Annotated in this window: 52 protein-coding genes (1 of these 52 cut by a window edge); 43 read left to right on the top strand and 9 right to left on the bottom strand. The window is 41.4% G+C overall.

Annotation, left to right across the window (positions count from 1 at the left end):
- Nucleotides 1-127 precede the first annotated feature (127 nt).
- From UQ64_RS08425 to UQ64_RS08480, 12 genes are all read left to right on the top strand, one after another.
- Entirely contained in the window at nt 128-3,577 is a 3,450-nt protein-coding gene (locus UQ64_RS08425; protein ID WP_060622988.1) for an AAA domain-containing protein, read from the top strand.
- 360 nt (nt 3,578-3,937) lie between these two features.
- The gene (locus UQ64_RS08430; RefSeq protein WP_060622989.1) at nt 3,938-5,437 is read left to right on the top strand and encodes a sensor histidine kinase; all 1,500 of its coding nucleotides are present in this window, start codon (nt 3,938-3,940) and stop codon (nt 5,435-5,437) included.
- Nucleotides 5,415-6,107, top strand: coding sequence for a response regulator transcription factor (locus tag UQ64_RS08435; RefSeq protein WP_060622990.1), 693 nt, complete (start codon nt 5,415-5,417; stop codon nt 6,105-6,107). Before UQ64_RS08430 ends, UQ64_RS08435 begins: the two co-directional genes overlap by 23 nt.
- Before the next feature lie 147 nt (nt 6,108-6,254).
- Nucleotides 6,255-7,766 carry an S-layer homology domain-containing protein gene (locus UQ64_RS08440; protein ID WP_060622991.1) on the top strand — a complete coding sequence of 504 codons (1,512 nt, stop codon included), beginning with the start codon at nt 6,255-6,257 and terminating at the stop codon, nt 7,764-7,766.
- Nucleotides 7,767-7,868: 102 nt separating this feature from the next.
- A complete protein-coding gene (locus UQ64_RS08445) occupies nt 7,869-8,417 on the top strand; it encodes an ankyrin repeat domain-containing protein (RefSeq protein WP_082651027.1) in 549 nt (182 codons plus the stop codon).
- Nucleotides 8,418-8,645: 228 nt separating this feature from the next.
- Complete coding sequence (locus UQ64_RS08450) at nt 8,646-11,768, top strand: ATP-binding protein (protein ID WP_060622993.1); 3,123 nt, start codon at nt 8,646-8,648, stop codon at nt 11,766-11,768.
- A 244-nt stretch (nt 11,769-12,012) separates the two neighbouring features.
- A complete protein-coding gene (locus UQ64_RS08455; RefSeq protein ID WP_060622994.1) occupies nt 12,013-13,167 on the top strand; it encodes a glycosyltransferase family 2 protein in 1,155 nt (384 codons plus the stop codon).
- A 15-nt stretch (nt 13,168-13,182) separates the two neighbouring features.
- Complete coding sequence (locus UQ64_RS08460) at nt 13,183-14,439, top strand: aminotransferase class III-fold pyridoxal phosphate-dependent enzyme (RefSeq protein ID WP_082651050.1); 1,257 nt, start codon at nt 13,183-13,185, stop codon at nt 14,437-14,439.
- Between the two features lie 20 nt (nt 14,440-14,459).
- Nucleotides 14,460-15,491: a zinc-dependent alcohol dehydrogenase gene (locus UQ64_RS08465; RefSeq protein ID WP_060622996.1), complete on the top strand. Its 1,032-nt coding sequence runs from the start codon at nt 14,460-14,462 to the stop codon at nt 15,489-15,491.
- Nucleotides 15,492-15,501: 10 nt separating this feature from the next.
- Complete coding sequence (locus tag UQ64_RS08470; protein ID WP_060622997.1) at nt 15,502-16,758, top strand: MFS transporter; 1,257 nt, start codon at nt 15,502-15,504, stop codon at nt 16,756-16,758.
- Nucleotides 16,755-17,351 (top strand): DUF1349 domain-containing protein, encoded by a 597-nt coding sequence (locus UQ64_RS08475; RefSeq protein ID WP_060622998.1) that lies wholly within the window; start codon nt 16,755-16,757, stop codon nt 17,349-17,351. The genes UQ64_RS08470 and UQ64_RS08475 overlap by 4 nt, the downstream gene beginning before the upstream one ends.
- Before the next feature lie 26 nt (nt 17,352-17,377).
- Entirely contained in the window at nt 17,378-18,031 is a 654-nt protein-coding gene (locus UQ64_RS08480) for an HAD family hydrolase (protein ID WP_060622999.1), read from the top strand.
- Nucleotides 18,032-18,236: 205 nt separating this feature from the next.
- On the opposite strand, the gene UQ64_RS08485 is transcribed toward UQ64_RS08480, so the two are convergent.
- The 3 genes from UQ64_RS08485 to UQ64_RS08495 form a co-directional block, all read right to left on the bottom strand.
- Nucleotides 18,237-19,919 (bottom strand): type 2 periplasmic-binding domain-containing protein, encoded by a 1,683-nt coding sequence (locus UQ64_RS08485; RefSeq protein WP_060623000.1) that lies wholly within the window; start codon nt 19,917-19,919, stop codon nt 18,237-18,239.
- A 105-nt stretch (nt 19,920-20,024) separates the two neighbouring features.
- Nucleotides 20,025-21,635 (bottom strand): response regulator transcription factor, encoded by a 1,611-nt coding sequence (locus UQ64_RS08490; protein ID WP_060623001.1) that lies wholly within the window; start codon nt 21,633-21,635, stop codon nt 20,025-20,027.
- A 4-nt stretch (nt 21,636-21,639) separates the two neighbouring features.
- Nucleotides 21,640-23,451 carry a sensor histidine kinase gene (locus tag UQ64_RS08495; RefSeq protein WP_060623002.1) on the bottom strand — a complete coding sequence of 604 codons (1,812 nt, stop codon included), beginning with the start codon at nt 23,449-23,451 and terminating at the stop codon, nt 21,640-21,642.
- 156 nt (nt 23,452-23,607) lie between these two features.
- Here UQ64_RS08495 and UQ64_RS08500 point away from each other — a divergent pair, with 156 nt between their 5' ends.
- From UQ64_RS08500 to UQ64_RS08575, 17 genes are all read left to right on the top strand, one after another.
- Nucleotides 23,608-24,558 carry an ABC transporter permease gene (locus UQ64_RS08500; RefSeq protein WP_060623274.1) on the top strand — a complete coding sequence of 317 codons (951 nt, stop codon included), beginning with the start codon at nt 23,608-23,610 and terminating at the stop codon, nt 24,556-24,558.
- Between the two features lie 15 nt (nt 24,559-24,573).
- Complete coding sequence (locus tag UQ64_RS08505) at nt 24,574-25,446, top strand: carbohydrate ABC transporter permease (RefSeq protein WP_060623003.1); 873 nt, start codon at nt 24,574-24,576, stop codon at nt 25,444-25,446.
- Between the two features lie 210 nt (nt 25,447-25,656).
- Nucleotides 25,657-27,009 (top strand): sodium-dependent transporter, encoded by a 1,353-nt coding sequence (locus UQ64_RS08510; protein ID WP_060623004.1) that lies wholly within the window; start codon nt 25,657-25,659, stop codon nt 27,007-27,009.
- Between the two features lie 244 nt (nt 27,010-27,253).
- On the top strand, nt 27,254-27,925 hold the full coding sequence (locus tag UQ64_RS08515) for a GntR family transcriptional regulator (RefSeq protein WP_060623005.1): 672 nt from the start codon (nt 27,254-27,256) through the stop codon (nt 27,923-27,925).
- A 29-nt stretch (nt 27,926-27,954) separates the two neighbouring features.
- Nucleotides 27,955-29,106 carry an amidohydrolase gene (locus UQ64_RS08520; RefSeq protein WP_425339578.1) on the top strand — a complete coding sequence of 384 codons (1,152 nt, stop codon included), beginning with the start codon at nt 27,955-27,957 and terminating at the stop codon, nt 29,104-29,106.
- 46 nt (nt 29,107-29,152) lie between these two features.
- Nucleotides 29,153-30,196, top strand: a complete 1,044-nt coding sequence (locus UQ64_RS08525) for a methionine ABC transporter ATP-binding protein (RefSeq protein WP_060623007.1) — start codon at nt 29,153-29,155, stop codon at nt 30,194-30,196.
- Complete coding sequence (locus UQ64_RS08530) at nt 30,171-30,830, top strand: methionine ABC transporter permease (protein ID WP_060623008.1); 660 nt, start codon at nt 30,171-30,173, stop codon at nt 30,828-30,830. Before UQ64_RS08525 ends, UQ64_RS08530 begins: the two co-directional genes overlap by 26 nt.
- 30 nt (nt 30,831-30,860) lie before the next feature.
- Nucleotides 30,861-31,895, top strand: a complete 1,035-nt coding sequence (locus UQ64_RS08535; RefSeq protein WP_060623009.1) for a uroporphyrinogen decarboxylase family protein — start codon at nt 30,861-30,863, stop codon at nt 31,893-31,895.
- Nucleotides 31,892-32,719 carry a MetQ/NlpA family ABC transporter substrate-binding protein gene (locus UQ64_RS08540; protein ID WP_060623010.1) on the top strand — a complete coding sequence of 276 codons (828 nt, stop codon included), beginning with the start codon at nt 31,892-31,894 and terminating at the stop codon, nt 32,717-32,719. Before UQ64_RS08535 ends, UQ64_RS08540 begins: the two co-directional genes overlap by 4 nt.
- 18 nt (nt 32,720-32,737) lie before the next feature.
- Entirely contained in the window at nt 32,738-33,544 is an 807-nt protein-coding gene (locus UQ64_RS08545; RefSeq protein WP_082651029.1) for a pyrroline-5-carboxylate reductase family protein, read from the top strand.
- 2 nt (nt 33,545-33,546) lie between these two features.
- Complete coding sequence (locus UQ64_RS08550) at nt 33,547-34,311, top strand: VOC family protein (RefSeq protein ID WP_060623011.1); 765 nt, start codon at nt 33,547-33,549, stop codon at nt 34,309-34,311.
- Between the two features lie 328 nt (nt 34,312-34,639).
- Nucleotides 34,640-35,632, top strand: coding sequence for a serine hydrolase domain-containing protein (locus UQ64_RS08555; RefSeq protein ID WP_082651030.1), 993 nt, complete (start codon nt 34,640-34,642; stop codon nt 35,630-35,632).
- 99 nt (nt 35,633-35,731) lie between these two features.
- Nucleotides 35,732-36,916, top strand: coding sequence for an NAD(P)/FAD-dependent oxidoreductase (locus UQ64_RS08560; RefSeq protein ID WP_060623012.1), 1,185 nt, complete (start codon nt 35,732-35,734; stop codon nt 36,914-36,916).
- 39 nt (nt 36,917-36,955) lie between these two features.
- Nucleotides 36,956-37,474: a sigma-70 family RNA polymerase sigma factor gene (locus UQ64_RS32815; RefSeq protein ID WP_425339572.1), complete on the top strand. Its 519-nt coding sequence runs from the start codon at nt 36,956-36,958 to the stop codon at nt 37,472-37,474.
- 20 nt (nt 37,475-37,494) lie between these two features.
- Complete coding sequence (locus tag UQ64_RS32820; RefSeq protein ID WP_425339573.1) at nt 37,495-37,809, top strand: sigma-70 family RNA polymerase sigma factor family protein; 315 nt, start codon at nt 37,495-37,497, stop codon at nt 37,807-37,809.
- Nucleotides 37,810-38,067: 258 nt separating this feature from the next.
- Nucleotides 38,068-39,030: a helix-turn-helix transcriptional regulator gene (locus UQ64_RS08570; RefSeq protein ID WP_060623276.1), complete on the top strand. Its 963-nt coding sequence runs from the start codon at nt 38,068-38,070 to the stop codon at nt 39,028-39,030.
- Nucleotides 39,031-39,140: 110 nt separating this feature from the next.
- Complete coding sequence (locus UQ64_RS08575; protein WP_060623013.1) at nt 39,141-39,767, top strand: type 1 glutamine amidotransferase family protein; 627 nt, start codon at nt 39,141-39,143, stop codon at nt 39,765-39,767.
- A 169-nt stretch (nt 39,768-39,936) separates the two neighbouring features.
- Here the strand turns inward: UQ64_RS08575 and UQ64_RS08580 are convergent, their stop codons facing one another.
- Both UQ64_RS08580 and UQ64_RS08585 read right to left on the bottom strand, forming a co-directional pair.
- A complete protein-coding gene (locus tag UQ64_RS08580) occupies nt 39,937-40,812 on the bottom strand; it encodes an AraC family transcriptional regulator (protein ID WP_060623014.1) in 876 nt (291 codons plus the stop codon).
- 18 nt (nt 40,813-40,830) lie between these two features.
- Nucleotides 40,831-41,952 (bottom strand): C45 family autoproteolytic acyltransferase/hydrolase, encoded by a 1,122-nt coding sequence (locus tag UQ64_RS08585; RefSeq protein WP_060623015.1) that lies wholly within the window; start codon nt 41,950-41,952, stop codon nt 40,831-40,833.
- Between the two features lie 530 nt (nt 41,953-42,482).
- Here UQ64_RS08585 and UQ64_RS32035 point away from each other — a divergent pair.
- Nucleotides 42,483-42,581 (top strand): sporulation protein YjcZ, encoded by a 99-nt coding sequence (locus UQ64_RS32035; protein WP_082651031.1) that lies wholly within the window; start codon nt 42,483-42,485, stop codon nt 42,579-42,581.
- Nucleotides 42,582-42,664: 83 nt separating this feature from the next.
- Here the strand turns inward: UQ64_RS32035 and UQ64_RS08590 are convergent, their stop codons facing one another.
- On the bottom strand, nt 42,665-43,384 hold the full coding sequence (locus UQ64_RS08590) for a class I SAM-dependent methyltransferase (RefSeq protein WP_060623016.1): 720 nt from the start codon (nt 43,382-43,384) through the stop codon (nt 42,665-42,667).
- 385 nt (nt 43,385-43,769) lie between these two features.
- On the opposite strand from UQ64_RS08590, the gene UQ64_RS08595 reads away from it, so the two are divergent.
- Nucleotides 43,770-44,762, top strand: coding sequence for a hypothetical protein (locus UQ64_RS08595; RefSeq protein WP_156417493.1), 993 nt, complete (start codon nt 43,770-43,772; stop codon nt 44,760-44,762).
- A gap of 15 nt (nt 44,763-44,777) precedes the next feature.
- Nucleotides 44,778-45,038: a helix-turn-helix domain-containing protein gene (locus tag UQ64_RS08600; protein ID WP_060623018.1), complete on the top strand. Its 261-nt coding sequence runs from the start codon at nt 44,778-44,780 to the stop codon at nt 45,036-45,038.
- Nucleotides 45,039-45,081: 43 nt separating this feature from the next.
- On the opposite strand, the gene UQ64_RS08605 is transcribed toward UQ64_RS08600, so the two are convergent.
- A complete protein-coding gene (locus UQ64_RS08605) occupies nt 45,082-45,978 on the bottom strand; it encodes a LysR family transcriptional regulator (protein WP_060623019.1) in 897 nt (298 codons plus the stop codon).
- Between the two features lie 105 nt (nt 45,979-46,083).
- Between UQ64_RS08605 and aroA the strand changes: the two genes are divergently transcribed.
- The 3 genes from aroA to UQ64_RS08620 all read left to right on the top strand — a co-directional run bounded on the left by aroA (nt 46,084) and on the right by UQ64_RS08620 (nt 49,131).
- Complete coding sequence (gene aroA, locus UQ64_RS08610; RefSeq protein ID WP_060623020.1) at nt 46,084-47,430, top strand: 3-phosphoshikimate 1-carboxyvinyltransferase; 1,347 nt, start codon at nt 46,084-46,086, stop codon at nt 47,428-47,430.
- 18 nt (nt 47,431-47,448) lie between these two features.
- Complete coding sequence (gene aroC / locus UQ64_RS08615; protein ID WP_060623021.1) at nt 47,449-48,504, top strand: chorismate synthase; 1,056 nt, start codon at nt 47,449-47,451, stop codon at nt 48,502-48,504.
- Between the two features lie 417 nt (nt 48,505-48,921).
- Complete coding sequence (locus UQ64_RS08620) at nt 48,922-49,131, top strand: hypothetical protein (protein WP_060623022.1); 210 nt, start codon at nt 48,922-48,924, stop codon at nt 49,129-49,131.
- A gap of 129 nt (nt 49,132-49,260) precedes the next feature.
- Here UQ64_RS08620 and UQ64_RS08625 read toward each other — a convergent pair whose 3' ends face one another.
- On the bottom strand, nt 49,261-49,935 hold the full coding sequence (locus UQ64_RS08625; RefSeq protein WP_060623023.1) for an SOS response-associated peptidase: 675 nt from the start codon (nt 49,933-49,935) through the stop codon (nt 49,261-49,263).
- Nucleotides 49,936-50,362: 427 nt separating this feature from the next.
- Here UQ64_RS08625 and UQ64_RS08630 point away from each other — a divergent pair, with 427 nt between their 5' ends.
- Complete coding sequence (locus UQ64_RS08630; protein WP_060623024.1) at nt 50,363-51,010, top strand: FusB/FusC family EF-G-binding protein; 648 nt, start codon at nt 50,363-50,365, stop codon at nt 51,008-51,010.
- A gap of 270 nt (nt 51,011-51,280) precedes the next feature.
- Here UQ64_RS08630 and UQ64_RS08635 read toward each other — a convergent pair whose 3' ends face one another.
- Complete coding sequence (locus UQ64_RS08635; RefSeq protein WP_060623025.1) at nt 51,281-51,505, bottom strand: hypothetical protein; 225 nt, start codon at nt 51,503-51,505, stop codon at nt 51,281-51,283.
- A gap of 171 nt (nt 51,506-51,676) precedes the next feature.
- Here UQ64_RS08635 and UQ64_RS08640 point away from each other — a divergent pair, with 171 nt between their 5' ends.
- The 7 genes from UQ64_RS08640 to UQ64_RS08670 form a co-directional block, all read left to right on the top strand.
- Nucleotides 51,677-52,516, top strand: a complete 840-nt coding sequence (locus tag UQ64_RS08640) for a DegV family protein (RefSeq protein ID WP_060623026.1) — start codon at nt 51,677-51,679, stop codon at nt 52,514-52,516.
- 196 nt (nt 52,517-52,712) lie between these two features.
- Entirely contained in the window at nt 52,713-53,417 is a 705-nt protein-coding gene (locus tag UQ64_RS08645) for a response regulator transcription factor (RefSeq protein WP_060623027.1), read from the top strand.
- A 58-nt stretch (nt 53,418-53,475) separates the two neighbouring features.
- The gene (locus UQ64_RS08650; protein ID WP_245237896.1) at nt 53,476-54,813 is read left to right on the top strand and encodes a sensor histidine kinase; all 1,338 of its coding nucleotides are present in this window, start codon (nt 53,476-53,478) and stop codon (nt 54,811-54,813) included.
- Nucleotides 54,814-54,854: 41 nt separating this feature from the next.
- Nucleotides 54,855-55,952, top strand: coding sequence for an AI-2E family transporter (locus tag UQ64_RS08655; protein ID WP_060623029.1), 1,098 nt, complete (start codon nt 54,855-54,857; stop codon nt 55,950-55,952).
- Between the two features lie 38 nt (nt 55,953-55,990).
- Nucleotides 55,991-56,341, top strand: a complete 351-nt coding sequence (locus UQ64_RS08660) for an Asp23/Gls24 family envelope stress response protein (RefSeq protein ID WP_042129003.1) — start codon at nt 55,991-55,993, stop codon at nt 56,339-56,341.
- A 79-nt stretch (nt 56,342-56,420) separates the two neighbouring features.
- A complete protein-coding gene (locus UQ64_RS08665; RefSeq protein ID WP_060623030.1) occupies nt 56,421-56,801 on the top strand; it encodes a hypothetical protein in 381 nt (126 codons plus the stop codon).
- A 144-nt stretch (nt 56,802-56,945) separates the two neighbouring features.
- A protein-coding gene (locus tag UQ64_RS08670; RefSeq protein WP_060623031.1) for a S66 family peptidase crosses the window boundary here: on the top strand, nt 56,946-57,671 show its 5' portion. The gene runs 291 nt beyond the window's last position; 726 of the gene's 1,017 nt are visible here — the first part of the coding sequence; it begins with the start codon at nt 56,946-56,948; its stop codon lies beyond the right edge, outside the window.

Genomic DNA, 57,671 nt, shown 5'->3' on the forward strand with positions numbered 1-57,671 from the left:
ATTTAAACAGCAAGCTTGAATCGCAATTATTCCAATTTTGTCAGTAGTTGCAGGATTGTGTTGAATGGTGGAGAATTTATCTTTAGAAGGTTTATTTTACCTGAAAAAGGGATGGATTAAATAAGCGATGAATACTTTAGATTACTGGCGAAATAGTTTGGCCGATGCTGATCGAATGAATCCGAATTTTGATAAGATGAAGAAAAAAGCGATAATAATAGATTTGGATAATATTATGACCGGAGTTGTTCCCAATAAAACCACAGAAAAACTATTTGGAGATAAATATAAAAATAATCAAATATCTTTAATAGAAGTGCTTTTATGTCCCATAATTTCTTACATTAAAAAAGAACACAGCAGAAATAAAGGCAATCACCCAGAAACACTGACTCCTCTATGGATTCCGGCCTTACTTAATAAGAACGGACAATTACTAGTAGCGACTAAAAAAGTTCCGTGGATTCCTAGGGATTACTTAGACCCTTGTTTAAGTGGTGTTTATCCTATAAGTACACTTAGCGCAGTAGATCAATTTCTTACAGAAAAACCGTTTAAATTCGAGATGTGGAAGGACTACTGGTCCCATACTGTTCAGATGTTCACAGATCTAACGGATAGTGATTTAGATGGGTTTGAACATGAGCAATACTCTCGGACTACAGAATCCTATATTATGCTTAATGAACAGATATCTGGGGCAACTACGGCCGTACAGATGCTATACGACCATATTCGTGAGAACAAGCCAACGACTGCATTACTGAAACATTTTGCTTCAATAGATGCCCCACCTCAACAAATAGCAAAGACACTAGAAGAATCCTATAAATCATCATCCCGACACTTTGGTCAGATGGGTCAGCAATTCCCGTTGTCCTTATCTCAAAGGGAGTCGATTCATAATTGGTTTAACATTGAAAATGGTGAGTTGTTAGCCCTTAATGGTCCGCCTGGAACAGGAAAAACGACTTTCTTGCAAAGTGTAATATCGACCTCGTGGATTGAAGCTGCCTTAAATCAGAGCGAGCCTCCAATCATGGTCGTTTCATCTTCTAATAATCAACCTGTAACCAATGTCATTGAGAGTTTCGCAAAAATACAAGAGGTTCCGCATCCTTTAGCAGGGCGATGGGTTCCTCAAATAGAAGGGTATGGGTCATATTTAGCTGCCAGCAGTAAAAAAGACAAGGAATTAAAAACGCATTGGCAAACTATAAAGATGGATTCGTCGGGGAAAAAGAACGGGCTACTCGCAAGTATAGAAAATCTAGACGAAGTGTCCAAAGCTGCTTACGAGTATTTAGAGCAAGCTACCCGGTTTAGTGGTATACAATTCGTTAAGGTGGAAGATGTAGTAGCATTCCTTCACCAGAGTTTGGTTAACTGTGTGAGCCGTTTGGAACAGATTATGGATTCTTATAGCCAGTTACTCCAAATCGAGGGAGAGTTTAATAACAAGTATCCCGAAGGCGTAGCTGTCTTCAAAAAACAAGCTGAAGAACAAATTCACAGTTATAGATTGGAGCTTAAATCGACGGAGGATCTAGAAGCGGAATGTAATGACTATTTGAATAAATGGCCGTTTAAGTGGTTCTTGTTTATTCCAATCGTTAGAAAGATCAAAGACGAAAGAGTTCGGAAGTTTCTTGAATCTAAAGAAATCCCCGATATTGCAAGTGAGGATGAATTAAGAACTTACTTTCATAATACACAAGCAAATCAGCGGCAGGCTATTTCGAATATTGAAGGTAACTGCAGAGTGGCTGTAGAAGATGAGCAACAGCTCTCTCTTTGTAGACAAAGTCTGGACCAGTATAGAAATCAGATGGTTGAAGACATCTTAATGTATTTTCCCGATGATGAGGCGCAAGACAAACTGACTGGTGATACTTTAGCATTATTGGATCGAACTTTACGATATGAAGCATTCAAGCTTGCCGTTCACTACTGGGAAGGACGTTGGATATTAGAGACAAGAGATATGTTAGGTGATCCTAACTTCAAGCAAACGAAAGGGATCAACAGTCAGCAAAAGCTATGGAGACGCTATGCAAAACTTACTCCTTGCTTTGTAACGACTTTATTTATGTTGCCTTCTTTTTTTAAAGCTTGGCAGGGAAGTGATCAATATTTATACGAGTTCATCGATACATTGATTATCGACGAAGCTGGACAAGTAACGCCTGAATTGGCAGGTGCATCATTTGCACTGGCAAAAAAAGCGTTAATAGTGGGCGACATTTTACAGATTGAACCGATTTGGAATATACCATTTGCCATAGATGGAGGCAATTTATTGACATATGGGATAATCAATAACGAACAAGATGCATTTGAATTTAGAGAAAAAGGTATTATGGCATCGAGCGGTTCAGTTATGTTGGGAGCGCGAAGAAAGTCAAAGTTTTCATTATCCAATACTGAAGGTGGAATGTGGCTAGTGGAGCATCGTCGCTGTGTTCCAGATATTATAAACTATTGCAATGAATTGGCTTATTACGGAAGACTGCAGCCCAAAAGGGCTGCATTGTCTACCTATCACTTGCCTCATATGGGTTATGCTCATATTCCAGGTGAAGCGAATAGGAAAAGTGGCAGTCTTTATAATGAAATAGAGGCTGATGCTATTGTGAGTTGGATTCATCGTAATCAGGATCTCTTGATTAAACCATATGCTAAGGACGAATCAAATTCGAAATGTATTGATGAGGTTGTAGCTATTATCACGCCATTTTACCAACAAAAGAAATTATTATTGGATAAGTTGGCTAGAACAGGGTTAAAAGCAATGAAAAATATTACTGTGGGGACCGTACACGCATTGCAAGGAGCAGAACGGCCTGTAGTTATATTTTCACCTGTCTATAATGCGCAGTTCACATCTGCTCTCTTTTTTGACGCAGGTGTTAATATGCTGAATGTAGCCGTATCGCGTGCTCAAGATAGCTTTTTAGTGTTTGGGGATATGCCCATTTTTGATTCGGCAGCTAATACACCATCCGGTCTACTAGCTCGTTATCTGTTTGCTTCCGAAGAACAGGAAATTCGAAATGTGGAGATGCCGCTGTACTTTAAAACGCGCCTTGCATTGCCAGTGGATCATATTCAGGATCTAGAGGGGCATCGAACAATACTTACTAATAGTATTCGTACTGCCAATAGGGAGGTTCATATTGTTTCTCCCTTTTTGTCTTCAAATGCTTTGGATGCAGACGAATTGAAAGTCGTATGCTTAGAAGCTATTGAAAGAGGTGTGAAAATTGTGGTGTACACCGATGAGGCTCTGAATAAGCGACATGGTTTTTTATTGCCGCACTTCATAAAAGCAAAAGAAATGTTATCCGCATGGGGCGTACAAGTAGTGATTACAAAACGAGTTCATAGTAAAGCGCTTTGGATCGACAAGGATATGCTTATAGAAGGTTCATTTAATTGGCTCTCAGCTGTAAGAAAGCCTAACAGCCAATGGTGTCGCTATGAGACCTCTTTAATTTTTCGTGGGGATAAAGTAAACGAAATGATTGAAAAGATTAAAGAAGATCTAGAAAAACGGATGCTTGTAGCGCAAAAATAATGATTATAGAAGGATCGTCGCTTAAATTGTCATGATATACGCAAATCTAATCGCAATTTCTAATCGTTCTGCGTTTGAAGATACGCAAAAATAAATGATTTTATCCATAGTGAAACGCCATTAGCATTTGAAATCGCAAAGCGCGATAATGAGCCCTTCTTTCTTTCTACGGATTATATCTATTTATTGCCACGTATCTGTCATTAATGAGATCGCGTAAATTAAGTTCTATAAAAACTTCTGCCGAGTGTTGGTAGAAGTTTTTTTCTGTTAGCAAACGCTCTCCCCATGTGATAGTATTTCACTAAAATACGGAGATGACTATTTAGCGGATTCAATGCTAGTGAGAGGGGAACAGTCGTGTCGATTCGGATAAAATTACTGTTATCTTATACAGGAATGCTAGTCGTTAGTTTACTTATCATCGTAATGACGGCAGCTTTATTTACAGTTGCTTCTACAGGAGATGTTCACAGTCTTCGGGATTTTTATAAAGTGCACTATCAATTAAATCCGTTGTCAGAGCAAGAGGAATCTATTTTTTTAGAATTAAAGTATTTAGCCAAGCATGACCCGGATGAATTGCAGAACAAGGATTTGTTACTGGAATATGATTTTAAGCTTAAGACAGAGAAGGCGGGACTATTTGTAAGGCGAGTGAATGACCCTGTTTTTGAATCACGCACCTTCAATCAGCCTGAATTAAAGGATGCTTTACCTCCTTACGATCTCAATAACTATCAGATTCGTAACACGTTTAATATTAAAGAAAGATTTTATGGTTATGCCAAATTTGACTTTAAATATTCGGATGGGGCGAAAGGCAGTGTTTTCGTCATCAAAGAGCATAGTCCTTTTGCGGAACTCACACGCAGGCTGTTACCGATCTTTTCACTGATATTGATTGGCGTTCTTGTGGTTGCGAATGTGCTATTATATCGCTGGATTACGCGAAGTGTTATTAAGCCACTGAACAAGTTAAGGGATTCCGCAGTACGAATTCAAGAGGGTGACCTTCAGTTTGAGCTTAACCTGCAATCCAAAGACGAAATCGGGCAATTAAATAAAGCGTTCGAGACGATGAGGCAGAGGTTGCAAGAGTCAGTGAACCTTCGTCTGCAATATGAGGAGAATCGGAAAGAATTAATCTCAAATATTTCACATGATTTACGTACTCCGATTACGAATATTAAAGGGTTTATTGAAGGCATACGAGATGGTGTCGCCAATACACCTGAGAAGATGGACATGTACGTCGACATTATTTATAACAAAACCATTGGAATGGATAAATTGGTTGATGAATTGTTCCTATATTCCAAGCTGGATTTGAATCAGGTCCCGTTTTCGTTCGAAGCTGTTGATATTATCGCATTCCTTGACGATTGTATTGAAGAGATGCGCTACAATAACGAAAATAAAGGGGTCTCATTTCAGCTGGACGAGCACAACTCAGAGCGTATTGAGGTTCTTGCAGATTTGGATAAATTAAAACGCGTATTACTGAACGTAATTGGAAATGCGCTAAAGTATATGGACAAGCCGAATCCATTAATCTGTTTTTCTCTGCAAGTGGATAGTGAATGGGTGACTGTTGAAGTGAAGGATAATGGAATGGGTATTGAGGCTGAAGCTCTTCCGCATATCTTTGAACGGTTTTATCGTGCGGAACCTTCTCGGAACTTATCGACAGGCGGAAGTGGGCTCGGACTTGCGATCGCTCGACAGATTATTGAAGGACATGGCGGGTCGATATGGATGGAAAGCGAACAAGGTGTAGGTTCAAGCCTGTTCTTTACTTTAAAGCGAACGACCGACGAAGGAGGATTTCATTCGCATGACACGGATTCTGATTATTGAAGATGAGGTTACGATAGCACAATTAGAAAAAGATTACTTTGAGCTGAATGGTTTTGCTGTTGATATATGTTATACGGGTTCTGAGGGGCTTGGGCATGCTCTTGAAGGGGATTACAATCTTATTATCGTAGATTTACAGCTACCTGGCATCGATGGTTTTGAATTATGCCGCCGTATTAGGGAAGCGAAGGAAGTACCGATTTTTATCGTATCTGCGAAGAAAGAGGAGATCGATAAGCTTCGGGCGTTTAATCTCGGAGCTGATGATTATATTACGAAGCCTTTTAGTCCAAGTGAATTAGTAGCAAGAGCGAAAGCGCATCTAACTAGATATGAACGCATGCTCAGTAAGCTAGAACCTATGGAGAAGCATGAGATCCAAATCCGTGGAGTTCATATCGATAAAAATTCCCGCAGGGTGTTCGTGCGGAATCATGAGGTTTTGTTTACAGCGCGGGAGTTCGATGTTCTGGTCTTTTTAGTAAGTCATCCGAATCGGGTGTTTAGCAAAGATGATCTATTCGAACGGATCTGGGGGATGGATTCCAGCGGGGATATCGCAACGGTTACGGTTCATATTCGCAAAATACGGGAGAAGCTGGAAGTGGACCCCTCGAATCCACAATATATAGAAACGGTGTGGGGTGCTGGATACCGATTTACGGTATAATGGCGTTTTTCTTGACGATTTTCGATAATTTTAAGCTCTGGTTAATACTTTATTAATAAATCGTTTCTGGAGAGTTTATTTCTTTCCGTTATCATTCAGTTATAGACATGAACAACAAATAACTTAATGATCTTAGGGGGAAATATAGTGAAATTCGTATCTAAAAAAGTAGCAGCATTAATGGTCGCAGCAACACTAGGCGCAACCTCTTTACCCTTTGCGGTGTTAAATGTACAAGCAGCACCTGCATCAAGCAATATCGGGATATCCGCAGCTGCATCTAAGTTATCAGATAAAGAAATGCAAGAAGCCGTTGAGGTACTTGCAGGTCTAGGTGTGTTACAGGGTTATGTAGATCATTCGATGGGTGTACACCATCCAATCAATCGTGCAGAATTAGCGAAAATGGTAGTATTAACCTTTAACTTACAAGGTGCTGCTGAGAACGCTGCTCCCATCACCGATGTGAATTCAAACGTATGGTATTACAAATATGCGTCAGTACTTGTTGGTTTAGGGATAATGGAAACGGAAGAAGGCAAATTCAACCCTAACGAAACGGTAACGGATGCAGAACTTGTGCAAGTAGTATCGAAGGCGTTGAAGCGTGATGTCTTATCGGTAAACTACTGGGCTAATAAATTCTATTCCGCTACTGAACCCGCAACACGAGGGGAAGTTGCAGCCTTACTGAATACAGCACGTAAAGCAATACCTTCCGATAAAGCCCAAATTACAAGTGTAAAATCGATCAATGAAATTACATTAATCGTGACCTTGGATGCCCCTTTGACAGCTGAGAATGAAGTGTTTGCTAAGGCGAAAGAAGATTTTGTATTCAATGATGGTCTAACCTTGACGAACATGCCACGTCTGAAAACGGGTTCCCTTGCAACGTATATCGTTCCCACATCGGTGCAAAAAGCTGGAACAACCTATAACTTAACGTACAAGGGTAAGAAAGCAGGATCATTTGTAGGAAACGCAGCCAAGGTGGATATGACGACAACCGCTCAGGTAAGCAACGATACCTTTGAGATTGAAGCATTGAAAACAAATGGCGTCATTGACTATGGATATGTCATCTCTGCATACAGTGGTGGTCGTGGTGCGAACGCATTTGTTCTGGATGAGGACAACAGAGCGAATGGCATCACATATCAAATCATTCCTTCCATGCAAGGTAGACAAGTAACGATTACACCAGAAGGTGGGGCATCCATCGTTGCCAAGTATGTTCCTTTTACACAATCAACAGATGGTAAGATTGAGCCGAAATTCCGGCTTCCTGAAGGACAAGTCTTGAAACCGGGCGTGAAATATACTATAACGTCCGACTGGGCTAATATTGCAAATCCATCATTCGAGGCAAAAGAAATTACGTCATTGCAAATCTCTAGTGCGGAAGCTGTCAGCGAAACCTCCATTAATGTAACCTTGACTCAAGACCCTGGGGATGAATTGTTTTCGGGTCGTAGTGTACAACTAACTGCTACCAACGGAGACAAATTGGTTGCAACGTATAAATTCTCCAGTCGTAAAGGTGCCGTAGGTATATTTGATATTACAAATGACGGTAAATTGGCTGAATGGACAGCGTATACTGTAACACCAGTGGGCACATGGGCAACTTCCCAAGCAACATTAACAACGAAATAAGGCGAGTCTACATGAAAGGTGTTGGTTGCCATGCGCTTTCTCGTGTTAACACTCTTCCTCTTTATTACAGGATGTCATTCAACTCAGGAGGTGCACAATGAAATGGATAAGTTGGATCAAGAACTGTTAGCAGCTACTCTTCAAGGAGATAAGGATCTTATAACAAAACTATTAGCAGATGGTGCAGATATTGATGCTACAGACAATGATGGTAGGACGTCCGCTGTGATCGCTGTACACACGAATCAACTGGATATATTCAAATTTTTGCTTGAAAAAGGTGCCAACATCAATATTCGCGACAACCGCTCGGATAATCCTCTTCTCTATGCAGGAGCTGAAGGTATGCTTGATTTTGTAAAGGTATCTGTTGCTGCAGGCGCCGATACATCCATTCTGAATAGGTTTGGGGGAACCGCGCTCATCCCTGCTGCTGACCGTGGTCATGTGGACATTGTGGAAGAGCTACTTACAACTTCTGACGTTAATATTGATCATGTCAATAATCTGGGTTGGACTGCATTGCTTGAAGCGATCATACTGGGCGATGGTGGAGAGGAACATCAGGCTATTGTTCAACTACTAATTCATCATGGTGCAGACATAAATATTGCAGATTCTAATGGAATTAGTCCCTTACAACATGCATAAAATAGGGGTTATCAAGAAATGGTAGAATTGCTAATGAATAAACGTAGTGAGTCGTTATAATTTTTTAAAAAAGGAAACTCTGATCCATTTGGAGTTTCCTTTTTTTGTTCTTAGAACTAGGATTACTTAAGTTCATAGACCTCGCAATATAGTATAATCAGACTATAATGTTCAATAGTGGAAGATGGGAATATAGCACTATTAAATTTATCGAAGAATGAGGCGTACATGAGAACTTCGGAGAATAAGATTAAGTTAAGTCATATGTTATACATAATAGTATTTATCGGTCTGTTGATTGTTGTCCGATGGGGCTGGCATAATCATTTTTCGTTCTCCAATCCTCCTACTGTGAAACAAGGCGTGTTGGATTTACGTGGGTTGGACATTGAATCACTAAGCTCCTTTCCACTGGATGGTGAATGGGAATTCTATCCTGAACAATGGGTGAATGCCACCAATATTAATCACGCTACGAAGGGGCAGAGGCTTCAGGTGCCGGGTAACTGGACTGCTAAATTCAATCCAACAGATCAAGAGAAGGCATATGGATATGGAACTTATCATTTGCGTATTCTGCTGGATCAACCCTTGTCTGAGCCGCTTAGTTTTTGGTTTCAATCGGTCTATACTGCTTCTGAAGTGGAGATTAATGGAACAGTTCTCTCACGATTCGGTAAGTTATCTGAAGAGAAAGAAGGCCATGTTTCTGTCGCGAAGTCATTCCTGATCAGTTATGTACCGACAGATCAGAACCAAATGGATCTGTTTGTTCGAGCGTCAAATTATGGCTCTCCATTAAAAGGAGGTATTGTTAGGTCTGTAGAGTTTGGCATTCAACATGAGATAGATACAGTCTACTGGAATTCCATAGGCTTACAGCTAATTGTAGCGGTATTACTTTTGATTCACGGGCTCTATTTACTGATTATTTATTTGATGGATGTGCGAAAAACAGAGTTGATTATTTTCTTTTCGATGATGGTCGCAGCAGCTGTATCTATTGGGGTTGAACATAATGGACTATTGTTCCGGTTTCTTCAAGTTGATTTTGCCTGGACATTGAAGCTAAAGGTTCTTTCATACATAGGTTTTTGCTTGTTCCTGTTTCTGATGGGAAGAGAGCTCTTTGGGAACCTACGGAAAGGTAAGGCTTTTTATAGTTATATCCTCTCACTCCTCGGGTTTACCTTATTTATAATCTTTGGTCCAGAAGAGACCGTGCTATATTCGATCGAAAAAGGGGTCTATATGATCCTGTATTACATTCCAGTATTTTGGACGGCTTATTATTTTATGAAAATGGTATATATTCAAGCTGAGGGAGCTCTATTTTTATTATGTTCAGTGCTAGCTGTGATTAATAATATATTGTGGGCGTCTGTCTATTACGCAGGAACCTCACAATTTATGTTTTATCCAGTAGATTTAATTGCTGCACTTGCCGCTTTTTCTACCTATTGGTTTAGGAGATATTTTCATCAATCTCATCAAAATGTGTTACTGAATGCTCAATTGGCTGAAGCCAACAAATTAAAGGATCGTTTTCTAGCTAATACATCACATGAGCTACGCACCCCACTGCATGGAATTATGAATATTGCCCAGAGCGTGTTAACGAGGAAAAAAAATGTGCTGGATGAAGAGAGTCAACGTGATATGGAACTGCTAATTATGGTCAGTCGGCGGATGTCGCTCATGTTGAATGACTTGCTTGATGTGGTGAGATTGCAGGATAAACGGATTGTGATGAATATAAAAGCCGTACAAGTAAGGTCCTTAGTTGAAGGTGTGCTGGATATGTTACGCTTCCTTACCGGTGGAACGAAGGTGGAGCTTAGCATGCATATAGATGAGAACTTGCCGTGTGTTTATGCTGATGAGGAGCGATTGGTACAGATTCTTATAAATCTAGTTCATAATGCGCTTAAGTATACCGAACAGGGTAAGGTTGAACTGGTCGCTGAACAAGTGGGTAGAGATGTATGGATACATGTCACGGATACAGGTATAGGTATGGACGAGGCACTGAAAAAGCGTGTATTTATGCGCTATGAACAAGGGGCTTATGGCGAGGGCGGTATCGGTCTTGGACTTAGTATCTGTAAGGAGCTGGTCGAACTACACGGTAGTGAATTATTGTTGCAATCCCAGCCGGGTCAGGGTAGTAAGTTCAGCTTCAAATTACCTGTAGCAGATGAGCGTGTTCAATCATCCATTTCGGATGCTCAACTAGAAAAGGATACGGAAACATTGTTACCATTCAGCGCATGGATAACAGCTGAGACATCTACTATGGTAGCTGCCACATATTCCACGAAGGAAGTAGCGCATCTCACAAAAATGGAAACAGGTTCTGACCTAATCCGTGTTCTGGCGGTTGATGATGATTCGGTCAATTTAAAAGTTTTGCAAAATATTTTGTCAGATGGAACCTATCAGATAGTTACTACGACTTCTGCACGTGAAGCGCTGGATAAGTTAAACCATGATCGATTTGATCTGATCATCGCTGATGTGATGATGCCGGGAATGTCTGGTTATGAATTGACAAGATTGATTCGCGAGCGGTTTACGATGTATGAACTGCCTATTATTCTACTGACTGCTCGCAGTGAGCCGGAAGATGTCTATGCAGGCTTCTTAGCTGGAGCAAATGATTATGTGACCAAACCAGTAGATGCAATGGAATTGAAGTATCGTGCCTTATCCCTTTCATCTATGAAGCGAGCGGTCAATGACCGGTTGAGGATGGAAGGTGCTTATTTACAAGCGCAGATCCATCCACACTTTCTCTTCAATACACTGAATTCGATCATGTCCTTAAGTGACTTTGATACTGCCAAAATGAGAGAGCTATCAGATGCGTTCACAACTTATCTGCGCATTAGTTTTGACTTCTTAAATGCAGGCAAGCTCGTTACGCTGTCACAGGAGCTTGAACTGGTGGAGAATTATATATATATCCAGCAGCAGCGTTTTGAGGAGAGACTCCATGTGGAATGGGAAGTAGATGCGAATCTTGATATGTTGATGCCTCCGCTTACGATTCAACCACTAGTTGAGAATGCTGTTCGCCATGGCGTTTTAGGTCGGGCTAAAGGTGGAACACTGCGTATTCACATTGAGACACTTGCGGATGCTGTCCATTTTAAAATTGAAGACACAGGGATGGGAATGGACGAAGCACAAGTCAACAAGCTGTTAAATCCAAAAGAGTTTAAGAATCAAGGAATTGGGCTGCTTAATACGGATAGAAGACTGACACAATTATATGGACAGGGCTTGAACATTCAAAGTATTCCTGGCTTGGGAACTACGGTGTCATTTATCATTCCAGATCAGGGTTGATTGTGTAAAGCAAGATTAGTAGATTGAATCTGATAGTGATGATGGGGTAACTCCTTGGAGTTATCCCTTTTTTGATTTTTAATAATGTTCAATTGGTAATATTTTTAGAAAAATATGTAATTATTTCACTATTGTTCCATCATAGATTGTAAAAATAAAACCTACCTGCCATTATTACAAAGAAAGGAAAAATTGTCATCAAAGGGATTGAAATCTTTTTATTTTAACTTTGGAGGTAATGATCATGAAGCATTCCATCATTGTACCAGTTAATCAAGATTACAACATCCTGACCCTATTTACAGAGTCTTTAATGAGGACCATCGAACCTTTTACAGAAATTATTTTTATTAATGATGGTTCAGGCCCGAAGGTCCAAGAGCATCTGGAGCGTTTGAAGCGTGAAGCATCAGCAAAGGTGAAGATAGAGATTATACGTCATGAATATCCGAAAGGCTGTGCAATATCAATCAACGAAGCGTTAAGTAACGTGCAAGGCAATTACATTTATTTGCTAGATTCCGATATCATCCTCAATCCTAATTGGCAAGAGCAAATGGAAGATACGTTGAATAGCAGTCCTTCCATCGGCATGGTTGGTGGTGTGCTTCTATATCCACAGACGGGCGGGATACAGCATTGCGGTATTACTTTTGCAGATACCATTGGTCGCCATTTGTTTCTGAATGCAACGCTTGAGGATATCCCACAGCATATTTTCGAGGTGCAATTGGTTATCTTCGCAATGTTTGCCATGAAGCGGGAAGTATTCGAAACAGTTGGGTATTTGGATGAGAAGTTTTTTAACGGCTATGAGGATTTCGATTACCAAATTAGAGCTAAAGAGGCCGGATATACAACCGTAATCAATCCTAAAATTCAAGCTTATCATTGGGAAAGAAGCAATGGCATTCATCGAAATTTCAATCGGAAGAACAATTTAGCGCGTTTTTGGAAGAAGTGGGGCAATCAAATTAGCAGTGATACGTGGAATTTCACTTTATTAAATCTTGAACATCGTCTTTCATCAAATAAGCTCGAACATGGAACAACTTATATCGGAATTGATTTAGCTGAAGTTCGGAGCGATGCAGATTCGTTGTGGGATCATTTGCAGCAAGCAGAGCTCGTAAAGTTGACTGATATATTAAATTATTCTAATCGCTTTAATTCCAATGGGGCGATCTGGCTGCCACAAGTGCTTGGTAAGGAGCTTATTCAGTCTTCATCAAGGTTGTTGTTCTTGGTAGACAATTTCACTAGATTACTCGACAACCGATATTGGATTGAAATACGACGGAAAGCATCTCACGATGATCTGATCGTAGATTTATATGGAAATGTGCTTTTAATCAACCAAATATACGCTAGTTGCTGGCCTGGAACGAAGGTTCGCTGAATGAAGGGGATACCAATGGAACCGACTAAACAGCATCAAAATTTCATTAGGAGTTTGGATTGGCTGGAGCAAGCTTCCACAATTATTCCAGGCGCTTGTAGCACACAAGCAAAAACACCAGAAAGACTTTTCCCCGGTTTCACAGCATTATGCTGTGCGGAAGCGAATGGAGCAAACTTTACTGATATTGATGGCAATGTATGGCTGGATTGTGAGATGGCGATGGGAACTGTGTCGTGGGGACATGCACGAGTAGAAGTAACGGATGCGATTATACAACAATTAGCAAAAGGGACCAGCTTCTCAACTGCGGCCGATTTGGAGCTAGTAGCAGCGAAGCTCATTCTAAAAAGATTTGACGAACGTTATAAGATGTTGAAATTTGCGAAAGGAGGAGCTGATGTTGTTAGTGCGGCTATTCGTGTATCTCGTGCCTATAGTCGAAAATCGAAGGTGATTGCCACAGGGTATCACGGTTGGCATGATTGGTCTGCTTACGGATATTATGGTCAAAATTCAGAAGCCCTTGGATTACCTCCATTCATTAGAGATACTACATATTTTATGAACGGTGATGCATTTGAAACTTTGAAGCTAATAAAGCGCGATGCTGATGATATTGCTTGTATTGTGTTATGTCCGAATGAATGGAAGAAGGAAGAGCTTAGTGTCGTAGTCGACAATTGTAAACAAAGGAATATAACCGTTATCTTCGACGAAGTTACTTCAGGTATTCGGATGGGAAAGCAGGCAACAGCGGGTGAATATGATATTTGGCCAGACATACTATGCCTCTCAAAAGGAATGGCTAATGGATTGCCTTTAGCGGTTATTATGGGCGGCGAGCCGTGGATGAAATTATTGACGGACGTTCGGTTCAGCTCTGCACATGCAAGCGAGACGATTGCTTTAGTGGCGTTTATCGCCTGCGAGCGATTGATGGAGAAAGCTCCTGTCTGGCCAAGTTGGCGTGCTAGAACCACTCGGTTAATCCAGGATCTGAAAGAAATGATTGATCAGCTTGGAATTCAGGATTTAGAACTGCAAGGCACATATGCAAGCTTTTGCATTCGTAAACACGGCTGCGATTTATTTTATAGTGATCCGTTCCGTGAGCTTCTTGTGAAACGGCTGGCGAAAGACGGCATATTCAGCAAAGGATTCTTCGTGTTCTCTGATAGCCATTCGGAAGAGGATTATGGCCGAATCCAGCAATCCATTCAGTCAGCACTGCAAGTCTGGAGTGTTTCTAGCAAAGAACAAATTAAATAATATATTGGGAGGAATATCAAATGAAAGCACTCGTATACACAGCACCAAAAACAGTTGAACTAATGGAAATGGAAGAGCCGAACATTCAATCTGATACTCAAGTAAAGGTTAAGATTTATGGTTCGGGTATTTGCGGGACCGACTTGAATGTCATTAAAGGTAAAATCTTTGCCAACAAGGGCACTGTTATCGGGCATGAAGGCGTAGGTACAGTAGTTGAAGTGGGTAAGTGGGTTCGGAGCGTTAGTGTAGGTGATCGTGTTATCGTTGACCCTACCCAAGCCTGCGGAGTATGTCATTATTGTCGGAAAAGTCAATTTTGCTACTGTGAAAATTTTGAGGATCATCAGGTTGGGATGACTATACATGGCACTTTCGCAGAATATTACGTTGGAGAAGAGAAGTATATGTATAAGATTCCTAACGCGATGAGCTGGGAAACGGCAATGCTGATCGAACCATTAGGTTGCGTACTTAATACATTTCTGAAAGCGGAAATTAAGCCAAGTGATTCAGTGGTTGTATTAGGTTCTGGAGCTATCGGATCTTTATGCCAGCTTATCAGCAAACGCCTCGGACGTCTGACAGTAGGAACAGAGCCAGACGACTATCGCCGCAACTTTGCAAGCAACATTGCCGATTATGTATTCGATCCAGCTGATATGTCCATTGAATCGATCTTGGCTTTGAACGATAATCGTAAATTCGATATTGTTGTGGATTGTGTAGGAAATCAATTGCATACCGCACTAGAATTGATTGGCAAGGGCGGACGAATTATTCCGATGGGCTACAATGATCAATATGAAGTTTCCATTCGCCCAACAGACTTTATTAACAATGGAGTGAACATTATAGGTAAGGTTGCCGTTCATCAAATCGTTGGCATGGCGTTGGAATTCGCGCAAAGCATTCCAGAGCTTGAAGGATTAATTACATCTAAAGTAGCATTGGAGCACTACGAGCAAGCTTTCAACGAAACTATGGGATATCATATGCGTACCGGAGATCCACTACCTATGACCTCAGTCAAATCCATTCTAGTATGTTAGGGTGAAATCAATGATTTTCCAAAAGTTCAGAGAGCTCCCAGACAATCCGCGTTATTCGATTTGGCTAGAGCCGTTATGGGCAATTCCCGGTACGATTGTATTATTTTATGCCCCTTTGTACATGAAAGGGGCAGGTCTTTCCGATATTCAGATTGGTCTTATTAATTCAGTTAACCTATACTTTGCGTTCGTCTTTCAGATGTTTGCCGGAGCGGTTACAAATAAATGGGGGAGGAAAAGAACATCTCTCATTTTCGATCTAGTGGCTTGGAGTGTGCCGATGTTTATTTGGGCATTTTCAAATAATTTCTGGCTCTTTTTAATCGCTTATTTATTGAATGCGACGAATAAATTTGTCACTGTCGCCTTCAACCTACTAATTATCGAGGACGTAAAAAAACAGCAGCGTTCGCATGTGTTTGCGATGATGAATATTATTATTATTTCTGCTGGGGTGTTGGCACCTCTTGCAGGCGGAGTTATTAGTAAATATGGAATTATGCCGACGCTTAGCGTCATCTATTTCGCCGGCGGCATTAGTATGACGGTCATGTTTGTTCTTAGAAACTACTTAACGAAAGAGACCGAAGCCGGAAAAGTGATGATTGAAGCGAATAGCAATACCCATATCTTGCGAGGTGTTCTCCAGAGCTTTCGTTTATTCGGACAATCATTACGTGATCGGCGAATATTGCCAATCTTATTGATTACGATTATTTCAAACATTATTTTGCAGATGAACTTTTTTCAGGTGATTTATCTGAAAGAGGAGCTTGGCTTCAAGGATCAAATGATTTCGTGGATTCCATTCATTACGGCAATTGCTACTATATTTGTATACAGTGTAGTGATGCCTAGAATGAGAAATCAAAGCGATGAATTCTATGTCAAGCTGTCCTTGGCATTGTGTGCAATAGGATCATTATTATTCTTGTTTATTCCAAGTGGAAATACTGTTATGTTGTGTATAGTGACTACGGTATTGGCTGCAGGAATGTTCTTGCTTCCCACTTACAGAGATGCGCTTCTAATGAACCGGTTAGGTAAATATGAAAAAGCGGATATGTTCTCTTCTGTACAAGTAGTCATGTCCATTGTCGCGATTCCTTGGGGATATATTTCAGGACTTATTTATGCCTATAAGCCATCTCTGTTATTTATTCTCATCTTTATCAGCTATGCCAGCGTGATAGCCCTGGCTTTTCCTATGGGGCGAAAGACAAGGCGTCTTGTTGAAAAACCATTGATGATAGGAGAAGAAGAATGACTGTAAACTTATTCGTAAATGAAACAAGAAAACAACTGAGCTGGATGAATCGCCCTGCAACCTGGGAATTTACAGATTTAGATGGACTGACCTTATTAGCACCTCCCAAATCCGATTTTTTCCAAGACCCAGCAGGAAAACATATCGCAAGCTCAGCGCCATTCTTATCCGTACCTGTTGGGGATTCCTTTGAAATGACAACCAGAATTAGTGTCGATATGCAGCATAAATATGATTCAGGATGCCTCATGTTTATGATAGATCATCATAACTGGGCCAAAATTTGCTTTGAATTTGACGGACAGCATCCCATAATTGTGTCTGTGGTGACAAGAGCTGGGATGTCAGATGATTGTAACTCCGTTAAAGTTGCCGTTGACAAACCTTATTTGCGTATAACCAAGCAAAATCATTGTGTCACCTTGTCCTATTCGGAGGACGGTGCGAACTGGGCACTTATCCGATATTTTGGAATGAATGAAGGTGCCGAATGCGTAGCAGGTGTTGTCGCGCAATCTCCGCAAGGTGAAGGCTGCTCAGTGAGTTTCGACTATTTAAGTTTATCGGAATCGAAGCAAGAAAGTCGCTTCTAAACCAATCCTATGAGCGGGGGGTGTCTATGAAAGCAGTTATCTTTGACTTTGATGGTTTACTGCTTGATACGGAAACGCCATGGTATTACGTATTCAAAGAGGCTTATTCCACGTACGGATTGGACCTGCCTTTGTCGCTTTGGGCTCGGAATGTGGGTACAAACTTTGATGCGTTTCACCCTTATCAATATTTGGAACAGCAAGTAGGGAAGTCCATAGACCTGAAGCGACTTCAGTCAGAATTGGAACAGAACTATGAGCTTCGCATGAATAATGCACATTTGCTTCCAGGTGTAATTGAAATACTACAACAAGCACGACAGCGTAGCATGATGCTTGCTGTTGCTTCAAGCTCTACTCGCGACTGGGTGCATAAGTATTTGCAATTGTTTGGGCTGCTTCCGCTATTTGATGCAGTTGTTACATCTGATGATGTCCAATGTGTAAAGCCAGAACCAGAATTATATAAGCTGGCGATGCACCAATTAGGCGTAAGCCCAAACGAAACCATCGCGTTCGAAGATTCTCCCAACGGATTGAAAGCAGCTAATGCTGCAGGAATTCGCTGTATTATTGTTCCAAATGAAGTGACAAGAGAGCTGGACTTTCCACCTTATGAGAGGAGAATAGAATCTCTCCTTGAATTTGATTTCGGGCAATTGTCGAAAATCAATTTTTAATAAAAAATCCTTTTCGGTCCAACTGCAATTCTCTTGATGTGATTTGGATGAATGAGTGATATTCCATTGGGTATTACCTTCATCATTCAATCCCACCTTTGTTCACGACCTCATCTTAATTCTATTTTATCAGAGGAGTGCAAATTCTATAAAAAACAAGCCGGAGCGAATGTGGCTCCGGCTTGTTTCTATGTTTGTGAAAAAATTATTTCGCGGACGATACAGACTTGAACCATTCGTTAACTTCTTTGGTGATTTGGTCACCGCCATTGGATTTCCAATTGGCAACAAATTGGTCAAAGGCATCTACAGGCAGTTTGCCGTAAACAATTTTGTTGAAAGTTTCCATTTCGGACTGACGAAGCAGGTTCCATTTGGAAACCATCGTTGGTGTAGCAGCACCAGTGAAGTAGTTTTGCTTACGAACGTCTAGTTGTGACATAACCACTTTTCCTGCCGCCCAGTTTTCTGGTTTACGGAACTCTGCCATTTGTTTTTCATAAGGTGTAACAGGTGTCTCGCCATCAGCAAGTTTAACCAAAGTCTTCATAAAAAGATCAGGAATACGGGCCGGACCTGTTAAGAATGGGAATTCATTGGAGAAGTCTTTAATCTTGTCTTTATCGCTTGTAGGTTTTCCATCAATCATATCCCAGTCGTAACCTTTAGCAAAGCCATATTCATATTGACTGCCTGCAGCAGGGTTAGCCAGGTTATCAAGCAAGTAGTTATAGTACAAGAAAATTGCTTCTGGATGCTTAGCATCCTTGTTAATCATGATACTAGCATTTACTCCGGAATTCTGCCATTTGGTTCCAATCAAACCATCTGGTCCTGCTGGAACCGGATAACCTTTAATCTTCGCTCCAGGTACGTTCTTCATAAGATCGGGAGCCGGCCAGTCTGGAACCCAGTTGGCGCCTGGCAGAATACCAGCTGCACCTTTTGTGAAGCTCTCAGCGGATTTACCTTCATCCCAAAGGGCGGAGTCCGTGTGGATATAGCCTTTATCCATCCATTCGCTAAGCTTTGCGAGTGCTTGCTTCGCACCTGGGTTAATGGAACCATATTCAAGATTGCCATCTTTATCTTTGTTCCATTGTTCCTCGATCGTACCGTATGCCCCGAATAACCAGTCTAGTTGACCCATCCAGGTGTTTGTATTGTTTTTCAAAGTAATTGCAAGCGGGTACACATCTTTAGGCGCTAAGCCGTCAGGGTTTTCGTTCTTAAATTTGTCCATGATGTTCTCGAGATCGGCGATGGTCTTAGGCGCTTCCAGGTTCAGCTTTTCCATCCAATCTTCACGTAACCACAAGAGTGTATCATCATTGTCGGTATATTCAAGGATCGGCAGATTATATTTCTTACCGTCTTTAGTGAATGGGTACCAAAGTTCTGGATGTGCTGCAACGTGATCTTTTAGAATCTTATTTGCATACTTGTCAAACAACTCATCGATAGCAATGAACTGACCGGAATCAATAAGCTGATTCGTCAATACTGCGTTAGTTGATGCAAAAACGAAATCAGGCAGCTTTTCGCCGGAAGCAATGGCAAGTTGAAGCTTTTGTCTGTATTGATCGTCATTTGCAGGATACCAAGTATCTTTATGCTTCATACCCAATGTCTCAAGCATCCAGCGATCGTGAACGTTGTTTTCTTTGGTATCACCTTGAACATACTTCTTAGGCATCAATACGGCACTGAACTCGATCGGTGGATCGTATTTGCCTTTTGCGAAAGCAGCATCTGCTTCGGATTGGGTATTTTCGGTTGCGTTACCATTTTTGGCGTTCTCATTAGATGTGCCGCTACTGCCACATGCTGTGAGAGTGATAAGTGCTGTGACCGTGAGAAGCGACCACATTTTCTTGAACTTGATCATTCTTCAATTCCCCCTACTGTGTATGATCTTTACAAGTGTAACTTTAACAACTTGTCGGGGATGTCATCTATATGAGATTTTTAGTTTCGATAGGACTCTATCATGCTATTTGTTAGTATCTCTATATTCCTGCGGCGTTACCCCAAACTGCCGTTTGAATACTTTGATAAAATAAGCAGGGTCCATATAGCCAATCTCCATGCTGATTTCATAGACTTTTTTAGTGGTGGTCTTCAGCTTATGACAGGCACGATCCATCCGTAAGCGTGAGATATAATCACTAATGCCTTCACCTGTTTCAATCTTATAGATTTTTGATAAATGTGTCGGATGAAGATTTACATGGTCAGCCAGAACACGTAATGATACATCATCATGTAAGTTCTTATCCGTATAATCCTGAATTTTCTTTACATACTCTGAACGTATGTCTTTGATTTCGTTAGATGTGCCTTCTTTTAGATTGGCTAGAACACTTAGCGACCATTTTCTTAGTTTACTAATGCTGGTAAAAGCATCGCCACTCTGCAACGCTTCGATATCGGTTCCCATTAAGTTTGCCAGCGTATGACCATTGCGATGTGCGAGATTTGTGAAAGAAGCAGTAATTAAAAAGCCAGCCTCCATGCAATGCTCCCAAGATTCAGACCATTTCTCATCCAGTTCAGCACAGACAGCAAGCAATTTCTCTTCGGCTGCATCCCAATGTCCACTCTCCAATAGATGAATCAAAGAGGGTGGGGTATAAAGAGCATCTAAAGGCCCTTGCGCTGAGGGAAGCTCCAAGTCACTGACCCGCATAATGAATTCTCGCTCATCTCCGACAATTTGACGGAAAGAAGAGGAGGCCTGATGGAAACGATTCGACAGCTGCTCAGGAAACTTGAACCACTCTGTGATTACAATGGATAGCGAGCCTTTCAGAAATTGCTTGACCTTATATTGAAGTTGTAAAGAAAGCTTCTCTAATATGGATTCTTTTCCAAGATCAGTTCCTTGTTCTTTAAGCTGGAGCAGAAACACAAGATATCCATGTTCCTCTTTAACGCCCCAGACTTCCATAAATTCTCCCATAATCTCTTCAGCCATATTAATGATCGCATATTCAATCAAGGTTTGATCCGTATTATCAAATTCTCCGAATTCTTCTTCCATTCGTACCAGCATCAATGCGGATTCTCCGGATTGGAAGGGCAGATCGTAACTCACGAGCTTCCGTTCCCATTCACCGGCTTGAAAACGATGACCTTGTAAGGCATCCAGTAGCAATCGCCCACGCAAAACAGGGAGATTCTCCCGGAGGGTAAACTGGGTTCGTTTAAGAGAACTTATAAGCTCCCATTCTGCGTTCAATTGATTGATCGCATTTTTGACTGCTCCGAGCAATTCATCATCAGTAGGCGGTTTAAGCAAGTAATCCACGGTCTTATTCTGGAGCGCTTTTTTGGCATAATCGAATTCTGAATGGCCGGATAATATAATACATTTTATTTTTTTATTGTGTTTTCTTATCCGCTCTATCAATTCAATTCCCGTCATTTCTGGCATTTGAATATCTGAGATTACTATATCAATGGGATTCGTATCGATAATTTGTAGCGCTTCACGTGCTGAATAAGCTTTATGCACCTGTTCAATTCCCAGCGTATGCCAAGGTTTAGTCATGGAAAGATTATCTACCCAGTGTGCTTCGTCGTCTACTATAATCATTTGCATGTTGTTAGTCTCCTTGATGTTCCTTTAATTTATAACTATCATCCTCAGTGGGGATTTCCCAGATAATTACTGTTCGGAATCCACCGAGAGGGGATGGTTTGAAGGTAAGACTTGAATGGCTGCCGAATAGGTGAATGATCCGCTGATTCGTATTCCAAAGACCACAACCCATTTCCTCCTGCAAAGGTTCCTGCATTTTACGGTTTAATGCTTCTAGCTGATCCGGATTCAGGCCAGGACCATCGTCATCGATATAAATTCTACAGAAACCGTTTGACTTCTCACCACTAATCTTGATCTCGCCTGATGAATAGGACTTCGCTACGCCATGAATCACAGAGTTCTCCACCATAGGTTGGAGCATTAGGCGAGGTACAGATTGGCTAAGCATATCCTCAGGAATATCAATGTGATAATCAATTCTGCCATTGCGCAGTTTCTGGATATCTAAATAGTTGACCAAGAGCTTGATTTCTTCCTCCAAAGAAGCCGTCTCCCGTTCCATACGGGTGGTATAACGATAGTAAGCACTTAAATTATAAGCCATGGAGACGACAGCGTCTTCATCTTTCATCTGGGCCATATTGATAATATAACCAAGACAGTTATAGAGGAAATGTGGATTAATTTGTGCTTGAAGCTGCTTGAGGGTAGCTTCTCGAGCTCGGATTTTTTCATTAAATACATTTTCTATCAGGTCTTGAATTTGATGGGACATATCATTAAAACGACGGAACAGAAACGAAAACTCATTTTGCTCATTGCTATGGAGCCGTACGGAGTAATCTCCTTGCTGTACGCGCTGTAAACCACTGACGAGTTTTTTAATCGGATATTGAACGTTTCTATATAGCAGAATGGAAGAGGATACTCCCACAACAAACAGCAGAATCATTGTGATATAGAATAAATCTCGACTAAGAGAAATCGGTTTGAGAATTTGATAAAGGGGGACAACATCTACTAAATGCCAATCCAAAGAGGCTGATTTCACCGAACTGACCAAGTAGTTCTTCCCATTTAGTTTCACTACATCCTGAGTTGTATTCTCGGGAGAGTGATTATCCAGGTAGCGAACTAGCTCATCGGATAGCTGCTTGTCCGCACTACGGTTGAGGATCGGTTTCTCCCCTTTGTGATAGAAGAATGGATCACCTTGTCCACCTGCTTTATACGAATCTAGCATGTTCTGAATGTTCGTATAACTGAAACTGGCTTCAATGACTAAGCTACTTCCCGTTAACGTCCCCGGTAGAGCTAAGGAATCCGTAAAGAACCAGTAAAAGGATTTTAAATCGCCTTTAGATTCCGCGCCATGATCACCATATGTCCATCTTCCACTCATATTTGCTTTTAAATAATCCTCATCATAACCAGTGGGTCTGTCGTAATTAGCGATGACATCTTTATTCTGTTGTGAATGAACGGCGTATCTGGTAGGCCAAATATCTGTAACCCCAGCTTGAAGCACCATCTTTTCCTGGATAATATATCTTGTTTGCATCTGATCATATCGATCTTCCCATACATTTAATCCATTGAATGCCCTGACGTTGGGATCTCTTGAAAGAATAAGGGTGAAGTCCATCATCTGATTAATTCGCGAATCAATCTGATTAGATAAAAAAGTAAGCTGTTTCGTATTGGACGATTGCAACTCTTTACCAACAACCTCGAAGGTGACGTTATTTGAGAAGGTATACATGATAATGATGGGAATGAAAAGGATTATGATCAAGCTGTTTATTTTGGCAAACAGACTAAATCGAGATTGTAAGTTTCCTCTAAGTTTTGTAAAGCGCTTCCATAAATTCATAAATGACCCTCCAAATGTTGTCCTAATAAAACCCTATCTAGCCCTAACAATGTTATATAGTCAAACCTAAGAAACGCCTGATACTATTTATAGCAGAGATCCCCATCACACACAAAATATTTTTTTTGGGAACAGGAGAGAGCTATGGAGGCTAATATGGAGGTTAACTCGATACCACAGGCGAGCCTAGAAAGTCAGCCGAGTAAAAAAAGAAAAAAAGGCTTTAATCAACCATGGATTCTCCATTTAATGGTGTTGCCAGCGGCAATTATGGTTTTTATTTTTTCTTATATTCCGATGTCCGGAATTCTTATGGCATTTCAAGACTATAAACCTGCACTAGGTTTTTTTGATTCCGAGTGGGTCGGACTTAAGCATTTCAGGTACATGTGGGAGAATGATTATTTCCTGTCCATCACGTGGAATACGTTGTTTTTTGCTTGCTCCAAGATTGTTTTGAATTTGATTATTCCTTTCATCTTCGCCTTATTGCTTAATGAGGTACGGAGAATGGGCCTTAAAAGAACCATTCAAACATTCGTTTATCTTCCGCACTTTCTGTCTTGGGTTACACTTTCAGGGATTCTCATTGATATCCTTGCTCAGACAGGTATTGTCAATCAATTTCTCACATCCGTATTCGGCATCAAGCCGATTTTCTTTCTAGGGGATGGAAACTGGTTCAGGTTCACTATCATTGCTAGTGATGTCTGGAAAGAGTTTGGTTTCAATACGATTATCTTCTTAGCGGCACTTTCGGGTATAAATCCGTCACTCTATGAAGCTGCTGAAGTGGATGGGGCGGGGCGCTGGAAACAAACGATGTATATTACAATTCCAGCGTTAATCCCAATCGCTATCGTTATTGCAACCTTGGCACTGGGCAATGTGCTCAACGCAAACTTTGACCAGATCTTTAACTTGTACAGTCCATTGATCTATCAGCAGGGAGATATCATTGATACCTTCGTGTACAGAGAAGGTCTACTAAGCGGACAGTTCAGCTTCGCTACCGCAGTGAATCTATTCAAATCGGTGATCAGCTTAGTCTTAATCGTTGTTTCTTACCGACTAGCATATAGATTTGCAGGGTACAGAATTTTCTAGAAAGGATGACAACTGATGTACCATAAAACAATTCCATATCGAATATTCAGTATAATCAATAATGTGTGCCTAACAATCCTTTCGGTGCTCTGCTTGCTACCTTTGTATCACTTACTCATGGTATCTCTAAGTTCTACCGCACCTGCTAATGCTGGATTAGTCACATTCTGGCCGATTGACTTTACGCTTGAAGCCTATGCAAAGACGTTTGATAATGTCAACTTCCTTACTTCCTTGTGGGTGTCTGTACAGCGGACACTACTCGGAACAGCACTTGCACTAGTAGTAAATACGGTTGCAGCTTATGCGCTGTCTAAGGAAACAAGAGTGTTCCGTGCAAGAAACGTCTATCTTTGGTATTTTGTTGTCACCATGCTATTCAGCGGTGGTCTGATTCCAGGTTACATCCTGATTTTGAAGCTTGGTCTTATGAATTCATTGATGGCGCTTATTCTTCCTGGATTAGTTGCTGTATTTAACATCATTTTGCTTCTTAATTTCTTCCGTACTGTACCTAAGGATCTTGAGGAAGCAGCTTTTATTGATGGGGCGGGGCACTTTCAGACCTTTGTGAAAATATATTTACCGGTCTCCTTACCTGTTATTGCAACCATCTCTCTGTTCCTTATGGTAGGACACTGGAATGCTTACTTTGACGGTATCATTTATATTAGAGATGCAGAAAAACTTCCGCTAGCTACGTTTATGCAGACGATTATCGTTCAGGCGGATATGTCAAAGCTTGATCCGGCAGCCGTTGCTAATTTGTCTCAGAGAACTATTCGGGCCTCGCAGATTTTCATAAGTGCTTTACCAATTCTATTGGTTTATCCTTTCCTGCAACGTTACTTTGTAACGGGGATTGTGGTTGGCGCTGTAAAAGAATAATCTCATATTAGTAAAAGAGTTTTATGAAGGAGCTACGGTTCTAGTCCACGACTAGAGCATGTAGCTCTTTTTTCTTGCGATGAATTTCATGACTTAAATGGATAAATATTGAAAACAATAAAAATATTCAGAAAATTTTCATATGACGTTCATGCTAACATAGGCTATAATGAGGTCTAAAAAAGAAAATAAAGAAAACGGGGCAGAAGAATGAATCAATTTAAAGGTGAAAAAAATCTCCTCTCAGAGAAGAAGGAGCGTTTCTCTTCCGCCGGCTTTATTTTCGCGGCTATCGGAAGCTCAGTAGGACTGGGGAATATGTGGAAATTCCCATATATTACAGGGGAAAATGGAGGAGCAGCTTTCTTCCTTCTCTTCATTGTATGTTTAGTGTTAATCGGTTTACCCGTACTGTTGGCAGAACTGGCCATCGGTCGCAGCGGACGTGGAAGCGCAGCTACTGCATTTGTACGGGCAGGAGGCGGAAAGAGTTGGATGGCAGTTGGGTTTCTGCAAGTCCTTGCACCATTTTTAATTCTCTCCTTTTATATCATTGTTGCAGGGTGGACGCTGAACTACGCAATGATTGCCTTTAATGGACAACTGTTCAGTTCTAGTAACTATGCAGGTGAATTCAACTCCTTCATATCTGGACCAATGCCAATTGTTTGGCAGGGGATCGCAATCCTTATTACGGCGTGTGTGGTCATTCTAGGAGTCTCAGGCGGGATTGAGAAATTTAATAAAGTATTAATTCCTGGTCTGGTCGTTCTCCTTTTTGTATTGATGATTCGCGCAGTAACCTTACCAGGTGCAAACGAAGGGGTAGCCTTTTTCCTTAAACCAGACTTTTCGGTACTGACGGCGGAATCTGCGTTAGTCGCATTGGGACATGCTTTCTTTTCATTGTCGCTAGGGATGGGGATCCTCCTGACTTACGGCTCTTATGTGGATAAAAAACAATCGCTAGGAACTGCTGCACTCGCAGTCGGAGCGGGAGATTTGTTATATGCGTTTATCGCAGGATTGATTATTTTTCCGACGACATTCTCGTTTGGCATTGCTCCTGATCAAGGTCCTTCACTAATTTTCATTGCTTTGCCAGCAGCTTTCTCGGCAATGCCATTTGGTGCATTCTTTGGTGGTTTGTTCTTTGTCTTGCTGGCGATTGCCGCTTTAACTTCTGCTGTATCCCTGCTTGAGGTGCCTGTATCATTCGCAATGGAGCGCTGGAATTGGAGCCGGAAACGTTCAGTTTGGATTTTGTCTCTAGTATGTTTTATACTCAGTGTTCCTTCGGCGATGTCTCTGGGAATGTTCCCTGAGCTATCGTTTGGCGGCAAAGCGCTGTTCGATTGGGTGGATTTTGTAACCTCTAACATTATGTTGCCACTAGGCGGTCTGCTGGTTACCATCTTTGCCGGTTATTTCTGGAAAGGGGCTGCAGAAGCGGCTGGGCTTAAGGCAGGCTGGTTCCGCGTTTGGTTGTTTATGCTCCGGTATGTTGCGCCGATTCTGGTGTTCTTGGTGTTGCTTCATACTTCGGGGATAATTAATTTTTAATTCAATTCAATTTTCTAAAAAATATCAAATTAAGCTCTACGACCCCTTGCGGTTGTAGAGTTTTTTTTGTTATTGAAGATAGATACATTATTCCTCTAAATCCTACTTGACTAGGTGGATTAATTGGAATATAGTATAAAAAAAGATTGAGCGAATCCATTCCAAACTAATAATTGTATACAATTATACAAATATATTGTTGAGGCTCTTGCCCGACAGATTATCGATGAGGAGCTACATAAATATGGCGATACGATCACGGAGGTTGTCAAAGGATAATACCTATGATGCATTAAAACAAAAAATTATTGTCAGTGAATTAGAGCCGAATCAACCTGTACATGAAGAAAATTTGGCGGCGTTACTAGGGGTTAGTCGTACTCCACTAAGAGAGGCTATACAAAGATTAGAGAACGAGGATTTTCTCATTCGACAGCCAAATGGAAGACTACGGGTAGCTTCAGTGACCCTCAAAGAGGTTGAAGAAATATTCCATATTCGCAGCATGCTTGAGGGCTATATAGCAAGAAGTGCAGCTAAGCATGCTACTGAGAAAGATATTGTTAATTTAACGACGATGATCACAAAAATGAAACACTCCTTCCAGCTTGGTGATAATCAGAATTTTGTAACCTATGGATTTGAGTTCCACGATTATTTATCAGAAATTAGTGAACTTAGAACGTTCGAGAAAGTTCTGAATCAATTAAGGGATCATTCCCTTCGTTATTGTCGATTCGTCTCGATGCATGGAGATTGGAATACACAGGCAGATGAAGAACATGATCTTATCTTGCAAATGATTGCTGAGCACAACGAAGATGGTGCAGAAAAAGCAATGCGAGATCATATTTTAAGCAGTCTATCCACTGCGCTCGACCGAATTAAAGGCATTGAAGACAAGCTTGAAGCATAAAGAAAGGGGAGCACTCTACTATGAAAGCACTGAATGAGGTTGATCAAGCTTTAGCGAATCAATTAATTGATGTTCGTAGAAATCTACATAGAGAACCTGAATTATCTTATGAAGAATTTAAGACCACAGAGAAATTACGGGAATGGCTGACCCATGCGAATATTCATATTCTAGACCTCCCTTTACAAACCGGACTCATCGCAGAGATCGGACAAGGCAACGGACCTGTTGTAGCCATTCGCTGTGATATTGATGCACTACCGATAGAGGAACAAACTGGATTGCCGTTTGCTTCTGAGATCCCTGGAAAAATGCATGCCTGTGGGCACGATTTTCACACGGCTACTATTCTAGGAGCTGCCTTATTGTTGAAGGCTCGTGAAAGCGAATTGCCTGGAAAGGCTAGAGTGTTGTTCCAACCAGCGGAAGAAACAGGGCATGGGGCAGAGAGCGTCTTAGCGTCAGGGGGACTCAAGGATGTAAATGCTATCTTTGGTCTACATAATTCACCAGACCTGCCTACAGGAGCTTTTGGGACAAGAACAGGAGCTTTAACAGCAGGTGTTGATCGGTTTGAAATCACGATAAAAGGTGTCGGCGCTCATGCGGCTACTCCGGAAAAAGGTGTGGATAGCATTGTAACTGCGGCTCAAATCATTACTTCGTTACAAACCATCGTAAGCCGCCAAAATAGTACCACCGAACCGGTTGTGTTAAGTGTTACTAGAATTAATGGGGGCTTCACATGGAATGTATTACCGGAAAAAGTGGAATTAGAAGGTACGGTGCGAACTTACAATGAGGAGATTCGTCGCCAAATTCCAATCCAAATGACTCGAATTATTGAAGGGATTGCTGCAGCTGCTGGGGCAGAGGCTAAGCTACATTGGTATCCAGGACCACCAGCAACGATAAATCATGACGAATGGGCTGACTTTACTAAAGAGGTTGCCTCAGATACGGGATATATAGTACATGACATCCCGCCGCAAATGGGAGGAGAAGATTTCTCCTTCTATCTACAACAGATACCAGGTGCTTTTGTGAATATAGGATCAGGCCCAGCCTATGCTTTACATCACCCTCAGTTCGATGTGGATGAGGCTGCGATTTTACCCGCTGCGAAATACTTCGCTTTATTGGCAGAACAAGCGCTGGTGAAGCTACAAGCCAAAGCTTAATTAAGCTCCTAGACCTAAATCCTAAAGATGATTGAGAGGAATGTATATGATTGAACTAAAGCAGGTTTCCAAAACGTTCACTCGGAAAGGGATCACGATTGATGCTGTTAAAGGGATCGATTTAAAGGTCGATAAAGGCGATATCTTTGGGGTTATCGGCTATAGTGGCGCGGGGAAAAGTACATTAATTCGTTTAGTCAATTATTTGGAAAGACCCACAGAAGGACAGGTTTTAGTAGCTGGGCGTGATTTAGGAACCTATAACGATAAAGAGTTACGAGCGGCTAAGAAGAATATCGGCATGATTTTTCAACATTTTAATCTATTAGAATCTAAAAAAGTATTTGAGAATGTGGCGATTCCTTTAGTTCTCCTAAAAAAGAATAAAAATGAAATCCGTAAGCGGGTTCTGGAATTACTAGAGTTTGTTGGATTAAGTGACAAAGCTGGGAGTTATCCTAGTGAATTATCAGGTGGACAGAAGCAGCGGGTCGGAATTGCCAGAGCGCTTGCCTCGAACCCATCCATCCTATTATGTGATGAAGCGACCTCTGCCTTAGATCCACAGACGACACATTCTATCTTACAGCTATTAAAAAAAATCAATGCAGAGTACAACATTACTGTGATGATCATTACACATGAAATGTCTGTCATTCAAGAGATTTGCAACAAGGTGGCGGTCATGGAAGCAGGCCGAATTATTGAGCAAGGAAGCGTTCTAGATGTATTCGGTAGCCCGAAGCATAAGACGACACAGAATTTTGTGAAGACGGTTATTCAAAATAGCATTACACCGAGCGTCCAAAAATCAATCAAAACAGAACCGGGAAGTGTCCTTTATAAACTTAATTTTGTTGGAGAAAGCGCCTCTGAGCCTATCCTGTTCGAGATGATTCGATCCTTCGATATGAAGGTCAATATTTTATTTGCGAACACGACGGAGATTCAGGAAACGACACTGGGTACAGTAATTATTCAATGCAGTGGAGATACAGCTGAGATTAACAATGCGTTATCTTTCTTAAAACGTCATGGAGTCAGTGTAGAGGAGGTAGAATCTAATGTTTTCGACCACATTAACAGGTGATCAATTTCTGCAGGCGATTATTGAAACGATTCAGATGGTTGGCGTCTCCTTGTTTGTTGGCTCTTTGATTGGGATTCCCTTTGGGATATTGCTTGTAATCACTCGTCCTGGTGGGGTTTTGGAGAACAAAGCGCTTTACGCCATACTGAATCCGATCATCAACATCATACGCTCTCTGCCTTTTATTATTTTACTTGTGGCGATTGTGCCTTTCACACGTTTTATTGTTCATACTTCGATTGGGACAAGCGCAGCGATCGTACCTTTAATAATCTACATCGCACCTTATATTGGCCGTTTAGTAGAAAACTCTCTGCTTGAAGTGAACCCGGGAATTCTTGAAGCTGCTGAAGCGATGGGGGCTACGCCATTTCAAGTGATATGGTACTTTTTATTACCAGAGGCGGTTGGATCATTAATTCTGTCTTTGACAACGGCGACGATCGGGTTGATCGGGGCAACTGCAATGGCTGGAACAGTAGGCGGCGGTGGTGTCGGCGACTTGGCGATTGTATATGGATATCAACGTTTTGACACGGTTGTCGTGGTAGCTACTGTGGTTATTCTCATTATTCTAGTGCAAGGAATTCAATCTTTAGGCAATACGCTAGCAAGAAAAATTCGCCGTTACTAGATACTACATTTTCCAGGAGGGAATCGACAGATGAGTGAATGGAGCAAGCAAGATCGATTTAAAGCGCTATTATCTGGAGAAAAGGTGGATCGCCCAATTGTAAGCGGGTGGCGTCATTTTATCGACAAAGAACAAACTGCAGATGATTTAGCACAAACTACGATTTCTTTTACGAAACAATATGATTGGGACTGGGTCAAGATCAATCCTAGAGCGACTTATTTGGCGGAAGCTTGGGGGAATCAATATGATTTTACGGACTATCAGACCGTATTTCCTAGGCAGCAAACGACTGCTATTCCATCAGCGGCTAATCTTTGGGATCTAGAAGTTAAAAAGGCTGTACAAACAGCATCCTTGGTAGAGCATCTAGAGGCGGTTAAGCAAATTCGTCAAGGTTTACCGGACACCCCTCTGATTCAAACCGTATTTTCACCATTAACCGTGTTGCTATTTATTGTTGGCCGTTCTGCTTATGTTACAAAAACAGTGTTTGGCATTGAGCACCCGGTAACTTTGGAGTCACTGTTTAAGGAACATCGTGCGGCAGCGCACCATGCGTTACATACGATTTCATTAACCTTAGCCGATTATGTACAAGAGCTTAAGCAAGCAGGTTCTGACGGTTTGTTCTACGCTGTGACGGGCACCGCTCACCCAGGATTATTTGATGAAGCCATGTTTGACGAGTTCTCCAGACCTTATGACTCTATTGTTTTAGAAGCCGCAAGTTATGGCAAAAACATTCTTCATACTTGTGGGGCCTACGCACAGCCTGAGAAATTCAACGATTATCGAATTGATGGGATCAGTTGGGATACTGTAGCCGAGGGGAACCCCGATTTAGAGGCAAATCTCAAAGCTACAAAAGTAGGTGGAGTCGATCATGGGTTGTTCGCTGTAAACGATATTGCACAAATCAAGCAGCAGGCTAAAGAAGCACTAACATTGATGAAAGATCAGTCGTTTATCCTTTCTCCAAATTGCGCCATCCCACTAAATGTGACGGATGAGGCGTTAGCACAACTTAAACAATCTGTATTTGAACAGGAGATGAAGTTATGAAAAAGTTGATAGTAGTGTTGATGATAGGGGTTCTAGCGGTGTTGACAGCTTGCGGGAATAGTCAATCCGATAATTCTGGAGATAAGAAGAAGCTTACCATTGGATTTGGAGTGGGTACCTATGAGGAGCAATTCCGCCAATCCATTCTACCGATCCTAGAGAAACAAGGGTATAGCGTTGAAATTAAGTCCTTTTCGCAAAACATGCAGGTCAATCCTGCGATGAAGGAAGGCTCCATTGACGCAAGTATCTTCCAAAGCACAGCATATATGGAGGCAATCAACAAAGAAATCAAAGCAGATATGGTAGGAATTGCTTATGCGCCTGGTGCACCACAGGGTCTTTATTCCGTTAATCATACTACACTTGACGATGTTAAAGATGGTACAACCGTAGCTGTTCCGAATGATCCGGTGAACCAAGAGCGTGCACTACGTATCCTGGAAGAATTGGGTTGGATCAAAATTAAAGAAGGCGCAGGCGTAGCTGATTTTAACATCAACAGCATGGAACCGGATAAATATAACATTGATATTAAAATATTGGACCCTGCTCAAATCCTAGTTTCACTGCAAGATGTTGATTATGGCGTTGTAAACGGGAATTATATTGCTAATTCAGACAGAAAGATTACGGATGCCTTGAAAATCGAAAATACGCCTATGGAACACAGAATTATCGTATCGGTTAATAAAAAGGATGAAAATACGCAGTGGGCAAAAGACTTGAAAGCAGCTTATGAATCTAAAGAGTTCGAAGAGTATATTCATGGAATAGAGAAATACGATGGTTTCATTCTGCCTGAAGCATGGGACAACAATTAAGTAAGGAAGTGAAAGCAAGTGACACAAGAAAAGATTCATTTTATTGGTGGAGGACAGATGGCGGAAGCGATTATTCGCGCATGTATATCCAACAACACCCTGTCCGTAGATCAAATTAGTGTATCAGACATTAATGAAGCCCGTCTTCTGTTTTTGAATACCACATATGGAGTGGATACAGGGAGTTCGCAAGAGCATGGCCTATCTATTGCAGATAAGATTGTAGTTGCAGTTCGCCCTCAGGATGACTTAACTACACTTGGACAAATCGTACAACAATTCGCTTCACCTAACGCAGTCATCGTATCGATTGTGGCAGGTGTGACGAATGTCCAATTAGCTGGTTATTTTGGAGCTGAGCGGTCGATTATCCGTGTCATTCCAAATACTTTGACGGATACAGGCTACGGATATAGCGGTGTAGCGTTAAATGCTTACGCTACTCGTGATCAAGTGGAGCATTTCTTACTCGGATTTGGTAAGGTACAATATCTGGATGAGGCATTAATGGATATTTTTACTGGATTTGGTGTGGCTGGCCCCAACTATATTTATTATTTCATTGAGTCTTTTGTAGATGCAGGTGTGCTTGCCGGATTGCCGCGTGAGCAAGCTTGGAATGTTGCGCTGGAGAATATGATGGGATCGGTAGCGATGCTTCAGCAGACAGGGCTGCATCCAAGACAGCTACTTGATATTAATAATTCACCTGGCGGAGTCGGGATGCATGGCTTGTACGAATTAAATAATAGTGATTTCGCAGCAGGTCTGCAAAGAAGTGTTCTGGCAGCTGTGAAGCGTACTACTGAGCTAGGAGTGAAGTAATCATGGCAACGGTGAAATGGGATCATTTAGTACACTACGTCAATGATTTGGCTAAACCGGTTGAAATCTTTGGAGATCATGGTTTGGTTGCTTTTAAGGGAGGTTCTCATAAAGATTGGGGAACCTATAACGTATTAAGTTATTTCGGGCTAACCTATCTCGAGTTTCTGGGCATTGAGAATCTTGAGCTAGCAAAGGCAACTGAACATAATCTAGTGGTGAAAGACGCAGTAAAACTTCTACCAGAACATGAAGTCTTGAGCAGAGTAGTCATCCGGACAGATGATATTGAAGAAATAGCAGCTTCTCTGCGTTCGGCAGGCTTATCGCTATCTCCAATCATGGATGGGAAGCGTCTAGATAACGAGGGCAGATTAATCGAGTGGCGAATGATGACTATCGAGGGCGACTTTCAAGGACTAGTCTATCCGTTCATCATTCAATGGAGTGGAACAGATGCAGAGAGATTGGAAAGATTAACAACATCGGGAGTCATCCAGCCTCATCCTGCTGGTCATGTTGAAATCGTGAGTGCTGTATTCCAAGTCTCCGATCCTGCAGCTACCGCTAAACATTGGGGATCGATATTCGGACTGCCTGTAACAGAGTCAGAGGACGGTACTTTTATCCTTACGATTGGAGATAAGTCTTTTGCTTTCGTACATGGGGACGAGAACCAGTTCAAACAGGTGTTTTTTGAAACGGATTCATTAGCGCTGAAAGGGAAGACGATTCAGATCGGTGACGGGGAGTATGTTTTTGCATAAGGAATTAGAATCTTTATAATTTAAGGCAAAAGACTTGCTTGAAGGTTTCGATACCTCGAGCAAGTCTTTTTGCTATCCGTTGATTTATCCTGAATAGCTATGTTTGTGTGGTCTAAACATGTTTGCCCACATCATTCAACAAATGCTTTAGCTTGAAAGTTTAGGGTTATTCATACGTACCTGTGGTGATGGGATTTTTTTGTTTTAATCAATTTGTAAACCAGATATAATTCCATTTTATGGTACGATAACCATGATACAAAAGGACTTGAAGATTATTTTTATTTTTTACATACTTTTAATTATATTTTGAAGGGATACATAGTGGATGCAGAATAAAAATACATGGCCCAATTCCACACCGGATAAGCATAATGTAGATCAAGGGAAGATTGATAACCTTGAGTATTCAGTGAGGAAATCGAAAGTTAAGAGCTGCCTGATACTAAAGGAAGGAAGATTAATCTTTCAATATTATAAAAGCAATAAAATAAGAGATAACCTTCAACGGATTAATTCATGTACCAAAAGTATAGTATCCATTTTGATTGGGATTGCAATAGAAGAAGGATTTATCCCTTCTGTTGATATGACTATGGAGCATTACTTTCCAGATATCATGAACAACTTAGAAGATTCTCGTAAGAAAGCTATATCCATTGAGCATTTGCTGACGATGAGTGTTGGTTTAGACTGGCCGGAGTTTGGAGAATGGAACAATATGCCCCCTATGTGTACTCTCGATGTAGTTAAGTTTGTATTCGATCGGCCATTAATTGATGAGCCGGGGACACGGATGAATTACAACTCAGGTTGTTCTCATGTACTGTCGGCCATTTTAATGAAAGCCACAGGTATGAAGACCTCTGTTTTTGCTGATAAATATTTGTTTGAACCGTTAGGGATTGATAAGGATTACCATTGGTTTGAGGATGCAAATGGCATTAGCTACGGGTCCGATGGTCTTCGATTACTTCCCAATGATATGGCTAAATTTGGTCAGTTGTTTTTGCAGGAAGGTATTTGGAAAGGAAAGCAAATTATATCTGCAGAATGGGTCAGAAGGTCAACAGAGCCCTATCTATTAACCTATGATTATATTGGTCACTACGCTTTTCATTGGTGGGTTGCTAAAATAGATCCTAATCATGATGATTTTACTTTGAATAACAGAATGTTCTTTGCGATGGGACGAAACGGGCAATTTATAATCGTTATTCCGAGTTTACAGACTGTAGTCGTCTTCACAAGCACGCTTGATAATACCATTAAACCTTTGGATTTTGTGCGTGAGTTCATTGTGAAATCAATGGGGAATTGATGGGAATGGGTTTTAGGGGGACGTCTTCGAAATATCGTTGTTGTCACAAAACGACTCCTTATCTCGTTTTATATGCAAACGGAATAAGGAGTGGTTGCAATGAAAGAATTGACATGCATCGTTATTGGCGGAGGATATGCAGGTATTAATGCAGTTAAAGCGATTCGGAAAACATTTAAGGGGCAAGCAAGTAAACGAACACTCCGACTTATTTTAATCGATAAGAACCCTTATCACTTTCGCAAAGTATTGCTTTTTAAGCCCGCGGTCGGAGATGAAGAGATTACTATCCCTCTGACTAGGTTATTTCCCGAGGGGGTTGAATTCGTTCAGGCTACTGTAACGAAAATCGAATCAGGGGAAAGAAGGCTACTTTGTCAGGATGCTGTAGGAAATAAGAATTCGATAAAATATGACTTCCTCGTTTTGGCGGTAGGTAGCGTCGTTCGGCAACCCGACCCTGATCTAGGAGGTATGGCATTAGCGAGTTTAGACGCTGCGTGGAAGATCCGAGAGGCATGGCGCGCGAATATAAAGAAAGCTGTAAAGGAAAAAAGCTCGAAAGAACGTCAGAGATTAATGACCATTGCCGTTGTTGGAGCGGGCATAAGCGGCATCGAGACATCTGCCGAACTAGCTTATTTTTTTCGTGATGATGCAGTATCATTGGGACTTGACCCGAATGCTGTAAGGATAAATTTATTTAACGCGAATAAGAGACTTTTCCCAGAAGGCCCGGCAAAAGTAGGGCTTAAACTGGAACGTTCACTTGACGCTTGCGGAGTAACTACCTTACATGGAAGTAGGGTATTACAGGAGAAAGAGGGAGTGCTAACCTTATCTAACGGCGAGACGATGTCCGCTGGCCTATGTGTCTGGACGCTGGGGCTGTTACCCAACCCAATGCTGCAAAGCATCGGGTTGCCGATCACTCCGGAAGGATACGTGATCGTAGATGCAAGTTATCGGGTTCAAGGGGCCCAGGGTGTATACAGTATCGGCGACTGCGCGCGAATCGTAGACCCTGCTAGCGGACGGGTGGACGGGAAGACGTGTAAGGAAGCGACCGCCCAAGCAGCAAGGCTTGGAAAGATTTTATCGGCGGATATTGCAGGGCGTCCGGCACCCATGCATAAGGAATTTATTGACTTTTTTTGTTTTGCCTTAGGTCCGGATCAGGGAATGGTATGGACACATCAATGGGGGTTAGATATTATTTTTACAGGAAAGCTGGGTTGGCGAATAAGGAAATTCACATGGGATTCGGCAAGTCTGTTAAAATAATGTAAACAGAGGGTTAGTGGAAAAGGGTGGAATTTTAAGATGCAAGAGTTATATGAGCATTATAAAGGGCTGCTATTTACGCTTGCCTACCAACTGACTGGATCGGTCTCCGATGCGGAGGACGCTGTACAGGACGTATTCCTGAAGTTGTATGATGTAAAGCTGGATCGATTGGTTGAACCTAAAGCATATTTGTGCAAAATGGTAACTAATCGCTGTCGGGATTTATTCAATTCGGCGCGTAAGCGGCGGGAACAGTATTTCGGGCAATGGCTTCCTGAGCCCCTTCTTACTCCGAATGATGAATCGTTTGAATCGGTTGTTCAAAGCGAGCTGCTGTCTTATGCTATGCTCGTATTGCTTGAAAGGCTGTCCCTTACGGAACGGGCAGTGTTCGTGCTTCGTGAGGCGCTCGGCTTTGAATATGCTAATATTGCTGAGCTCGTTGGCAAAAGCGAAGCGAATTGCCGCAAGCTGATCAGCCGTGCGAGAGGAAAACCCCCGATGAACCAGTCAATCCCGAAGCTGCAAGCGAAGAGTGGGTCCGTCGACTCCTAGCGGCTCTCGAACAGGGTAACGTGGATAGGGTTGTATCCATGCTCGCCAAAGATGTCGTGTTGGTCTCAGATGGAGGGGGTAAAGCCTTCGCCGCCGTCCATCCTATTGAATCGCGCGATCTCGTCGCCCGTTTCCTTCTCGGCTTAACTCGTAAGGCTCCTCATTACGAAGGAGGCGTGCATGTAGAAATGAGGGATATAAATGGCCAAACAGGACTCGTTGTCCGTTCAGGAGATGGCATCGTAACAGTTGCGCTAATGCATGTCGAGAGAAATTCGATTCGCAACTTATACTTTGTTAGGAACCCAGATAAGCTGAGGCATTTATTGAAATGAAAAGAGGATTTGAAAAAAATCGCCGTTAGAACAGTTATGGAGATGTGTGTTGCGCATGGTGGTAAAGCAAATAGTAGAGTTGTGGATAGAATTGGTAGTATTAAATCTAACGGAGTTGATTACTAAATAACAAGGAATTCAGGAGTGCATCAACACTACTAGGATCAGAATAAAGGAATACAGTGGATTAGCAAACAAATCACTTAAAGTGCTTGTTAGAAGTTAAGTATAGTGGTAATCAAAGGTGAGGGTTATGTTATGCCAAAAAATGATAATATGCTAACAATTCTATGGATGTTGAATTCGGGAGAGAAATTGACTGCAAAGCAAATATCGGAAAAGTTAGAGATAAATATAAGAACAGTTTATCGGTATATTGATGCACTATGTGCCAGTGGCGTCCCTATCATATCCGACACAGGGCACAATGGTGGGTATAGCTTGCTGCACAATTTTATCAAATCTCCTCTGCTATTTAGTATTGATGAAAAAAAGACACTGCTTCATGCTGCCCTATTTGCAAAAGAAGCCGGATATCCTTTGAGTGAGGCATTAGAGAATGCAACATCCAAGTTGAAAATGTATTCGAATCAGGAGCAGGAAAGTATACTAAGCCATCATTTAGCCGGATTTGAAGTAATAAACCGCAGGGGATACCCCGCTGTTCAGCCGGTATTGCAGGAATTGGAGCACGCTGTAGCAAATGAATGGTCTGTAGAAATTTCTTATCGTAACAGTCATGAAGAGCAGTCCCCAAATAGGGTAATAGACCCCTATGGCGTGGTTAATTGGAACAATAAGTGGTACACAATTGCATTTTGCCACCTGCGGAATGAGATCCGCAGCTTTCGGGTAGAACGAATTCTGAACATCACACGCACGCCATTCTCATTTAGGCGTCCCAATGATTTTTCAGCGCGTACTTTTTTTATGAAAAATCTGTTACCAGATGTAGTAGGTAAATCCGAATTAATTTCTTTAATTATTGGTGGCAGGGCAGGGGCGTTGGATGATTTATGCATACATTGGTTTTTGGAGCATCATTTGCAGGAGCGGACATCAACGCAAGCAATTTTTTTACTTGAGGAAGAGTCACTGTATACGCATGTTCCGTATATAATTCTTCCGTATGGGAAATCCATTCAAGTTATAGAGCCACAGAATTTAAAGAATAAACTTGTGGCGGTTGCTTCGGAGTTAATGGAATATTATCAAGTTTAACAACTTCACTGACAGCAGTTGTCAGTGAAGTTGTTTTATTATAATGATAACCACTCATTAAAGATGAATGGTTGCTGTTATCAAATAAACTTTATGAGGAGCACTTAGAAATGAATAATACAGTATATCTTTATGTGTTTGATACCATGTCCGATTGGGAAATAGGTTATTTAGCCGCCGAACTGAACTCTGGAAGACACTTCAGACAGGGGCTGGCTCCAGCAAAAATAGTCACCGTTGGGATAGAAAAGACTCCAGTAACTACAATGGGCGGATTGAAAATAATGCCTGACATTAAAGTGGATGAGTGCAGCATTAAAAGCGTAGATGCACTGATTTTACCTGGTGGAAATACATGGACAGAAGCTATTCACGTGCCCATATTAAAAATTGCCGAGATGTGTTTAAAGGAAGGGATAGTAGTTGGAGCAATATGCGGTGCTACCTTAGGACTTGCTCAAGCAGGATTGTTAGATTCACGTTGGCACACAAGCAATGATTTGGCCTACCTTAAAATGATTTGCCATTCTTACACGGGCGAAGAATATTACAAAGTGGAATCTGCTGTCACCGATGGGAAATTGATCACCGCATCCGGAGTAGCTCCATTAGAATTTTCTGTTCATGTTTTAAAAGCGCTAGATGTATTTTCTCCAAAAACATTAGACGCTTGGTATCGTCTTAATAAAACTCATGAACCTAAATATTTCTACGAGTTAATGAATTCAATCCAATGATAGTATAGGGATATAAGGCATGTGGAGTGCTGTGTGTTGTTGATTCACAAATAATGTCTGAAAGCCACATTTACCTATAAATAGAAGCCCAAGCGTGTTCAACGCTTGGGCTTTTGCAGTTCGGTCTAAGCCGCGCTATCACCCAATACCCTCTAGGGGGGCGTGATTTTTATTTGATCGGAATGAACAGGTCTACTTTGGAATCAGGATGATCATATCCTAAATATCGTTGATCGTATAGCTCAAAATCCTCCCGCTCGTCCATTTCCTCTTTCGTGTTAAGGAACCACGTTCCCCAAATATAATGGAACGTTTGGGGAAGCGTGCGTAGTGTACCAGTGTGAGTGAATACGGCGTAACGCCCCTCTGGAATTACCTTTTGCACAAATTTTGCAGGAAGTCCTTCAAAAGAATCCACTTCGATACCAGCGACCTCCGTAAATAGCACCTCATCACTCATGGAGTACAGGCTGTTTTCATGACAGGCCTCGCAGATGCCAAATCCTCGTCCATTAAGTGAACGATGGGGAATTCGAGTGGAAATTTTGTTGAATTTCTGCCACAGTTCGGCTAGTTTGTTATCCTTGAGCGTTGTTTCTCCACGTATTCCGGCGACCTTCGTCTCTGGGAGTTTTACAATGGTAGGATGTACGGTAACATTGCAAGTTAGATGCTCCAATAATTTAGCGTGCAGTTTAGTCTTGGAAGCAATGAAGGTGTCCAGTCGATTGATACGGTATTCCTGCGGGCTGACCTTATATATGAATTTAAACGCGCGACTAAAAGACTCGGCGGACTCAAAGCCGTTGTCTAGCGCAACATCTATAATTCTTTTGTTTGTGTAAAGCAAAGCTTTTGCAGCATTGGCCAGTCGACGTTTCTTAATATAGCTGCCGATGCTTTCCCCTAATATAGCGGTGAATTGGCGGTTCAAATGATAGTAGGAATACCCTGCTGCCTGAGCAACATCCTCTACTTTAATCGCTTCGCCAAGCATGTCTTCAATATAGATTATCGCTTGCTCTAACGCCAGTCGATAGTCCAATTTGAATCCCTCCATCGGTCAACTGTTTAAAGATTGATAATCGAACATAGCTTTGTCCGCTCTCTCCATACAAATCTGAATATTTGTTGTGGAGTCTGGTATAGCTTGTTTTAAATCATAAGTCTGCCAGCCATTTTCCGCTATGCCGCCCCAACATAGCTCTATTATACCCTCTGCGGGGGAGAACACCATGCTTTTGGTTGTACCGAAGTAATCCTCATAATAATGACTGCACAGTCCATTCGGGTATTTGGACAACAGCATCTCCTTTAGATCTTCATTCGTCATTGCTGTTGCTCCTTTCAGTTGGGAAGCGATCCACTCCCCTCGCCGCAAAGAATGAATGGCAGCCTGGGGCTCATAACGAACTAATGGTGGAAGAACTGGATGATTGGTAGCCCAGATGAACTGCTCTTGCGAAGCTGGACTAATTTGCTTCGTTGCTTGCATGCCGTTCATCGTTTCAAACAAGGCGGCATTCCCTTTTTTATCTAGCAGCATCAAATTGACATTACAGGCGATAGGCATTTCTTTCAAATAAAAAAGTGATTCTTCGACATTTTTACAATTTTCCAGTAACGCCCGAATGGCCGCCCAGAAATGTAATCCTTTTACTTTAGGTGCACGCAAAAAGGGCAGAGCCCCGACAGGAAAGCCGCAAGCACTCATTGTAACAGCAAGTCCATGCTCATTAAAACCGTCGTCTCTCCCAAAGCTCATTGTACTTGTGCCCATATGCGTATATTTACCTGTTACTGAGGTTCTGACTAACACAAAATCCTCGATCTGATGGTTGAATTCATAGTTGCGAGCTAACAAGGGCTTGTTCTGTGCTGTCATATTTGGCAGCAAGGCAATCTGACTGCATCGCGGCAGCAGATACGTCATGGCGTAGTAAGCGATTTGCTCGGTATTAACCTTTAATGCATCGGCAAATCCAACAATTTCTTCTGAAATGCCTGGGCACCACTCATCGAATAGTTTGACAGCGTCTTTATATTCTGTTAGACCAAAGCCTTCGAGTTTACGAGTGTAAGCAATCTTGTGTGCTGTATTTTCTGAAATAATATTGCCTAGCTTATACCCAATTTCATAGCTTGTTCCTTTCAAATCCAGTGTATGAACGGAAATCGTTAACATCCTGTTCCCTCCTTTTTTCTACAGTTTAAGGTGGAAAGGGAAGCAGTGCATGATATTTTGTGCTGTTTTTTTCGCTCAATACCAAAAATAAGTTGTTTTTACCGCATAACAGAAGTTAATGGAGGATATAACAAAGGTCCATCATATCTTATCGGATGGGCCTTAACTGGGGTGACTGTTGCAATTCCGCCGTTTATTCTACCTCACTAAGAATCTTTTCAATTTTTTCGATGCGTGTTCGAATTTACGACAATTCCTCAGATGATTTGTCTTGTCTATGAGAATTCCGAATCCGAATGCCATTCCGAAATAACCATATAAACTTCCGCTGTCTTGATTCATGGATAGACCTCCTATTATTCATCATCTATTTGAGAAACTTTGGCACTTAATGTTGGGACCAATTTCGTAATTATTTCCGGCGTGAGTAGGATATTAAAATTCGTCAGCTCATGTTAATTAGGTTATAATCCATACATTTAGAATAGCAGCGCATATTATGTTTTAAGAAGTAAAAGGAGGGATAATCAATGAGCTGTGGAGTTGGAGGCAGATTTACTTCTACTGGAGAAATTTTGGTTCTTTATATCTTATTAGTAATTGTGTTATCTGCTTGTTTCTTTGTATAATAGCAGGCTATCAGAAAGAACAATAACCACTGTTTCAAGGTTATTGTTCTTTCTTCGCAAATGCTGATGGGCAAGCCAATCCTTTATTTCGTTCCAATAACGAGAATAAATCCGATGTATTCATGATAACGGTCCATTATATTGTTGTACTTACTGATCACTTCCCAAATAGTGTGGTCAAGAAAGGAATCAGCATCCATTTGTTGATAATGGTCTGGATGCTCTGTAAGATCCTCACTTGATTTAGGAAACAAGAAGGGACCATCTATCTGTGAATGATAAAATCCCATAGTGTTTACTAATGCTGACCAATCATTAAAGTCCCATAGATTCTCAACATGATAAAATGTAGTAATCACTTGGTTGATTTCTGTAGACATAGGTTTATATTGAATCATTTCTCTGTCAAAAAGTTTGCCTCCAGTCCGCAATATCCTATAATATTCAGAAAATGCCTTTTCTGTATCAGTGAAAATGGATACAGACTCAACAAGAATCACATCAAATGACTCGTTAGGAAAAGGGAGCGAACTTGCGTCTCCTACTAAGAATTGAATTGAACAATTCTCTTTTTCAGCCCGTGTTTTTGCTTTTGAGATCATATCTGGGTGAATATCTATACCTGTTACATCATGACCTTGCGCAGCTAAATAACAAGATGTTCTGCCAGTGCCACAACCAACTTCAAGGATTCGGGAAGCAGGTGGTACCGGATATTGTTCAAACTGCTTTAAAGTTGCAGTAAACCCTCCGGGATGAGCATTTCCAACACCTAATTTAGCCAGCATATTCAAATATTCCATGAGTTTGAATTCCTTTCACTGCGGGTCTTATTTTATAATATGAAAAGAAAATAACTTTGTACCTCAGTGCTGGATATTACTGACTTAAGGACATACATAAAAAGAATATCTTGGTTTATTTTTAATTCAAATACCCGATCGGTAAGCAATGTAAGAAATTGCTTGGCGATCGGTTTTTTTTGCTTGAAAGGATATAATTGTACGTTCTTTTAGTAGTCTCCGATTACAAGTTGAGGTTTTATTTTAGTTATTCAAGAACACTTGAAAATAATGTAAATGTAGAGTATTGTAAGTAGTAAGTAGTAAGTAGTAAGTAAATCAAAACGCTCACCATACGGAATAAATATCATCCAGTAAATACCAATTTATGGATAGGGGGATGGTTATGATGGATTTAAAATTAGCACCAAGTTTTTCAGTGATCGCGCTTAATGCACAGAGAAGTCTTCACATGACTACTGTCAAGAAAGTGTCTTTACGCTGTATGGCAGCAGCGGTTATATTGGAGCTTTACTTAGAGGGATGTTTTACGCAATTAGAGAACAAGTTAACTTTGCCCAAGGAAGGATTTGATCAAGCTCATTCAACACTTTATAGAGAAACGATTCTACAACCCTTTCTTCATAAAGATGCTGAATTGAAGGGTGATTTAAATTGGTGGGTAAAAAAGGCTTCCATGCTGTCTAACAAGCAATTAAAAAAGTTCGAGACAGCGATTTCAGATTATCTTAAAGCAATGACTCTGCTTGAAGATATCCCAAGTCTGTTAGGGAGTGATATGTTTTTTGATACTGCCGAAGTTGAAGTTAGAGCTTATCGCAGTAATATGGAGGTGTACTCAAGCATTACAGAGAACATCCGCGCAGAGATTTTGGAAGAGGGTTCAGTAACGGATGAGGTCATTTGTATGCTGTGGCTACTTCGTGAATGTGGATGCATGCATAATTTCTTCTCGCTGAATGAAATAGAAAAGGTAAATATCAAACTCCATGATCTATACCAAAGTAATTTATGGGCAAAGGCATTGTTTCCAATACAAATTCGCCATGGTATTGAGCTGGGAATCAAACGCTTTTTAGAATTGAAGACAAAGTTTGCGAAGACTTTTATCGGTAGTAGTATCAATCTTTTATTCCCTGCCCTAGAACCATCACGAGCTGTCTTTATAGAAACAGAGTCTTGGTTTGATAATTCTAATCAAAGACTAGACGCAGTTATTACAAGATTAGTGTCCTACGGACATGAAGTTAAGGTGATGGAGAGAGGATCGATTGCGACCCTTAAAATTGATAATTTGATATACGAAGCGATCCCGCATTTTGTAATGATGAAAGTGCCAATTCAAGGTGTGCGTCTTGTTCCGAAGCGCCCGCTGTAAAGGAGTTGGTAATCAATGTCTAGACAACGTTCCATGGAGAATATATTAGCTTCACAGTACGTATCTATAGGTGAATTGGTAAGAATCACAAATTCTCGTTATAGTACACTCAAACATTACACAGAAGAAGGCATGCTTCCCTTTGAACAGGCCGAGGAGAATTTAACACGCAGATATAAAAGAGAGGAAACCGTCGCACGTATTCTTTGGATCAAAGAGATGAAATCAAACGGTTTATCTATCCCACAAATTAAAGAAGCTTTAGGAATGAATTAAACACCGGAACTCCCGGTGTTTTTGCTTTTTTTTAGCGAAAGAATTATAACCCCTCTGATAGTCGTGTACCAATCATCTGAACAAATTGCTCAGCCGCAACAGACAGCTTTCGATCCCGTCGTACTGCAAAGCCTATACTGCGAGGTAAAAGCGGATCATCTAGCTTCAACTCATAAAGCTTTCCACTGTGAAGATCCTCTTGCACGAAAGAACGGCTGATAAAAGCTGCCCCATACCCTAATCTGGCGAACTCTGCCAGCAGTTCTATACTCCCCAATTCAATATCTGGTATTACCGATAATCCCTTAGTCGCAAACCATTGCTCAACAAATACTCTAGTGCTGCTCCCTTGAGAAAATAGGATTAAAGGCAGTTCTGACACTTCTTTCATGGTTAGTGAACGACTTGCTAATTCTTGATAGGCTTCACCTACTACAAAACAATCCTCCAATACAGCCAGCGTCTGTATATTTAGCAGCGGATCGTGAAGAGGCATATGGACAAAGGCACAGTCGATCTCACCATCTTTTAAACGCTTAGTGATGTCTGGCGTCTTCCCATGAGAGAGACGAATTCGTATACCTGGGTATGTGCTATGAAAGGTGTTCAAGTGTGGCAACAAAAGATGCTTGATCAGATAATCACTGGCTCCGATTCGTATTTCTCCCTCATTTAACTGCTTCAAGCTCTCCAGATGCTTCTGTGCAGAATCTAGCATGGAAAAGGATTGCTCCACATATTCAAATAGCGCTCGCCCTTCTTCTGTAAGCTCTACACCTTTGGACAGCCTGTGAAACAGCTTCAGTCCTAAAGCTTCTTCCATTTGTTTAATGGCATAACTCACAGAAGGCTGTGTAATATGTAGTTCCCCTGCAGCTTTTGTTAAATTTCGATGACGTGCCGTTTGCCAGAAAATACGATACCATTCCAAGTTGAACATGTGGTATAGATCACCTCTATATCATTATGGTAAAAATCCTATTTCATTTATTTCATTTCATTCATTATAATCAGGGTAGAGGAATAATTCAAAGGGGTGGATGAAATGGAATCCAATCAACCGGACTTAGAAGCACGTTCTCCATGGTCAACGAATAGCGATAAACACATAGTAAAGATTAGCCCAGCGAAAGCGGTAATCAATGGGACGATAACCATATCAGGAAGTAAAAGTCTGACGAATCGGGCCTTGGTAATCGCTGCTTTAGCTGATGGACGTTCAGAAATAAAGGGAATATTAAGAAGTGATGACTCTTACTGGTGTATTGAATCATTAAAGAAACTGGGGATTCCCGTTGTGATAGAAGAAGAGACAGCTGTTGTGGAAGGATGTGGCGGCAACTGGCCGAATCCGACTGGTGAGCTATATGTAGGAGCGGCAGGTACGGTTGCAAGATTCTTACCCGCTGCGCTCGCGGCAGGGACTGGCACTTGGACGATGAATGGAAGTAAACGACTTTGTGAGCGGCCACTCGCGCCATTACTCGACGCATTAACGACCCTTGGTGCACAATTTGAGTATAAACAAGCCGAGCGTTGTTTACCTTTTACAATAGAGACAAAAGGTCTGCAAGGAGGAAAGGCGACACTGCCCGGCTCCACTTCAAGTCAATTTATTAGTGGGTTACTGCTAGCTGCACCGTATGCCAAAGAACCGGTAACCGTGTATATTGATGGAGAAGTTGTGCAAAGAGACTATGTCGAAATGACTCTTGCCATGATGGCCTCCTTTGGTGTAACACCAGAAGCGTCTCAGGACGGTCAATCGATAACGGTTCCTGCAGGAAAGTATCAAGGTCAAATGATCACTTTAGAGCCTGATGTATCCACATGCTGTTACTTTTGGGCGGTAGCTGCGCTTACGGCAGGCCGTGTACGAATTGAAGGGATTAATGCTAGCCATACAAGTCAACCTGATATCGAGTTCTTAGACGTTTTGGAGTTAATGGGCTGTACCGTTCTTCGAGGGGAGAACTTTGTTGAAGTGCAAGGTGTCCCACGGATGAAGGGTGGATTCACAGTGAGTATGAAGAAGTGGTCGGATCAAACACTAACAATGGCTGCTATGGCTATTTTTGCAGATGGTCCAATCACTCTAAAGGATGCCTCACATATCAGACATCATGAATGTGATCGGATAGCCGCGATATGTGAAGAAATAAGTAAGCTCGGAATACGTGTAGAAGAGTTTGAGGATGGTCTAACGGTATATCCGGGTCAGCCAATCCCAGCTTTACTAAATTCTCATGACGATCATCGGATGGCTATGGCGCTTACTTTAATCGGCTTGAAGATTGAGAATATTCAGATTATCGACCCTGGTTGTGTCTCCAAGACCTGTCCAGATTATTTTGACCGTTTGTCAGCGTTAGGCGTACAGGTCCAATATTAAATAAGGAGTGCATATATAATGGCAGGAAATACATTCGGTGAAGTGTTCAAAATTACAACCTTCGGTGAGTCACATGGTGTGTCGGTAGGGGTCATAGTGGATGGGGTAACACCCGGCGTCGAGATTAACGAAGCTTATATTCAAAAACAAATGGATCGGAGAAAGCCGGGCCAATCTTCGGTGACTACCCCTCGTAAGGAATATGATGTTGTCCATATACAATCTGGAGTATTTGAGGGGAAAACAACAGGTACGCCGCTCTTTGTAGTTCTTCAAAACCACGATATGAGACCAGAAGCGTACAGCGAGATCCAGAACGCTTTTCGGCCGGGTCATGCCGATTTTACTTATTTAGAGAAATACGGTATTCGGGATCATCGCGGTAGTGGACGTGCTTCAGGTAGAGAAACTGCAGCAAGAGTGGCTGGAGGTGCGATAGCTCGTAAGTTGTTAGAGAGAAGAGGTGTACAGGTAGTAGCATACACGCAAGAAATCGGAGGTATAAAGTGTGAATCCTTCGATGAGGGTGTGATTGAACAAAATGCTGTCCGCGCCTGTGATCCAATTGCAGCTGACAAAATGATTAAAAAAATTGAAGGGTTAGCCGAGATTGGGGATAGCTGTGGTGGCATTGTGGAATGCCGTATTCGTGGTGTAATTCCGGGTCTTGGAGAGCCAGTCTTTGATAAATTGGATGCAGAACTGGCGAAAGCTATGCTGTCCATTGGCGCTGTTAAAGGGATAGAATTTGGAGCTGGTTTCGAAGCGGCAACGATGCTGGGGAGTGAGCATAATGACGCGAGGAACAGCGATGGTTTTCTTACTAATCATTCCGGAGGAATCATCGGGGGGATTAGCACCGGACAAGAAATCGTATTTCGGATCAGTGTAAAGCCTACTTCTTCCATCTCTGTGCCACAGCAAACGACTAACATCAAAGGGGAAGAGCAAGAGATACGCACCGAAGGCAGACATGATCCATGTATTTGCCCAAGAATCGTACCTGTCGTAGAAGCTATGGCTTGTTTAGTGCTGGAGGATCAGTACAAACGACAAGCCGCAATGCTTGGATAATACAAGAGCGGCATGACCCATTAACGCATATTGCGCTAATGGGCTTTTTACTGTTCACGCTTAAATCTTTAGTTTTACAAAAGGAATGAAGAAACTTCTATTTCACCCCATATAGGAGCCTGATTTAGTATATTATGGAATTAGAGAACCGTAAAAGAACTCTAACAAATACTAAATAAAGGAGGGGCGTTAATACACAACGACAGAGCACCAGTAAGATTTCAAAAAGAAACAAAGAATGGGTTAAAAAAGGTGATTTTATGAGAATATTCACGATAGGTATTGTAAAGCCTTCGTTAATCTTTATACCGGAGCCGTTGCGAAACAATAAACTGTATCCTTTGAGAACTACATCTCGAATGCAAATCTTCTTAAATTCACAGACTAAGCTTACCTTTTTCAAACGAAGGTTCTGGAATGACTTGCAAACTGTTAGTTCAATCTTCAAATAAGTCATTAAAAATTGTTGATTTGTACTTTGGATACAAAGATGGTGTAGACACTTTCACAACGGGTCACCCTGCGGAAAGAAGGATTGACAATCCACTAATATGGGATGATCAAGAATGGGTTGATGATGTTTTTGAAAAGCTTGAACTATATGAATCTGTACTCTCCGTCGAATAGACAGTAGAGGAAAGATATCCAATCGGTGACTTGCTTTCAATATTCAGCGATAACAATAAAAGCAGCGGTATGTTAAGGCTTTAGTTTCCAGCCTTACAATCGCTGCTTTATTTTTAGAGTGCTACTATTTCAGGGTTTTACCCAGGACTCCTTCAGATCCATTTCCCGAATACATTCAGCCGAGTCGTTCCTGTTGTCGTTAATCATTGGTGTGACTGGGTACACCTGCATTTCATCTGCTGAATAAGGCCGCAGAATCGGATTCAGTGCTTCCAGATCATTTGTCTCCTCATCTAGCCATCGAGTGATATCCTGGGGGGACAAAATCGCCGGCATCCGGCTTTCAAATTCACTAATCAGTGGGTTAGCTTCTGTCATAACCAAAGAGCAGGTGCGAAGAGGTTCCCCGCGCGTATCACGCCAAATTTCGTATAGACCAGCCACTCCGAACATACTGCGATTATTCATGACAACCCGAACTGGATAAGTCTTCTTGCCTTCTTTTTTCCAATAGTAAAATCCATTGCACGGGATAATACAACGATGCTTGTCCACCATCTTGCGGTAGGTTGGATTCTGATGCACATTTCGGAGATCTGCATTGATCGCATCTTTTCCCCAATAAGGAACGAATCCCCAGCGGAACTCATCTAGAATTCGCTCACCATCCTGCTGTAATACGACCGGCATATCCTGCGTGGGACTAATATTATAGCGGTCTTTATAGTAGTACATCACCCGGTTAATTTCAAAATGCTCCCTAATTTCCTGCAGTTCAGCCGCCAGAGAAAAACGTTGACACATGAAACATCAGCCTCCTTTTGTTTCGTAGTGTTTGTAAAAGAAGGTAAATTATTCATGATTTCCATGGTCATTCATTCGTATTTTCGCCTTGTCTTCACACCAAAGTGAAAGCTTCAGTCTTGATGAAGAAACTTTTGAAACAGCTAATTGGTGAAGCCCCTTCTAGAGATGAAGCAGAGGTTGGCAACGTGGTCTAGCCGATTCCAAACATTCCTGTTATACTTTTTTCGTGAATGTAATCGGAGGTGGTACTGTGCTAATGCTGGTTTGCCCATTAGCTAGAAGTTCCTCACGCAAAGCCTAAATTAGGGCGATACTTTGCGTGAGGTGCGATAGGATGGATGATCGCCCAAACTAAACATATCGTTTCTAATAATGGGCTTTGCACCTTATAGAATTTTCATAACAAATAAGGGGCTGAAGAGCAATGAATACACCATTTATTAGAAACCATCAATATAATTTAATTAAGAAACAAACGGATTTCCTTCTAAAAACACTGCGAACTGTAGCGGATCGAAGAGTCTTGGAGACGGTAAGATATCGTTCTTCGTTGAATGTTGTAGAAGCTTTTCCAACACTAAGTGATAATCAGCAACAGTTGCTGCAACAAATATCTACCTTTGAGACTGCATACGATTTTCAGAAGTATCTTAGTGGATTAGAGCCTTATTTAGAAACATTTCCACAGATTACACCGAATCAGATTCAGAAGTTATTCCCTAAGAATAAGAAGCTGAAGGTACCTGATTTATCAGCAATCGATTTTCGATATATGACTTATCTGAGCTGGATAGATATTGCTACCAATAAATTATTTATTGTATACCCGTTAGAAGGGCAGTTTATCGGTATTGAGGGTCGAATGACACCGATGAACAAGAAGGGGTATTGCCTGTTCTGTAATCGGCAGCAACAGCTTGCCTTCTTTACGGTCAAGACCAGGCTTGCGAAATCTTCGCCGGATGATTATTCATCCATTGGCCAATATATATGCATTGAGAGCCAAGAATGTAATCATAGGATTACGGATACAGCAGCGCTAGAGAGATTCATTCTCTCCACTCGTGCATAATGTTAAGATTAGCAAAGGGCCGCCTCTTTAGGCTGCCTTAGACAATAAACAAACAGGGTTTTGAAACGAGTGATTTCCGTTTCGAAACCCTGTTTGCTGTTAGCTCAATCCTCCAAATTATCATTTTAAATATTGTTGAAATAGAAACAGAAATCATACTCGTTTTGTATAAGCGTCCGGATGTAAATATGTAAACTACCTACGGTTAAGAACATATAAAAATAGGGTTTCAGAACTCAGGGACAAGTTCTGAAACCCTATTTGTCATAGTTATTGTTTGTTTTTGGAATCTTTATTGATAACCCGTGCAGGACGAGTTACCCAGTTTGTACGATTCATCGGTTTAACTGTATCAATTCTGGAATTAGACGGTTCATTTGAAGCTTCAGTCGCTTCAGTTTCAGTAGATGTTGTAACTTCTTGATCCACGCTTTTTTTCCTTGATAGTCCTGTTCCATCATGCTTGCCTCGGTTCCATACTCTTCCCTTACTCATACATACACTCCATTTCTATACGCTTATTCATAAACCATATCATATTCGGACAAGTTAAGGAAGAAAGACATAAGCACAAATTGAAGGATTTTTCAAGTTATATTGGTTACTGGAGATTTCATTTGGCGATAGCTATAATAGTACTGATATTGAAAGGAGAGTACTTATATTATGGCAATCAAGATCATAACAGACAGCGGTTCTGACCTACCCCTTGACTACATGGAGAAGTATAATGTTTCCGTAGTCCATCTACCGGTTCATTTTGGGCATGAGTTAATGCCTGCGGATACGGATACGAAAACCTTTTATGCTAAAATGAGTGAATCCAAGGAGCTACCTACTACGGCAAGTCCAAGTCCAAACCAATTCCTTGAGACATTCAGGCAAGTAGAGGAAGGTACTGACATTATGGTCATTTGTATGTCCTCTAATATTAGTAGCACTTATCAGACGGCTATGATCGCTATGGAAATGTACCAAGAAGAAGGACACACCAATGCGATAGAGGTTATAGATTCCAAGACCTTTTCTGGCGGGTTGTCGCTGATTGTGGGCCTTGCGGCGAAGTGGTCACAGACTTGTTCAAGTCTGCAGGAACTGAAGGACAAGGTGCTTCAGCAAATAGATGAAGTTCGTGCATATTTTACACTGGATACGCTTGAGAATGTGATGAAGGGCGGACGTCTAAGTCGGATATCAGGAGCGGTTGCTTCCGTGCTGAATATCAAACTACTGCTCAAAATCAGCGAAGAGGGTACTGTTGAGGTAGTGGAGAAGACCCGTGGTCTTCCAAAGGCGTTAAACCGTCTGCTTGCCCATTTGGATGAGAAGCAGCATGACTACGAGAAGGCTGTTATCGCTATAGTGCACAGTAACTGTGAGAAGCTTGCGCTTGAGATTAAAGAACGCATCTTGCAAAAGCACCCATTCAAAGAAGTTTTACTCTCAAGTATGGGACCTGTAATGGGAACCTATGCGGGTGAAGGTGGAATTGGGGTTGCTTTTTAATAGGACTCCGAGGGCGTTTAGACTTGCCAGCTGGTGTTCAGATTTTTGGGATTTTACGATCGTACATGGGACGAGTTCCTGTGTGCGATTTTTATTTAAATATAAGAATTTGATTGGTGTAATAATTTAGCTATTCTTTAGATTGAGTTTAGGTGGGTTTAATAATCGAAGATTATAGTTAGATGGGGTGATTACTGTGTATACAATTCTAATCGCAGATGATGAAGCAGAAATTGTGGAATTATTGAGATTATATTTAGAGAAAGAGTACAACATTGTGGAAGCGAACAGTGGGACTGAAGCGTTACAGCAAGTACAGAACCATAAAATTGATTTAGCGATTCTTGATATTATGATGCCTGGTCTAGATGGACTGCAACTATTGAAGAAGATTCGTGAGTCTCATCATTTTCCGGTGTTGTTTTTATCTGCAAAAAGCGAACATTACGACAAAATCTTGGGGCTTGAACTCGGTGCCGACGATTATATTTCCAAACCGTTTAATCCATTAGAAATTGTAGCTCGTGCAGGAGCTTTGCTGCGGCGGGTACATCATTTTGACGCACAGATTATTGAAGAAAAGGCGACTGAACAGATTGTGTTGGGAGAATTGAGGCTGGATCAAAGCCAGTGTCTGCTCTATCGTTCAGGGGAACCCGTCGTTCTTACCTCTACCGAGTACAAAATTCTGGAATTGATGATGAAACAACCAGGCCGGGTCTTTACACGAAAAAAAATATATGAAGCAGTGTGGGAAGATTTCTATGTGTACGAAGATAATAGTATCATGGTACATATTAGTAATATCCGGGAAAAGATCGAGGAAGATTCTAAGAAACCAGTGTATTTAAAGACTATTAGAGGGCTGGGATACAAAATTGAAGCGCCTATGGAGCAATAGAGATCAACGACCTTTACAATCATCGCTGACGCTGGATTTTTTGTTATTCATCTGCATTTTGTTTTTTCTTGTGATTGTTTATTATTTGTTCATTAATCTTGATGTGACCCATATGTTCGAAAAAAATAAAATCGCTGATCCTGATTTGAAGGTTGAAGCAAGTGCCTATCGAGATAATCTGGAGCATGGGATAGAAACCAAACGGCTTCTGCGTAGCGGTGGATGGATTGAGATCTTGGGTCAAGAAAAGAAAGTCATCGAGGTAGTTGGGGAGAAGAAAGACGATGTAACGCAATATACCGATATCCAGCTCTTAAGTAATCTGGAAAACGGAGAGGATCAGGCGTACTTCTACTCGTTGACCACACGCAATAATCAGAATGAGTCAGAGTGGCTGCTTTTGAAAATTCCTAGAGAAGTCATCGACATTTCAATTAATAGTGATCCATTAGTTGAATACTTCAACCACTCGCTTTCATACTATGTCTTTTTAGGAGTTGGAATGGTTCTCTTGCTTATTATCGTGTACAGCTATTGGGTGGCACGAAGAATCAGGAAGCCGCTGCGTATCATTACGCTTGGTTTGAAGCAGATGATTGAAGGGAACTATGATACTCGAATCTCGCTATATGCTGAGAAAGAATTTTCGCAAATTGGAGAGACTTTTAATTATATGGCGGACGTAATTGAGAAGACGACCAAAGAAAAACGCCAAGCAGAGGAAAGCAAGAAACGTATGATGGTTGATCTTTCGCATGACCTGAAGACACCCATTACGAGTATACAGGGTTTTGCGCAAGCGTTGGTTGAAGGTCGTGGTGAGGATGAAGAACGCCAGAAACGGTATTTAACCTATATCTATAATAAATCCTCGCAAGTGACCAAACTGATTCAAAACATGGTGGAGTTGCTTAAAATAGATTCCCCGGATTTTTTACTACGTATGGAGCGTCAAGAACTGGGCGAATTTATTCGTGAGATCGTTGCAGATTCCTATGGTGAGATTGAACAAAAGAACTTCATCCTGCAGCTGAATGTTCCTGAACAGGAGGTAATAGCAAGCTTTGATGCGGAGCTGCTCTCGAGCGTAGTTCATAATTTGATCTCCAATGCTTTGACCTATAATCCGCCAGGCACTCATCTACGCGTGGAGGTTATACCAACAGAGGGCGAGGTTGCCATTGAAATTGCAGATACCGGAGTGGGCATACCTGAAGAGCTGTGGTCAACGTTGTTTGATCCGTTTGTTCGTGGAGATAAAGCACGGTCAACAACAGGTGGAACGGGCCTTGGTTTATCCATTGCTATGAAAAATACAGAGAAAATGGGTGGCACACTTCATCTCAGCCGCGAAAAGCAGGAACTAACGGTATTCACCATACGTATTCCCAAATAGCGGGATGAAAGGTGCCCAAAAATAGAAGATGGGAGAGAACTATGGCTAAACTGAACACATTCATTCGAGTTTGTATAGCGATCCTTTTGGTGTTAGGCATCGTATTTTTAGGCTCACGCGTTAATTTTATTTTCAGACCGATCTTGTCTTTGTTCAATGTTATTATCGTCCCCTTAATGTTGGCAGGATTTTTCTATTATTTACTCCGACCTCTAATCAATACTTTGGAGAAATATAAACTAAATCGCTCTGTTGCGATTATCATCGTATATGTGGTCATTGCATTGCTCTTGTTTGGTTTTAGTATTGGAGTATGGCCTTCACTTCGAACACAGCTAATTAATTTTGTCGATAATATGCCAAATCTGATCGCAGCCGTGAATCAGCAGTTATTGAGGCTCGAGGACAGTGGATTCCTAGCTTCTATTATCCCAGCAGATATGGATCTTGCTTCCCAATTGACTGAATATTTGAATAAAGGATTTAATCTGATTTCGAATTACGTAACGGGTCTATTCTCCTTTGTTTCAAATTTCGCGATTATTTTATTTACCTTTCCTATTATGTTGTTTTACATGCTTAAGGAAGGTGGGAAATTTGGTCGTAAGATTGTAAGTTTCTTTCCAAAGAAGTATCGTGGAGAAGGGACTACAATGATGAGTGAAATTGACAGTGCGTTAAGTGGATTCATTGTTGGTCGGGTATTAGTCAATCTGGCGCTTGGTGTTTTGATGTATATTGGTTTCCTTATTATTGGACTACAGTATGCATTGTTGTTGACAGTGATTGCTGTTGTGATGAATTTTGTACCTTTCATTGGTGCAATTCTCTCCAGCATCCCAATTTTTATTATCGGATTCATCCAATCGCCGTCCATTGCAGTGTGGTCCATCATCATCGTTCTCGTAGCTCAGCAAATCCAGGATAATTTGATTGCTCCCTACATTTTTGGGAAAAAGCTTGATATTCATCCGCTGACAACGATCATCTTAGTGTTGGTTGGTGGAGATATAGGCGGGATTATTGCGATATTGCTGATTATTCCACTGTATATGATTGTGAAAATCCTCTTGACCAAAGTGTATAATTTGTTTGTTAAGAACCACAGGGCAGAGGTTGAGGTAGAGGAGAGCCTTTAATATCTCTTAAATTATCAAATATGATGGAGGTTGTTTATATGAATGAAGGAACAGAGCAAGGATTAATTCATATCTCAGATGATGTAGTCACATCGATCGTTGGACAGGTGGTTCTGGAAACGCCAGGTATTGCTGGGATGTCAGGAAGTAATATTTCGGACAACTGGGCGAAACGTTTGGGCGGTAAAAATGTAAAAAAAGGATTGTCTGTAGAAGTGAAGGAAGTAGACGTTGCCATCGACCTGCGGGTTATTGTGAATTACGGATGTGTGATTCAAGAGGTCTGTTATATGCTGCAAAAAAATGTACGTAATGCTGTGGAGAATATGATGGGCTTGTCCCTTGTTTCGGTAAATGTGAAAGTTGAGAAAGTAGCTCTTCCAGTATAAAGATATCTCTCAAATAGGCACCGTGATATAGGCTTCTGCATAGAATGGAGCAAATCCATTTACGGAGGTCAGAGCATCCATGTCGACATATAACACTGGGCAAGAGCAGAATGTGATTTACCAGGCCGATCCTGCGGTGATCCGGCACCTGCACGGTGTCCGTGATTCCCTGCATCAATCTTGCAAGCCTTACCTAAACCATAAGGTGAATGTACAGACTTTAGATGGCTTAGTGCATGAAGGCACTATTGCCGGAGTAGATAATAAGCATTTATATTTGAACGTTGCGGTAAATGGGCAAATGCCACGCGGTTATTATAATCCATACCAACCTTATCATCCTCATCATCCTCATCCGGGTCCTGGTCCGTATCCAGGTCATTACCCGGGTCCTCCTTTCAATAATAATGTGATTTTACCGCTTGTGTTGTTCGAGCTGCTTGCTATTTCTTTACTCTAAAACGTGCATTCTATTGAATAAGGACATGTGCTGAATTCGCGATCGTACGTTGACGCGTCTAGCCATGTTCTTTTTTTTTGAAATATAAGAAAGTGTAAATGAAGGTTACTCTTGATATAATTGCTGTAAACTGGGAGGTGTCATATGATTAGATATCCTATTTTGAACAAGAATGCGACAGTAGGGGTAACTGCACCTTCATCTGGAGTAGGCGCTCAAAATGCAGAGTTAATTAAGTTGGCTTCAAGCCGCTTGGAGTCTAAAGGATTTAATGTGATTTGTGGGGAAACGGTATGGACGCAAGAGAAAGCCAAATCCGCACCGGCCAAAGTCCGTGCTCAGGAGTTTAACGAGATGATGGGCAGTGAGCATATTGATATCCTTATTCCGCCTTGGGGCGGGGAGTTGTTAATTGAGGTTCTTGAATTTATTGATTTTGATACGATGAAGGACAAGTGGATCTTAGGCTATTCGGATATTAGCGTGCTGTTGCTTGCAATTACGTTAAGAACAGGGATTGCCACGGCTCATGGGACTAACCTTGTTGATTTAAGAGGTGAGTATTCGGATGATACCACAGCTATGTGGGAAGCGGTACTAACGACGCAAGTAGGCGATTCTATTATCCAGCGCTCATCCAATAAATATCAAGGGGAATGGCAACATGATGCTCCTACGCCTTATGTATTCCACTTGACAGAAGATACCCTTTGGAAGACTGTATCCTCTGGTCCAGTAACTATGAAAGGGCGTCTACTAGGGGGATGCATAGATGTAATTAGGCATCTGATTGGCACACCATTTGGCGATCTGCGGCATTTCCAAGAAAAAATGATTAACAATGAACCGATCCTATGGTACTTGGAAAAT

It is taken from the genome of Paenibacillus etheri (assembly GCF_001012825.1).
Lineage (GTDB): Bacteria > Bacillota > Bacilli > Paenibacillales > Paenibacillaceae > Paenibacillus_AQ > Paenibacillus_AQ etheri.

Excerpts from the sequence above, each read along its gene's own strand:
- UQ64_RS08425 (WP_060622988.1), top strand. The coding sequence starts at position 128 with ATGAATACTTTAGATTACTGGCGAAATAGTTTGGCCGATGCTGATCGA.
- UQ64_RS08435 (WP_060622990.1), top strand. The coding sequence starts at position 5,415 with ATGACACGGATTCTGATTATTGAAGATGAGGTTACGATAGCACAATTA.
- UQ64_RS08445 (WP_082651027.1), top strand. The coding sequence starts at position 7,869 with ATGGATAAGTTGGATCAAGAACTGTTAGCAGCTACTCTTCAAGGAGAT.
- UQ64_RS08450 (WP_060622993.1), top strand. The coding sequence starts at position 8,646 with ATGAGAACTTCGGAGAATAAGATTAAGTTAAGTCATATGTTATACATA.
- UQ64_RS08455 (WP_060622994.1), top strand. The coding sequence starts at position 12,013 with ATGAAGCATTCCATCATTGTACCAGTTAATCAAGATTACAACATCCTG.
- UQ64_RS08460 (WP_082651050.1), top strand. The coding sequence starts at position 13,183 with ATGGAACCGACTAAACAGCATCAAAATTTCATTAGGAGTTTGGATTGG.
- UQ64_RS08465 (WP_060622996.1), top strand. The coding sequence starts at position 14,460 with ATGAAAGCACTCGTATACACAGCACCAAAAACAGTTGAACTAATGGAA.
- UQ64_RS08470 (WP_060622997.1), top strand. The coding sequence starts at position 15,502 with ATGATTTTCCAAAAGTTCAGAGAGCTCCCAGACAATCCGCGTTATTCG.
- UQ64_RS08475 (WP_060622998.1), top strand. The coding sequence starts at position 16,755 with ATGACTGTAAACTTATTCGTAAATGAAACAAGAAAACAACTGAGCTGG.
- UQ64_RS08480 (WP_060622999.1), top strand. The coding sequence starts at position 17,378 with ATGAAAGCAGTTATCTTTGACTTTGATGGTTTACTGCTTGATACGGAA.
- UQ64_RS08485 (WP_060623000.1), bottom strand. The coding sequence starts at position 19,919 with ATGATCAAGTTCAAGAAAATGTGGTCGCTTCTCACGGTCACAGCACTT.
- UQ64_RS08490 (WP_060623001.1), bottom strand. The coding sequence starts at position 21,635 with ATGCAAATGATTATAGTAGACGACGAAGCACACTGGGTAGATAATCTT.
- UQ64_RS08495 (WP_060623002.1), bottom strand. The coding sequence starts at position 23,451 with ATGAATTTATGGAAGCGCTTTACAAAACTTAGAGGAAACTTACAATCT.
- UQ64_RS08500 (WP_060623274.1), top strand. The coding sequence starts at position 23,608 with ATGGAGGTTAACTCGATACCACAGGCGAGCCTAGAAAGTCAGCCGAGT.
- UQ64_RS08505 (WP_060623003.1), top strand. The coding sequence starts at position 24,574 with ATGTACCATAAAACAATTCCATATCGAATATTCAGTATAATCAATAAT.
- UQ64_RS08510 (WP_060623004.1), top strand. The coding sequence starts at position 25,657 with ATGAATCAATTTAAAGGTGAAAAAAATCTCCTCTCAGAGAAGAAGGAG.
- UQ64_RS08515 (WP_060623005.1), top strand. The coding sequence starts at position 27,254 with ATGGCGATACGATCACGGAGGTTGTCAAAGGATAATACCTATGATGCA.
- UQ64_RS08525 (WP_060623007.1), top strand. The coding sequence starts at position 29,153 with ATGATTGAACTAAAGCAGGTTTCCAAAACGTTCACTCGGAAAGGGATC.
- UQ64_RS08530 (WP_060623008.1), top strand. The coding sequence starts at position 30,171 with ATGTTTTCGACCACATTAACAGGTGATCAATTTCTGCAGGCGATTATT.
- UQ64_RS08535 (WP_060623009.1), top strand. The coding sequence starts at position 30,861 with ATGAGTGAATGGAGCAAGCAAGATCGATTTAAAGCGCTATTATCTGGA.
- UQ64_RS08540 (WP_060623010.1), top strand. The coding sequence starts at position 31,892 with ATGAAAAAGTTGATAGTAGTGTTGATGATAGGGGTTCTAGCGGTGTTG.
- UQ64_RS08550 (WP_060623011.1), top strand. The coding sequence starts at position 33,547 with ATGGCAACGGTGAAATGGGATCATTTAGTACACTACGTCAATGATTTG.
- UQ64_RS08555 (WP_082651030.1), top strand. The coding sequence starts at position 34,640 with ATGCAGAATAAAAATACATGGCCCAATTCCACACCGGATAAGCATAAT.
- UQ64_RS08560 (WP_060623012.1), top strand. The coding sequence starts at position 35,732 with ATGAAAGAATTGACATGCATCGTTATTGGCGGAGGATATGCAGGTATT.
- UQ64_RS32815 (WP_425339572.1), top strand. The coding sequence starts at position 36,956 with ATGCAAGAGTTATATGAGCATTATAAAGGGCTGCTATTTACGCTTGCC.
- UQ64_RS08570 (WP_060623276.1), top strand. The coding sequence starts at position 38,068 with ATGCCAAAAAATGATAATATGCTAACAATTCTATGGATGTTGAATTCG.
- UQ64_RS08575 (WP_060623013.1), top strand. The coding sequence starts at position 39,141 with ATGAATAATACAGTATATCTTTATGTGTTTGATACCATGTCCGATTGG.
- UQ64_RS08585 (WP_060623015.1), bottom strand. The coding sequence starts at position 41,952 with ATGTTAACGATTTCCGTTCATACACTGGATTTGAAAGGAACAAGCTAT.
- UQ64_RS32035 (WP_082651031.1), top strand. The coding sequence starts at position 42,483 with ATGAGCTGTGGAGTTGGAGGCAGATTTACTTCTACTGGAGAAATTTTG.
- UQ64_RS08590 (WP_060623016.1), bottom strand. The coding sequence starts at position 43,384 with ATGGAATATTTGAATATGCTGGCTAAATTAGGTGTTGGAAATGCTCAT.
- UQ64_RS08595 (WP_156417493.1), top strand. The coding sequence starts at position 43,770 with ATGATGGATTTAAAATTAGCACCAAGTTTTTCAGTGATCGCGCTTAAT.
- UQ64_RS08600 (WP_060623018.1), top strand. The coding sequence starts at position 44,778 with ATGTCTAGACAACGTTCCATGGAGAATATATTAGCTTCACAGTACGTA.
- UQ64_RS08605 (WP_060623019.1), bottom strand. The coding sequence starts at position 45,978 with ATGTTCAACTTGGAATGGTATCGTATTTTCTGGCAAACGGCACGTCAT.
- aroA (WP_060623020.1), top strand. The coding sequence starts at position 46,084 with ATGGAATCCAATCAACCGGACTTAGAAGCACGTTCTCCATGGTCAACG.
- aroC (WP_060623021.1), top strand. The coding sequence starts at position 47,449 with ATGGCAGGAAATACATTCGGTGAAGTGTTCAAAATTACAACCTTCGGT.
- UQ64_RS08620 (WP_060623022.1), top strand. The coding sequence starts at position 48,922 with ATGACTTGCAAACTGTTAGTTCAATCTTCAAATAAGTCATTAAAAATT.
- UQ64_RS08625 (WP_060623023.1), bottom strand. The coding sequence starts at position 49,935 with ATGTGTCAACGTTTTTCTCTGGCGGCTGAACTGCAGGAAATTAGGGAG.
- UQ64_RS08630 (WP_060623024.1), top strand. The coding sequence starts at position 50,363 with ATGAATACACCATTTATTAGAAACCATCAATATAATTTAATTAAGAAA.
- UQ64_RS08635 (WP_060623025.1), bottom strand. The coding sequence starts at position 51,505 with ATGAGTAAGGGAAGAGTATGGAACCGAGGCAAGCATGATGGAACAGGA.
- UQ64_RS08640 (WP_060623026.1), top strand. The coding sequence starts at position 51,677 with ATGGCAATCAAGATCATAACAGACAGCGGTTCTGACCTACCCCTTGAC.
- UQ64_RS08655 (WP_060623029.1), top strand. The coding sequence starts at position 54,855 with ATGGCTAAACTGAACACATTCATTCGAGTTTGTATAGCGATCCTTTTG.
- UQ64_RS08660 (WP_042129003.1), top strand. The coding sequence starts at position 55,991 with ATGAATGAAGGAACAGAGCAAGGATTAATTCATATCTCAGATGATGTA.
- UQ64_RS08665 (WP_060623030.1), top strand. The coding sequence starts at position 56,421 with ATGTCGACATATAACACTGGGCAAGAGCAGAATGTGATTTACCAGGCC.